This window comes from Paenibacillus glycanilyticus NBRC 16618 (assembly GCF_004000805.1).
GTDB lineage: Bacteria > Bacillota > Bacilli > Paenibacillales > Paenibacillaceae > Pristimantibacillus > Pristimantibacillus glycanilyticus.
This window is the reverse complement of record NZ_BILY01000037.1, coordinates 1-57,671: the sequence shown is the minus strand read 5'-3', so window position 1 is coordinate 57,671 and position 57,671 is coordinate 1. Positions and strand designations below refer to the sequence as shown.

51 protein-coding genes (1 of these 51 running past the window's edge) are annotated in these 57,671 nt (G+C 52.2%); 45 read left to right on the top strand and 6 right to left on the bottom strand.

The features are described from left to right. From PGL01S_RS24135 to PGL01S_RS24125, 3 genes are all read left to right on the top strand, one after another. Positions 1–5,764 carry the 3' portion of an S-layer homology domain-containing protein gene (locus PGL01S_RS24135; RefSeq protein WP_127497164.1) on the top strand. It extends 857 nt beyond the left edge of the window, so the window shows 5,764 of its 6,621 coding nt (coding positions 858–6,621); the start codon falls outside the window, past its left edge; it ends in the stop codon at positions 5,762–5,764. A gap of 172 nt (positions 5,765–5,936) precedes the next feature. Beyond that, a complete protein-coding gene (locus PGL01S_RS24130) occupies positions 5,937–6,599 on the top strand; it encodes an MgtC/SapB family protein (protein ID WP_174806597.1) in 663 nt (220 codons plus the stop codon). 31 nt (positions 6,600–6,630) lie between these two features. Continuing rightward, complete coding sequence (locus PGL01S_RS24125; protein ID WP_127497160.1) at positions 6,631–7,098, top strand: nucleoside deaminase; 468 nt, start codon at positions 6,631–6,633, stop codon at positions 7,096–7,098. A gap of 78 nt (positions 7,099–7,176) precedes the next feature. On the opposite strand, the gene PGL01S_RS24120 is transcribed toward PGL01S_RS24125, so the two are convergent. Then, on the bottom strand, positions 7,177–9,381 hold the full coding sequence (locus PGL01S_RS24120) for an Ig-like domain-containing protein (protein ID WP_127497158.1): 2,205 nt from the start codon (positions 9,379–9,381) through the stop codon (positions 7,177–7,179). Positions 9,382–9,737: 356 nt separating this feature from the next. Between PGL01S_RS24120 and PGL01S_RS24115 the strand changes: the two genes are divergently transcribed. From PGL01S_RS24115 to PGL01S_RS24055, 13 genes are all read left to right on the top strand, one after another. Next, positions 9,738–10,283, top strand: coding sequence for an HAD-IIIA family hydrolase (locus PGL01S_RS24115; RefSeq protein WP_127497156.1), 546 nt, complete (start codon positions 9,738–9,740; stop codon positions 10,281–10,283). A gap of 34 nt (positions 10,284–10,317) precedes the next feature. Continuing rightward, entirely contained in the window at positions 10,318–10,788 is a 471-nt protein-coding gene (locus PGL01S_RS24110; protein WP_127497154.1) for a GNAT family N-acetyltransferase, read from the top strand. A gap of 89 nt (positions 10,789–10,877) precedes the next feature. After that, the gene (locus PGL01S_RS24105) at positions 10,878–11,747 is read left to right on the top strand and encodes an AraC family transcriptional regulator (RefSeq protein WP_127497152.1); all 870 of its coding nucleotides are present in this window, start codon (positions 10,878–10,880) and stop codon (positions 11,745–11,747) included. Between the two features lie 18 nt (positions 11,748–11,765). Continuing rightward, entirely contained in the window at positions 11,766–12,311 is a 546-nt protein-coding gene (locus tag PGL01S_RS24100; protein ID WP_127497150.1) for a cyclase family protein, read from the top strand. A gap of 85 nt (positions 12,312–12,396) precedes the next feature. Beyond that, positions 12,397–12,654 (top strand): hypothetical protein, encoded by a 258-nt coding sequence (locus PGL01S_RS24095; protein ID WP_127497148.1) that lies wholly within the window; start codon positions 12,397–12,399, stop codon positions 12,652–12,654. A 446-nt stretch (positions 12,655–13,100) separates the two neighbouring features. After that, positions 13,101–14,033, top strand: a complete 933-nt coding sequence (locus PGL01S_RS24090; protein ID WP_127497145.1) for a carbohydrate ABC transporter permease — start codon at positions 13,101–13,103, stop codon at positions 14,031–14,033. 18 nt (positions 14,034–14,051) lie between these two features. Further along, on the top strand, positions 14,052–14,894 hold the full coding sequence (locus tag PGL01S_RS24085; protein ID WP_127497143.1) for a carbohydrate ABC transporter permease: 843 nt from the start codon (positions 14,052–14,054) through the stop codon (positions 14,892–14,894). A 140-nt stretch (positions 14,895–15,034) separates the two neighbouring features. Beyond that, positions 15,035–16,450, top strand: a complete 1,416-nt coding sequence (locus PGL01S_RS24080) for an ABC transporter substrate-binding protein (protein ID WP_127497140.1) — start codon at positions 15,035–15,037, stop codon at positions 16,448–16,450. A gap of 72 nt (positions 16,451–16,522) precedes the next feature. Further along, on the top strand, positions 16,523–18,340 hold the full coding sequence (locus PGL01S_RS24075) for a sensor histidine kinase (RefSeq protein ID WP_127497138.1): 1,818 nt from the start codon (positions 16,523–16,525) through the stop codon (positions 18,338–18,340). Further along, a complete protein-coding gene (locus PGL01S_RS24070; RefSeq protein WP_127497136.1) occupies positions 18,333–19,934 on the top strand; it encodes a helix-turn-helix domain-containing protein in 1,602 nt (533 codons plus the stop codon). The genes PGL01S_RS24075 and PGL01S_RS24070 overlap by 8 nt, the downstream gene beginning before the upstream one ends. Positions 19,935–19,946: 12 nt before the next feature. Further along, positions 19,947–21,788 (top strand): heparinase II/III family protein, encoded by a 1,842-nt coding sequence (locus PGL01S_RS24065; protein WP_127497134.1) that lies wholly within the window; start codon positions 19,947–19,949, stop codon positions 21,786–21,788. Beyond that, entirely contained in the window at positions 21,789–22,949 is a 1,161-nt protein-coding gene (locus PGL01S_RS24060; RefSeq protein WP_127497132.1) for a glycoside hydrolase family protein, read from the top strand. Further along, positions 22,940–24,784: a DUF2264 domain-containing protein gene (locus PGL01S_RS24055; RefSeq protein WP_127497130.1), complete on the top strand. Its 1,845-nt coding sequence runs from the start codon at positions 22,940–22,942 to the stop codon at positions 24,782–24,784. The genes PGL01S_RS24060 and PGL01S_RS24055 overlap by 10 nt, the downstream gene beginning before the upstream one ends. Positions 24,785–24,997: 213 nt before the next feature. On the opposite strand, the gene PGL01S_RS24050 is transcribed toward PGL01S_RS24055, so the two are convergent. After that, positions 24,998–25,204, bottom strand: coding sequence for a DUF1657 domain-containing protein (locus PGL01S_RS24050; protein ID WP_127497128.1), 207 nt, complete (start codon positions 25,202–25,204; stop codon positions 24,998–25,000). Positions 25,205–25,391: 187 nt separating this feature from the next. Here PGL01S_RS24050 and PGL01S_RS24045 point away from each other — a divergent pair, with 187 nt between their 5' ends. From PGL01S_RS24045 to spoVAE (PGL01S_RS24015), 7 genes are all read left to right on the top strand, one after another. Then, a complete protein-coding gene (locus PGL01S_RS24045) occupies positions 25,392–26,252 on the top strand; it encodes a DUF421 domain-containing protein (protein WP_127497126.1) in 861 nt (286 codons plus the stop codon). Positions 26,253–26,279: 27 nt separating this feature from the next. After that, positions 26,280–26,765, top strand: a complete 486-nt coding sequence (gene spoVAC, locus PGL01S_RS24040) for a stage V sporulation protein AC (protein ID WP_127497124.1) — start codon at positions 26,280–26,282, stop codon at positions 26,763–26,765. 2 nt (positions 26,766–26,767) lie between these two features. Continuing rightward, a complete protein-coding gene (gene spoVAD / locus PGL01S_RS24035) occupies positions 26,768–27,787 on the top strand; it encodes a stage V sporulation protein AD (RefSeq protein WP_127497122.1) in 1,020 nt (339 codons plus the stop codon). After that, positions 27,784–28,134: a stage V sporulation protein AE gene (gene spoVAE, locus PGL01S_RS24030; protein ID WP_127497119.1), complete on the top strand. Its 351-nt coding sequence runs from the start codon at positions 27,784–27,786 to the stop codon at positions 28,132–28,134. The genes spoVAD (PGL01S_RS24035) and spoVAE (PGL01S_RS24030) overlap by 4 nt, the downstream gene beginning before the upstream one ends. Positions 28,135–28,278: 144 nt before the next feature. Beyond that, positions 28,279–28,773, top strand: a complete 495-nt coding sequence (gene spoVAC, locus PGL01S_RS24025; protein WP_015845600.1) for a stage V sporulation protein AC — start codon at positions 28,279–28,281, stop codon at positions 28,771–28,773. A gap of 1 nt (position 28,774) precedes the next feature. After that, complete coding sequence (gene spoVAD, locus PGL01S_RS24020; RefSeq protein ID WP_127497117.1) at positions 28,775–29,788, top strand: stage V sporulation protein AD; 1,014 nt, start codon at positions 28,775–28,777, stop codon at positions 29,786–29,788. Between the two features lie 6 nt (positions 29,789–29,794). Beyond that, positions 29,795–30,145, top strand: coding sequence for a stage V sporulation protein AE (gene spoVAE / locus PGL01S_RS24015; protein ID WP_127497114.1), 351 nt, complete (start codon positions 29,795–29,797; stop codon positions 30,143–30,145). 58 nt (positions 30,146–30,203) lie between these two features. On the opposite strand, the gene mprF is transcribed toward spoVAE (PGL01S_RS24015), so the two are convergent. After that, on the bottom strand, positions 30,204–32,843 hold the full coding sequence (mprF, locus tag PGL01S_RS24010; RefSeq protein WP_164775578.1) for a bifunctional lysylphosphatidylglycerol flippase/synthetase MprF: 2,640 nt from the start codon (positions 32,841–32,843) through the stop codon (positions 30,204–30,206). 269 nt (positions 32,844–33,112) lie between these two features. Between mprF and PGL01S_RS24005 the strand changes: the two genes are divergently transcribed. The 12 genes from PGL01S_RS24005 to PGL01S_RS23950 all read left to right on the top strand — a co-directional run bounded on the left by PGL01S_RS24005 (position 33,113) and on the right by PGL01S_RS23950 (position 43,873). Beyond that, positions 33,113–34,069, top strand: a complete 957-nt coding sequence (locus PGL01S_RS24005; RefSeq protein WP_127497110.1) for an AAA family ATPase — start codon at positions 33,113–33,115, stop codon at positions 34,067–34,069. 4 nt (positions 34,070–34,073) lie between these two features. Then, positions 34,074–35,318, top strand: coding sequence for a DUF58 domain-containing protein (locus PGL01S_RS24000; RefSeq protein ID WP_127497108.1), 1,245 nt, complete (start codon positions 34,074–34,076; stop codon positions 35,316–35,318). Continuing rightward, a complete protein-coding gene (locus PGL01S_RS23995; protein ID WP_164775577.1) occupies positions 35,315–37,588 on the top strand; it encodes a transglutaminase TgpA family protein in 2,274 nt (757 codons plus the stop codon). The genes PGL01S_RS24000 and PGL01S_RS23995 overlap by 4 nt, the downstream gene beginning before the upstream one ends. A 140-nt stretch (positions 37,589–37,728) precedes the next feature. Next, the gene (locus PGL01S_RS23990) at positions 37,729–38,253 is read left to right on the top strand and encodes a YqeG family HAD IIIA-type phosphatase (RefSeq protein ID WP_015845593.1); all 525 of its coding nucleotides are present in this window, start codon (positions 37,729–37,731) and stop codon (positions 38,251–38,253) included. After that, positions 38,250–39,374, top strand: a complete 1,125-nt coding sequence (gene yqeH / locus PGL01S_RS23985; RefSeq protein ID WP_127497103.1) for a ribosome biogenesis GTPase YqeH — start codon at positions 38,250–38,252, stop codon at positions 39,372–39,374. The genes PGL01S_RS23990 and yqeH overlap by 4 nt, the downstream gene beginning before the upstream one ends. A gap of 20 nt (positions 39,375–39,394) precedes the next feature. Then, a complete protein-coding gene (aroE, locus tag PGL01S_RS23980) occupies positions 39,395–40,276 on the top strand; it encodes a shikimate dehydrogenase (RefSeq protein WP_127497100.1) in 882 nt (293 codons plus the stop codon). A 49-nt stretch (positions 40,277–40,325) separates the two neighbouring features. Next, complete coding sequence (yhbY, locus tag PGL01S_RS23975) at positions 40,326–40,637, top strand: ribosome assembly RNA-binding protein YhbY (protein ID WP_015845590.1); 312 nt, start codon at positions 40,326–40,328, stop codon at positions 40,635–40,637. 31 nt (positions 40,638–40,668) lie between these two features. Further along, positions 40,669–41,259: a nicotinate-nucleotide adenylyltransferase gene (gene nadD / locus PGL01S_RS23970; protein ID WP_127497098.1), complete on the top strand. Its 591-nt coding sequence runs from the start codon at positions 40,669–40,671 to the stop codon at positions 41,257–41,259. After that, entirely contained in the window at positions 41,249–41,821 is a 573-nt protein-coding gene (yqeK, locus tag PGL01S_RS23965) for a bis(5'-nucleosyl)-tetraphosphatase (symmetrical) YqeK (protein ID WP_127497096.1), read from the top strand. Before nadD ends, yqeK begins: the two co-directional genes overlap by 11 nt. Positions 41,822–41,824: 3 nt before the next feature. Then, complete coding sequence (gene rsfS, locus PGL01S_RS23960; RefSeq protein WP_127497094.1) at positions 41,825–42,172, top strand: ribosome silencing factor; 348 nt, start codon at positions 41,825–41,827, stop codon at positions 42,170–42,172. Beyond that, positions 42,169–43,107 carry a CvfB family protein gene (locus PGL01S_RS23955; RefSeq protein WP_127497092.1) on the top strand — a complete coding sequence of 313 codons (939 nt, stop codon included), beginning with the start codon at positions 42,169–42,171 and terminating at the stop codon, positions 43,105–43,107. The genes rsfS and PGL01S_RS23955 overlap by 4 nt, the downstream gene beginning before the upstream one ends. A 4-nt stretch (positions 43,108–43,111) precedes the next feature. Next, a complete protein-coding gene (locus PGL01S_RS23950) occupies positions 43,112–43,873 on the top strand; it encodes a class I SAM-dependent DNA methyltransferase (RefSeq protein WP_127497090.1) in 762 nt (253 codons plus the stop codon). A 122-nt stretch (positions 43,874–43,995) separates the two neighbouring features. On the opposite strand, the gene PGL01S_RS23945 is transcribed toward PGL01S_RS23950, so the two are convergent. After that, the gene (locus PGL01S_RS23945) at positions 43,996–44,634 is read right to left on the bottom strand and encodes a thymidine kinase (RefSeq protein WP_127497088.1); all 639 of its coding nucleotides are present in this window, start codon (positions 44,632–44,634) and stop codon (positions 43,996–43,998) included. Positions 44,635–44,784: 150 nt separating this feature from the next. After that, positions 44,785–45,006, bottom strand: coding sequence for a hypothetical protein (locus tag PGL01S_RS23940; RefSeq protein WP_127497086.1), 222 nt, complete (start codon positions 45,004–45,006; stop codon positions 44,785–44,787). Between the two features lie 318 nt (positions 45,007–45,324). Here PGL01S_RS23940 and nrdI point away from each other — a divergent pair, with 318 nt between their 5' ends. The 7 genes from nrdI (at position 45,325) to PGL01S_RS23905 (ending at position 51,720) form a co-directional block, all read left to right on the top strand. Beyond that, the gene (gene nrdI / locus PGL01S_RS23935) at positions 45,325–45,738 is read left to right on the top strand and encodes a class Ib ribonucleoside-diphosphate reductase assembly flavoprotein NrdI (RefSeq protein WP_127497084.1); all 414 of its coding nucleotides are present in this window, start codon (positions 45,325–45,327) and stop codon (positions 45,736–45,738) included. Further along, positions 45,671–47,755, top strand: coding sequence for a class 1b ribonucleoside-diphosphate reductase subunit alpha (gene nrdE / locus PGL01S_RS23930; protein ID WP_127497082.1), 2,085 nt, complete (start codon positions 45,671–45,673; stop codon positions 47,753–47,755). Before nrdI ends, nrdE begins: the two co-directional genes overlap by 68 nt. Before the next feature lie 70 nt (positions 47,756–47,825). After that, the gene (nrdF, locus tag PGL01S_RS23925; protein WP_127497080.1) at positions 47,826–48,782 is read left to right on the top strand and encodes a class 1b ribonucleoside-diphosphate reductase subunit beta; all 957 of its coding nucleotides are present in this window, start codon (positions 47,826–47,828) and stop codon (positions 48,780–48,782) included. A gap of 159 nt (positions 48,783–48,941) precedes the next feature. Next, a complete protein-coding gene (locus PGL01S_RS23920) occupies positions 48,942–49,397 on the top strand; it encodes a GyrI-like domain-containing protein (RefSeq protein ID WP_127497078.1) in 456 nt (151 codons plus the stop codon). 147 nt (positions 49,398–49,544) lie between these two features. Next, the gene (locus PGL01S_RS23915) at positions 49,545–50,342 is read left to right on the top strand and encodes a PhzF family phenazine biosynthesis protein (RefSeq protein WP_127497076.1); all 798 of its coding nucleotides are present in this window, start codon (positions 49,545–49,547) and stop codon (positions 50,340–50,342) included. 32 nt (positions 50,343–50,374) lie between these two features. Next, positions 50,375–51,058, top strand: a complete 684-nt coding sequence (locus tag PGL01S_RS23910; RefSeq protein ID WP_127497074.1) for a YjjG family noncanonical pyrimidine nucleotidase — start codon at positions 50,375–50,377, stop codon at positions 51,056–51,058. After that, positions 51,055–51,720: an HAD family hydrolase gene (locus PGL01S_RS23905; RefSeq protein ID WP_127497072.1), complete on the top strand. Its 666-nt coding sequence runs from the start codon at positions 51,055–51,057 to the stop codon at positions 51,718–51,720. The genes PGL01S_RS23910 and PGL01S_RS23905 overlap by 4 nt, the downstream gene beginning before the upstream one ends. A gap of 499 nt (positions 51,721–52,219) precedes the next feature. On the opposite strand, the gene PGL01S_RS23900 is transcribed toward PGL01S_RS23905, so the two are convergent. Then, entirely contained in the window at positions 52,220–53,311 is a 1,092-nt protein-coding gene (locus PGL01S_RS23900; protein WP_236013199.1) for a GGDEF domain-containing protein, read from the bottom strand. Between the two features lie 389 nt (positions 53,312–53,700). On the opposite strand from PGL01S_RS23900, the gene PGL01S_RS23895 reads away from it, so the two are divergent. The 3 genes from PGL01S_RS23895 to PGL01S_RS23885 form a co-directional block, all read left to right on the top strand. Then, positions 53,701–54,831, top strand: coding sequence for a glycosyltransferase family 4 protein (locus tag PGL01S_RS23895; RefSeq protein ID WP_127497068.1), 1,131 nt, complete (start codon positions 53,701–53,703; stop codon positions 54,829–54,831). 2 nt (positions 54,832–54,833) lie between these two features. Beyond that, positions 54,834–56,102, top strand: a complete 1,269-nt coding sequence (locus tag PGL01S_RS23890; RefSeq protein ID WP_127497066.1) for a metallophosphoesterase family protein — start codon at positions 54,834–54,836, stop codon at positions 56,100–56,102. Next, on the top strand, positions 56,099–57,671 hold a 1,573-nt coding region (locus PGL01S_RS23885), incomplete at its 3' end, for an AAA family ATPase (RefSeq protein ID WP_164775576.1). The genes PGL01S_RS23890 and PGL01S_RS23885, both read left to right, overlap by 4 nt.

Sequence of the window (57,671 nt, the reverse complement as noted above, 5' to 3'; positions counted from 1 at the left end):
GGCACAAGGAGAAACTCCGTTAAATTACGTGCTGAATACCCAGTTCCCGGATGATACCAATGTCCGTGCCAATGACTGGGCTCAGCCGGCATGGGGAAGCGCGCAATGGCGGATCGATATGGCGGCGGATGTTCAGCCCGTCCGGATAGCAAGCTATTCCGACGATCCTGCGGGAGCTTCTTATTTGTACGAGAACAACGGCGTTGTGCAATACGGAGCATTGGACAGCTCGAATGCCGGCAGTTACCTCTATCAATGGATCATGGAGGACTTTGACGGCAAGACGCTTATCCGCAACGTGGCAACCGGCCATTATATCCGAGGCGGGTCGGCTCAGCCGACGGATCCTCTGACAGCGGATAAGCCGGAAGCTATCGAGGCTTCTTATGAGTGGACGCTTGCCTCCTCCAAAATCTACGACGATTATAAGACGATTCAAAGCGCAAGCGGGGCTAATGTCTATCTGCATAATGCGGATGCAACGGGATCTGCCCAGGCAGGCACGGTGGATCCGGATACGAATCCGGCGCAATGGCTGCTAGCCGATCCATCGACGGCAACGGACGGGTCTCCGCAGTTTGTGCGAATGATGAATGAATGGCAATCCATGTATTTGTACGAGGATTCCCAGGGCAATTTGAAATACGGCAATATCCGCGAGGACGATCAGCGCGATCAATGGGTCATTGAGAGGTTCCAGGGCCGTAAGCGGATCAAGAACCGTGCAACCAACCATTATATCAATCTGCAAAATGTAACGGACGGTCATATCAAAGTATCCGACGTGGAGGATGACTGGAGAAGCGCCGTTTGGGTCATCGAGGATAAAGGCGGAGGCTCCAGGCTTATTCATAGCGTTCTGGACGCAAACGACGCAGAGGGCTCACAAAAATACATCAACTTGCAGAACCTGACTAAATATGCCGAGTACGGCATTATTAATCCGAACTGGGGCAGCCCGCGCTGGCGCTTTATCAATGTGCCGGAAGCCGCGCCAAGCAATCTTCGGATCAAGAGCAAGTTGACCGGCGGTTATCTGTACGAAGTGACGGAAGCAGGGGCGGATCTAGGCAAATTGAAATTTGCCGACGTTCCTGAATCCGATACCTCGTCGATCTGGTTCCCGGAAGATGCGGGCGACGGGGTTGGATCGGTAAGGCTCAAAAACCTCGCAACCGGCCATTACGTTTCGATGGAGGGCGTCGGCGGTTCGGTCGAGCAGGACGCGCCGGACTTTAAGCTGGTAGCGGAAAGCATCTACCCGCAATGGGGCAGCGCCAAGTGGTATCTGCAGGAGAGCGTTAATGAAGGCTACGTGAATATAAAAAGCGCTTGGGCCGGCCACTTCGTCTATGAGGCGAGCGGAGACGATGCGGGATATGCGAAAGTAAGCAAGCTTGTTGCCGGCAATGATGAAGGGCAGTTCGCGGCGGAAGCGGTTGAAGTGCCGGAAGCGCCTTTGCCAGCCGTTCCCGTCCGGATCAAAAATGCGGCAACCGGCCAATTCCTTTACGAGAATCACGGCGGTGTCGTATTGTACGGCAATGTGGAGGCAGATAACGGCTATTCGCATTGGCTGCTTGAAGAAGATAACGGATCGTACCGCATCCGCAATCGCGTAACCGGTCATTACGTCTCGGTAGACGATAATTACCGGTACATCACGAGCGGAGCATTGGAAGCAGCTGCGGCAAAAGCGGATTGGTCCATCGAGCCGCAAGGCACGACCTATTTGATCCGCAGCTTATACGGCAGCTTTGAAGATGAATACATCAATGTGCAAAATAGTGCGGGCTACGCGGAACGCGGCTTGTTCCCGGCATCCTACGGGACGCTGCAATGGAGCTTTGACAACGCGCCCGTTGACTATACAACGCCGGTCATGGGCGATGAACGGAACGAAGTAACCGGCACTCCGATTTTTAACGATACCCGTTACATCACCATAACGGCCGGCGGCAAAAATCTCGCGGAATCAAACGGCACGGCGGTTGTAACGGCAAGCTCCGGTGCTGGTAATACAAGCGCGGAATGGCTGCTGCAGGACTACAACGGCCGCAAATTGATTAAGAACCGTGCAACGGGCAAGCTGCTGTCGCTGGACCTTTCTCTCAAGGACAGTGCGGCCGTAACGGATGCCGAGCAGTGGGTTTTGGAAGAACGCCTGGGGCATTTTGGCCTGATTAATGCGGCAGATAAGAACGGAGCCTTGCTTGTAGAAGGCAGCGGGCTGCAGTACGGCGAAGCGGCTTCTCCTGCCGTGTGGAGCTTTACTCCGGTGCATGACAAGGTTGTTTACGAAGCGGAGAACGCCTTCCACAGTCAAAGCATCTCCGCGGCAGCTTTATCGGAAGGCTATACGGGCACGGGTTATCTAGCGGGCTTGAGAAATAAAGACGACCTGATCCGCTTTGTTGTTAACGCGGAAGAAGCAGGTGCTTACGAGGCTTCCATCCGTTACCTGGGAAGTCAATCCGGTACCCTGAAAGTAACGGTTAACGGTATTCCGTCTGCTGACGTAAACCTCCCTGCGGGTTCGAGCTGGAAGAACGCCGAGTTGTCGCTTGATCTTCGCGCAGGCGTAAATACGGTTACGGTACAGGGAGCATCAGGCAGCGGCGGCTATTCCATTGATTCGCTTTCCATTAATCAAGCGGTGAATCTGGCTTATCGCGGAGCGACCGTTCCTTACGTCACTTACGAAGCTGAGCATGCGGCTACCAATGCCGCGCTGATTGGACCATCCCGAGTATACCGCGACATAGCCTCCGAAGCATCGGGCAGACAGGCGGTTTCGCTTAACGAGAACGGCGATTATGTAGAGTTTACTCTAGCCCAGCCGGCCAACTCGATTGTCTTGCGTTATGCGATTCCGGACAGCGCAGACGGAAGCGGCCTGCAGGAAACGCTAGGTCTTTACGTAAACGGCGAATTTAAGCAAAAGCTGAACCTGACTTCGAAATATGCTTGGGAATACGGCAGCTATCCGTGGTCCAATGATCCGAAGCAGGGCAGCGCTCATCGCTTCTTCGACGAGATTCATGCGCTGATCGGCGACGTGCCTGCGGGAGCAACGATCCGGTTGGAAAAAGACGCGGACAGCACGGCGGATTACTACGTAATCGATTTGGCCGACATGGAGCAGGTTGCGGATCCTTTGACGATGCCGGACGGCTTCCTGTCCGTTGCGGATTACGGCGCCACCGCTGATGACGGCGCGGATGATACGGCAGCCTTTAACGACGCTATGGCAGCAGCCAAAGCCGCAGGCAAAGGCGTCTGGTTCCCGGCGGGTACCTTTGAGCTTCGCAGCAGCCTGCTGCATGTCAGCGACGTGACGATCCGCGGTGCGGGCATGTGGTATACCACGCTTCTAGGAGCTAGATTTATCGGCGATGGCGGACATACCGAGGTGTATGATCTGCTCGTTGACGGCGACTTGAATGTGCGTGATGACGAAGCAAGCACGCATGGCTTCGAAGGCGAATTCGGCCCAGGCTCCGTTATCCAGAACGTATGGATTGAGCATGCCAAGACGGGTCTCTGGCTGACGCGTCTGAAAGGAGGCACCGGCTACACGGACAGCTTGCATATGGTTGGTCTCCGAATGCGCAATCTGATGGCGGACGGCATTAACTTCTGTGTTGGAACGAGCAATAGCATGCTGGAGCAAAGCGACATCCGTTATCCGGGTGACGACGGCATTGCGATGTGGTCGGCGGAAGGCGTAGCCAGCGTAAATAATACGGCTCGCTTTAACACCGTATCTCTTCCTTGGCTGGCGGATAATATGGTTATTTTCGGCGGCAAAGACAACAAGCTGACCGACAATATCGCGAAAGACACCATTACTAACGGTGCGGGCGTGGCCGTATCGACACGATTCAATCCTGTGCCGTTCAGCGGTACAACGGTGGTTGAGCGCAATACGCTGATTCGCACGGGCAGCTTCGATACCGGCTACGGCGTGAATCTTGGCGCGATCTGGGTATTTGCAAGCGAGAAGGATCTGAAAGGTACCGTATATATCCGGAATAACACGGCGCTCGACAGCACGTATGCCGGACTCCTTGTTCATGGCGATTTTAACGTGAGCGGCGTCTCCATCGAAAATACGGTTATCGATGGTACAGGTACAAACGGGGTAGAGGTTACTCCTAACGTAAAAGGCTCCGTTAACGCGGATAACATCATCGTTCGCGGCGAACGAATCTCCGTTTTGAACGATTCGAATCCGGGCTTTGCGTTTGAGGAGCAGAACGAGGGCTTCGCAAGCTTAATGAAACCTTTCCGGTTCACGGTAGGAAATGACCGCATCGGACCATTCGAGATGGAGAAAAGAGCCTCGGAAGCGGTTCACGTCTATAACCGCAGCGGGGAAGACGTGACGGGAGAAGCGGTTATAACAACGGATAATAGCAACATTGCTTACCTGGAAAACGGGCAATTAGTGGCGGGACGTCCAGGGTATGCCCAAATCTCCGTCACTTATAACGGCGCCAAGCGAGTATTTACGCTTCAAGTGACAGGCGTGGAAGACAGCGGCACAGGTACAAATCCGGGTAACACTGGCCATGCAGACAGTAACGGAACGGATGTCATTACGGCAGTGTCGAAGCCGGAAGACAATGACCTTGCCTTGAAAAACAGAGTAAACGACGGACATTCCATCGTAACGTTCGATATTAGTGCTTCAGCGGCAGCTGGCAAAGCGGCTTTTACGGTAAAAACATTGCTGGAGCTGGCTGGCTCCAAGCCGGATACGGTCTTGGTTGTGAAGAACCAGCAGGGAAGCTTCACGTTCCCGCTGAAGCAGCTAGCCCAGATCCTAAAGGCTAACGGGATTACAGATACGGCTAACGCGATATGGACGTTCTCGATCCAATCGCCTGCGGCAGATCTGACAGCCCAGCTGAATAAGGATGCGGCAGATCAAGGCGTAACGACGGTTGGCTCTGCGCTCGACTTCAGCATCACGGTTCAAACCGGCGCGCAAACGGTTGTTATTGCTAGCTTTGGCGGCGTTTACGTGGAAAGAGCCATTACGGTAGAAGGCGTGCAAGAAGCAGGCCAATTAACCGTATTGGTCTACGATCCGGCAACGGGTATGTTTAGTTCGGTACCTGCCCTTATCACGGTGAAGGACGGCAAGACCGTTGTGACCATTAAAAGCATGGGCAACAGTGTTTATACCGCAGCAAAGCTTGAACGTACCTTTACGGATACGGACGGTCACTGGGCTAAAGCGGACATTGCTCTACTAGCCGGCAAAGGCATTCTGAATGGCGTATCCGCAGGCAGGTTTGAACCGGAACGCGCGGTAACCCGCGCCGAGTTCGCCGCAATGCTGGTTCGCGCGTTAGGCATTCGCCAGATTGGCGAGGCACGTGCCTTCAAGGATGTTCCGGCTGGCAGCTGGTATGAGGAGACGGTGAAGCTCGCATCGGGTGCAGGCATCATTAATGGCTATTCGGACGGAACCTTCCGTCCGAATAATAAGGTATCCCGCGAAGAAATGGCCATGATGGCCGTCAAGGCCATGGAGCTGGCGACAAGCAGCAAGCTTGTTGCAGCAGACTTGAATTACAAGGATGCAGGTAAAATCTCCAATTGGGCTTCCGATGCCGTAGGCAAAGCGACTGGTGCAGGTTTATTAAAAGGCATGCCGGACGGTTCCTTTGCACCGGCAGGCAGCGTAACCCGCGCCGAAGCGGCAACGCTTCTGAAGCGTTTGCTGGTAGCGGCAGGATTGTTGAACGGATAATTCAATGAGCAAAAAAGCGACTGTGCTGACACGCACGGTCGCTTTTTGTTATAGTTGCAGGTACTAAAGGTGTTGCCAGAAGAAGGGAAATAGCGGCCTGCAAGGAACTTTTCTTAAAGGTGGGTGAAATCGTTTCAATAACAGTAATGCTGCTAGAAAAGGAGGAAACATCATGGAATACGGATTTTTATTGCGAATTGTTTTGGCGGGCGCGTGTGGGGCACTTATCGGATATGAACGAAAGAGCAGGATGAAGGAGGCAGGCATCCGAACGCATTTCGTAGTAGCAGCCGGAGCGGCGCTGATGATGTTAATCTCTAAATACGGTTTTCAAGACATGATTGGAAAAGGCGATATTGCGCTGGATCCGTCGCGTATTGCGGCTCAAGTGGTCAGCGGCGTGGGCTTTCTGGGAGCGGGAATGATCTTTATGCAACGTCAAACGATTAAAGGGTTGACTACGGCTGCAGGTATATGGTTAACTGCGGGCATAGGCATGGCGATTGGCGCAAACCTTTACATTGTGGGAATCGGCACAACGCTTCTTATTCTTGCCGCGCAAAAGCTGCTGCATAGCAAGATTAATTGGCTGGCAGCGCCAAGGACGGAGCAATTATCGCTCCGTTTACGCAACGAGCCGGATGCTCTGAACTATATTTTAGAGTTTCTCAAAGAGAGAAATATCTCGATTTTACATTACCATACGGAAAAGCTTGAAGACTCTTCTGAGCTTGCACTGGACATTACCGTAAAGCTGCCGACAAACTTCGAAATCGAAAAAATGCTTCCACTAATTCAAGAAGTATCTTATGTAACCGTTGTTGAGATTCAATAGTTTTTTACATAAAGGAGAAGGAGAAATAAATATGACCCAAGACGAGATTTTTATGAGAGAAGCGATCAAGCTTTCCAAGCTAGCCGTAGAGAATGGCAATGAACCTTTTGGAGCGGTATTAGTCAAAGACGGAGAAATCGTATATTCCAACGAGAACCAGATTTATTCGGCAACGGATCCAACGTTCCATGCGGAAGCAGGCTTGCTGCGGAGTTTTTGCGCAGAAACGCAAATAACCGATTTGCGGGAATACACCATGTATTCCAGCTGCGAGCCTTGTTTTATGTGCAGCGGGGCTATGGTATGGACGCAGCTCGGGCGTCTGGTATACGCGGCTAGCGATATGGATTTATGCGGCCTTTTGAATGAGAAGGGAAGTCAATGCTCGGAGATCGTCTTTGAACATTCGCATCATAAACCCGAGGTCCTTGGGGGCGTATTAAGAGAGGAAAGCTTGAGCGTATTAGCCGACTATTTCTCGCAGCATGCCAAAGGGTAACCCATATTCACTTATAAAAAAACCTGCTCAGCAGCTTCAAAAGCCGTAAGCAGGTTTTTTCGATTTAAAGAAACGCGGTTACTTCACGGAGACGCGAATGGAGGCTGTTTTACCGCCGAAGGCCGCTTTGATTGTTGCGCTGCCTTTGCGTACGGCTGTAATTTTGCCGTCCTTAACGGTTGCGATGGACGTGTTGGAGGAAGTCCATGTTGCGCTGCTCGTCGCGTTCACCGGGTTTCCTGTATAGTAGATGGCTTGCACGCTGATCGTCAGAGTGTCGCCCGCCGACATCTGCGCGGATTTACTGGAGAGCTGCAGCGATTTCAGCTTTGGCGTAACCGAAACGGGAACTTCGACCGTTTTGCCTTGGTATTTGCCCGTTACTTTTGTAGTTCCGACATCAATCGCCTTAACGGAGGATGAACCGTTTACCGTGGCAACATTTTCGTTCGCAGTAACCCAGTTCATTTTGGTACCGATGGAAACCTTTTTGCCGTCCTTGTAATATCCCGTGACTTTAACAGCCTTGGATCGTCCCGGATTCAGCTCAAGCTTCGTTGGCTCCACAACCATCTTTACGATTTCGTCTTCGATCTTAATGCGAACCGAGACGGATTTGCTCAGATAACTGCCTGTTAAGGTTACGTTTGACGCTTCAAGACCTTTTAACGTCTTTTCCAGCAAAACGATATTGTCGGACGTCGTATTCCATTCGATTGCTTCGGAAATATCGGCTTCCGTACCATCCTCGTAAACGACCTTAACGTTTGGAAGATTCGTTTCTTTGCCCAAAATAATACTCATGTCTTTAGCTTCGGCTAAGAGCTTGATAGGCTTCAAATGCACAACAAGCTTTACCGTGGCCTTCAGATCCTGCACGGTTCCCGTGAAGGTCGTCTCGCCAAGCTGCTTGGCTGTCCAGACGCCATCCTTAAGCTCGGCAATTTCATCGTCCGCAACGGTCCATTTCACCAGCTTCGAGACATCAACGCTGGAGCCGTCGAATGTGGTTGCCGTTACTTTCGGAAGCTCGCCTTCGATCCCTTTATAGCCGTCGATTGACGTTTTTTCAGCTTTCAGCTTAGTAATGCTCGGGTATACCGTCACATCGATACTGCGGCTAACGCCTCGGTAGGCCACGGTAATCTTGGTCGTGCCAACCGCTTTCGGAATGACTTTGCCTTGATCCACGGTAGCGATAGTAATATCGGAAGACGTCCATGTGCCTACCGTTGTGATGTCCGAAGTGACGTTCGAATTGCTAAGCACCTCTGCTTTGATCTGAAGAGGAGCGTCCTGCAATTGCATATGGAATTCCTTCTCCGGAGCAATCTTGATGGACTGGTAAGGCGTACGGACGACAACCGTCAGCGTATCGGATACTCCTAGATAGGAGACTGTGACGGTTGTTTTGCCTGCGCTGACGGCAGAGAGGACGCCTTTGTTCACCGTAAGGATCTTGGTGTTAGCGCTTGTCCATTTGGCGTCGCTTGTTACATCCGAGGCTTCATCGGATTTCAGTACGGCGTCTGCTTCCAGCTTGTAATCATCGCCGCCAATTTCAAGCTCCAACAGATCGTTAGCCGCTTCCGGAGTAATTGTGATTGATTTGTAAGGCGACGAGATCGTCAGTTTAATAGAGTCCGACTTGCCTTTGTATTTCGCCGTGATCGTAACCGTGCCGGCACCAACAAGCGTGATGCGGCCATCATCGACGGTAGCGATGGACGAACTGGAGGTAGTCCACGTCGCATCGTCGGTAACGTTCTCGCCGTCTCCGTCAAGCGTAAAGACAAGCGATTGCCCAAGAAGCACATCGGTTAAGGCAGCGGGAGCTGCTTGTCCGTTTTGCATAATGGTAACCTGGTTGTATACGTAATCCGAAGTCGCTTTGATCGATAAGGAGAACCCTTTATAGGTAGCGGTGATGGTGGCTGTACCTTTTCCAATACCGCTTAACACGCCTTTATCAACTTTGACTATAGAGCTGTTGGATGATTTCCAAGTTACCTCGGTCGTTACGTCTTTTTTGGATGTTGCGCCAGAAATGGATGCAAGCACGGTAAGGTCAACAGTGCCGTCTTCGACGTACATTTCCAGCGATGATGTGCTTGGATTGTAATCCGACTCCGCGTAGCTCCACTCGATGCCTGTCACGGTATCCGTCGTCGCCGCCTGCGCGACTCCATCAAGACTAGTCATGACAAGCGTCATGGCAAGTACGGCTGCGAGCCAGCCACGGACCAGCTTGAACGACAGAATTCCTCTGATGTTTTCCTTCACTAATTCCCTTCCCTTTCCTTGGAAAATGTTTCTTGCTCTCTTTTGTTAACGGTATTGGAGAGGAAAAAATAAACCCTAACCGTTAAATTTACTATATATAAACATAAAGAAGAAACCGATGGCCGGCTTCTGCCTTATGGAGAACTGAATATGCACACAGAAATATTTGGTATTTTGCTATAAGTCTCTTAACGAAAAGTGAGTAACTTTAGTTGCAGGAATATGGAAACATTTTGATTGTTGACTCGTTAAAGTGAAAATCCGTCAGCTATTCTTACCTGGAAGGCAGGATTAGTTTTCCGCTTTCCGAATACTACGTAATAGAACAATAAGTGAATGAATGAGGTGGTAGTAGTTTGCCGTTATTCAATAAATTACAAGCTGTTTTCATAGATAGAGACGGGACGATTGGAGGTACGGATGAAGTAACCTATCCAGGTGCATTTCAATTATTCTCTTATACAAAAGAGTCTCTGGATACGCTCAAAAACGCCGGAGTACGAATATACTCGTTTACGAATCAACCTGGAATATCGCGTGGAGAGGGTTCGATTACGGATTTTCGGAACGAACTTTATTCTTTTGGTTTTGATGAAGTATACATATGCCCGCATCAACATGTAGAAGGGTGTTCATGCCGAAAACCTTCACCCGGATTACTTATTCAGGCGGCGCGAGAATATGGTCTGGAGCTGGGGAATTGCGCTGTAATTGGCGATAGGTGGACAGACATGATTGCTGCCCATAGAGCAGGATGCGTGAAAGTATTAGTGACAACAGGCTCCGGTGAAAAGGATTTATCGAAATTTCAATCCAACCAATTTTTTGGAGAATGGCTTGAAGCAACCCCCGACTATGTGGCTGAAAATCTATTAGATGCTGTTAACTGGCTGTTAAAATAAAGGATCAATTAATGGAGATTGGAGGAGGTCTGATTTGAAATTAGAAGTTTTATCATTGGATAGATCTCATATTCCAGATGTGAAATTTTTATTAGCCGGTTACTTGAATTCCTCCTCTAACGGGATAGATGAAATCGAACCCTCACCGGAATTGCTCGAACAATGTGATCAAATCCTGATCAGGCTTCTTCATGACGACTCTGCCTTTTGTTTTGTGGCAACGCAAGAACATGAATTCCTTGGTTTCATCGTCCTTTCATGGAGTTTTTCAATCAGCAAAGGCTATCCCGTATTGCGTATTGAAGCTTTATATACATCATCCAAGCATAGAAAAAAAGGTGTAGGCAAGAGACTTTTACAATACGCTATTGATTTAGCCGCATCCAAAAATGCAGCACGACTGCAGCTCGAAACAGATGAAGATAATGCACCAGCTCGTGCTTTATATAATCAACTTGGATTTACGTTAATCCAAGGCAAGGATGTGTACATGTCTTTTTTCTGAAGCCCATCCTGCAGAAGTTGAACTGGAACTGTCGGATGCTAGCAACATACTCCTGTTATTCTAAAGAGGAAGGGAGGTCATAGCGAAATATGCTGGAGCATTTAAACGGAGCGTTAGACTATATCGAACAAAATCTTGAAAACGAGATTGATGAGCAAGAGATCGCAAAGCGTGCTTTTTGTTCCGTGTATCACTTTAAGCGAATGTTTGCTTATTTGGCAGGTATACCGCTACAAGAATATATCCGTCGCAGACGTCTGACGCATGCGGCGCTGGATTTGCAGGACAAAACCGTTAAAGTAATCGACATCGCTGTAAAATACGGTTACCATTCGCCGGACTCTTTTACGCGGGCCTTTCACAATCTACATGGCATCACGCCAACGGAAGCGAGAATGACTAACCGCTCATTAACCTCATATCCTCCAATGACCTTCCGAATATCGATAGGAGGCAGTGAGCCAATGAGATACCGAATCGAGCAAAAGGAAGCATTGCAGCTAATTGGAGTAAGTAACCGGGTTGTGGCAATTGATCATGGGGAACACCCAGGCGTAGAGCAGGTATGGAAGTCCACGGATAATAAAACGTATACCCGGCTTAGGTCGTTAAATAATGTTGAACCATTCGGGATCGTGCATGTGAGTTTCTCGGAAGGGGTACGCATACAACGTGAGTTTGATTATTACATGGCGGTTGCTTCCACTGAACAATGCCCAGAGAACTTGTCTCATTTGATTGTACCGGCTATGACTTGGGTTATATTTGAGGTAAAGGTTCCTTGGGAGAAGGAAAAGTGGCATCGTATTTACGGAGAATGGTTTCCTTCCTCCGGCTACGAGCAAGCTGAAGGGCCAATGATTCAGGTAGGGCCAGACATAGAGGTGGGCTTGGAGAAACAGGTATTTACCGAAGAAATAGATGTAGAGATATGGATACCGATCGTTAAAATCAGCTAAAAGGAGCAATCAGCAACGGTGAAAGTCATTGATTTATCTATCCCAATAGAAGATGGTATGCCCGTATATCCCGGCGATCCGGAGGTCCGTGTCAAGATTGCACATACTTATGAGAGTCACACCTGGGAATTACGGCATCTCTCCATGGGCAGCCACTCCGGAACACACGTGGATGCTCCATCTCATATGCATGCTGGTGGCGCCACCTTGGATGAGCTGTCGTTGGAACGCTTTTTTGGAGCCTCGCGTTTAGTTCGGGTTGGAGACTCGGCGTGGCCGGAAAAGCGAGGGTTATTTTTCTGCGAGCCGGCAGGATTGGATTGTTTTGAACGCCTTGCCTCTCTGCGGCCCCCGTTTGTTGGCGGTGAATTGACGGAAGAATTGGAGCGGGCATTGCTCGGGATTAACATCATAACTTATACGGGGCTGCAGGGACTGGATCGTCTTCCCGTTGATAGTGATTTTATGTTTTACGGGTTTCCGCTGCGGATTGTGGGCGGCGACGGGTCGCCGGTTCGGGCAGTTGCTGTAATAGAATCGGGAGAGAAGAAGGGGCTGTCATAAGGACAGCTCCTCTTTGTTTAGAAAGGCTGGACAGACTAACCTGTGGTATTCTGAAGTTAATATTCAATAAAGGAAGGGAAATAGAATGAATCAAGATAATCCGGTTGTCATCCTGATTCAAATCGCTGTCCTGCTGGTTTTAACCTTTTTGTTAGTCTACAAGTACATCGATTTCCTTACCAAAACCACGCATTTTGTCTGCCCGGCATGCCGTAGTTCATTTAAGTTATCCAAAAAGGATTTCGCGTTTGCCTTAAAAACGGGAGTACTCAACGAACGGATCGTTACTTGTCCCGTTTGCGGTTATAAAGGCAGTATGCCGATTGTAAAGGACCGAAGCTAGATCATCTATCGGGATATTAAGAGTTTCCCCTATAAAACAGCCCGAGGCTGCCCAATCATGGGGCAGCCTCTTTTTCTAACGAAACTACGTATCGCTATTCGCCCCGAATAGGAGACTTTCTATTTCTAACGAAACTACGCATCGTTATTCCCAGCCTTTGCCCTGTGTTTAGCCTCGAAACGCATCAATAGCGATATGCAGTTTCGTTAGATCAGCGAAACCGCTGTTTTTCGCCGAATAACGTTACCACGTTTCGTTAGAATCCCCAAGCCTACCCCTGATCCCCGGCGCCCCCCAAAAACGCAACGTTCAGCGACTCTCCAGCCAAGAAGTCAATTCTAACTAGAAAAAAGTAAAAATAACGGCATAGGTCGCGCTTTCTCATTCTCTATAATAAAAACAACTTCACTACTTCCTACTATACTAAGAAATTCGAGGTGCTTAAGATGGAGACTTCACCGCAAGTGATGGGTAAGCTGGAGAAGCCGAAAAAAGTACGCTCGCTGCAAAGCGGAGAGACACTGGCCGGATGGCTGTTCGTGAGCCCGATGCTCATTGGCGTATGTATTCTCGTTCTTCTTCCGATTGTTGCGACAATCGTGCTAAGCTTCGCCGACTGGAACTTTGTTCAGGGCTGGAAAGGGATTGATTGGGTGGGCTTCGGCAATTTCAAGAAGCTGTTCCATGACGATCAGTTCATCCGCTCGGTTCGCAATAACTTTGTCTTCCTGCTAGCCGTACCAATCTATATGCTCATTTCCATGGTGCTCGCCGTTATCATTGACCGCCATGTTTACTTGAAAAGCTACTTCAAGGTCGCTTACTTCATGCCTTACATTTCCAGCATCGTTGCCGTAGCGATCGTGTGGCAGGTCTTGTTCCAGCCGTCTTACGGCCCGATCAATCAGATTCTGCATACGCTCGGAGTCAGCAACCCGCCGAAGTGGATTGCGGATCCGCATTTCGCGCTAGCCTCCATCATGATGATTGTCGTATGGACATCGATTGGCTTCAACATGATTATTTACATCGCGGGTCTGCAGTCGATTCCTAAGGATTTGTACGAAGCCGCCGATATCGACGGGGCGAACGGCTGGATCAAGTTCGCGCGAATTACGTTCCCGCTGCTGTCGCCAACCTCCTTCTTCCTGCTTGTAACCGGCATCATCTCGACTTTTAAAGTATTCGACATTATCGCGGTTATGACGCAAGGCGGACCAATCGGCTCCACATCGCTGATGGTATGGTATTTGTACGATACGGCCTTCGTGAATCTGAAAGTCGGTTATGCTTCATCGATCGCTGTTATGCTCTTTATCTTCGTCCTACTTATTACGTTCGGACAATGGTTTGCGCAGAAAAAATGGGTTAATTACTAACGGAAGGAGACCAACCTCATGGAGACATCTAACACAGCTTTCAACTGGCGCAAAGGCGTTCTTACCGTCCTTATGTTTGCCGTCAGCATCTTGTTCCTGCTTCCGTTCATCTGGATGCTGGTTACTTCGTTCAAGATCGAGAAGGACGTCTTTGTTTATCCGATCGAATGGATTCCGCGCCACTGGCACGCCATCGAGAACTATAAGGAAGTATGGGTAGGGGACTATCCCTTCTGGAAATATTATTTGAATTCCATCAAAATCGCAGTCATCACGACCTGTATTTCGGCGTTGTTCTCGTCGCTTGCCGCCTACGGCTTCTCGAAGATCAAGTTCAAGGGCAGCAACTTCGTATTCCTGATCGTGCTTGCGACTTACATGGTGCCAAGCCAGGCGATTCTGATTCCTCAATTTATCCTATACCGTCAAATCGGCTTGTTCGACAGCCATTGGGGCTTGATTATCCTTAGCAGCTTCAGCGTATTGGGAACTTTTATGCTGCGTCAGTTCTTTATGGGGATTCACCAGGAGTTTATCGAATCTGCTAAAATAGACGGGGCCAACCATTTCCGGATCTACTGGAGCATCGCCTTCCCGCTGGTGAAGCCGGCCGTTGCAACCTACGCGATTCTTCGTTTTATCTGGACCTGGAACGATTACCAGAACCCGCTGATCTTCCTTCGCACGGACCGGTTGTTCACGATTCCGCTGGCTATGCAGAAGTTCACGTCGCTCAGCGGCGAGTTCTACTCGCTAATCATGGCGGCTGCCGTATCGGCGATCCTGCCGCTCCTTATCATCTTCATCATCGGTCAAAAAAGCGTTATCGAGGGTATCGCATTAGGCGGCGTAAAAGGGTAACCGTCATGAAAGCGTTAGCAAGAAAGTCGAATTTGTTGCAATTTAGGTAAAGATAGTTTCATCCTTACCGGATTGCCGCTCACTATAATGAAAACTATCAACATCCTATAACCTTGCATTTCAGAGAGGGGTATTTAGAAATGAAAAAGAGATGGGCATCGGGATTGGCGATTAGTTTACTGCTTACAGGAGTTCTCGCAGGCTGCGGAAACTCCAACAACAACGGTGATTCGGGCAACAAGAACGCAAGCGCGGCTCCTTCGACGGAAGCAAGCACGAGCGCTGGCGGCAGTGCTAGCGGAGATCCGGTCAAACTCCGCCTCTACACGTACGGCACGGAGCAAGCTTACAACTGGAAAGCAACACTCGATGCTTACCATGAGAAGAACCCGAACGTAACTGTTGAGCTTGTACAGCTGAGCGAAAAAGGCGACACGCAGGAATCGATGAAAAAGCTCGATCTTGCCGTAGCATCCGGCGAGCAAATCGACGTGATGATGTTTAGCGACGCGGCGGGTTACGCGCAGCGCGTAGCGCTTGGCATGGCAGCTCCGCTTGACGACTTCCTCGCGAAAGACGGCTACAAGGTAGAAGAGGACTACAAGGTTGACACGCATCTGAACGGCAAGGTGTACTCGCTGCCGGGCAAATTCAATCCTTGGTACGTTCTTCTGAACAAGGACAATTTGGACGAAGCGGGACTTGCGGTTCCGACGGATTGGACTTGGGACGATTACGCGGACTACGCGAAAAAGCTTACCAAAGGCGAAGGCGCGACCAAACGCTACGGCACCTACTTCCACGGTCCGCAAAACGGCGGCTGGATGGAGTACCTGAAGCTGATGATGGAGAACCAGCCAACCGGATCCGAATTCCTGAAAGCGGACGGCACGTCCAACCTGGATGATCCTAACTTCAAGAAGACGCTTGAGCTTCGCGTAAAAATGGAGAAAGAGGATAAGTCCTCCGTTCCTTACTCGGATATGATCTCGCAAAAGCTGGCTTACCGGAACCAATTCTTCAACCAATCGGCAAGCATGCTGACAATCGGCTCCTGGATGAATACGGAAATCGGCGGTACGGATACGTTGCCTCTGACGTTCCATGTGGCGGTTGCGCCATTCCCGAAAAACAACGCCAGCGACCAATCCGGCATTACGCCGGTTACGACGGATTACGTAGCGGTATCGGAAAGCTCCAAGAACAAGGAAGAAGCTTATAAATTCGTTCGCTGGTACACAACCGAAGGCCAAGTCGTACAAGGCAAAAACATTCCGGCTTGGAACGGCGTAAGCAACGATCAGGTAGCGGGCATTATCGATACGATTCTTGCCGGCACGAAGAACCCTGAGCTTGTCGACAAAGACAGCCTGGTGAACACGCTCGTGAACTCGAAAGCAACGGAAATTATCGCTCCTGCTTCTTACCAAGCCGAAGTGTACAAAGCGATCAACGAGGAGTACGAGAAGCTGATTCTTGGCAACCAAGACGTCGATACGACCGTTGCCAACTCCAAGAAACGCGTGGACGAAATTATTGCGGCGAACAAAAAATAATAAGGTATAATAAATATCCAAAGGGGACGGGAGTTACTGTCCCCCTTTTCTATCTAAGGGGGACTTCACGCGATGTACCGCATCAGGTCTTATTTTCATTCCATTCGAGGGAAGCTTTCTTTAGTAGCGGTTATATGTATTCTCATACCCGCCGTTCTAACGATGCTGATCTATAACTCGCTAACCCGTGAAGCCGTAGAACGCCAGGCGAAGGAAAATGCCACGGATTCCATGCAGCTCGTTAACGGCTCGATCAATAATCTGTTTCAAGGCATGCTCAACACGGCGAATTATTTGCAGGCAAACGCGGATATGAAAGCAAGCTTTATCAAGATGCTGAATACGGATTTGGATCCGTACGAGAAGTTTACGGCAACGAGCCGGATTATGCAGCAGCTTGAGACGTTGACTTATATAGGGGAGAAGAGCTACATCACCATTATTCTCACCAACGGAGAGACCTTTACGAACTATTCCAAGGATGAAATGGATCCGCTTACTTTCCAGAAGGAGTCTTGGTTCAACAGCCTCAAGCAGCTGACGGGGCTGCAGTCTTATTGGGTGAGTACTTCTCCGACGATTTTTCCTTACGACCGCATAAGCAGTCCGTATCAGATCTCGGTTGCAAGAACACTCCGGTTCGACAGCACCCGGATTTACGGATACGTCATCGTGACGATGATGGAGAATAAGTTCAGCAAGATCCTGGGCAGCCTGACGGGCAGTCAGGAGGTTGTCCTTGTAGACGGCGACGGCAAGATTTTGTCATCGCCCCAGCTGGAGCAAGTGAACGGGAAGTTCGAATACAGCAAGCAGATGGCGGAGAGGGATCCCCGCGTCGCGTCCTCCATTATTAAGGATGAGGATAAGAAGCTGCTGCTGACAACGGCTGATCTTTCCTTTAATGACTGGCATCTGGTGGCAACGGAGCCTTATCAGGATGCGATCGTGAACATCAGCTCGATTTTTAACCGGGTCTTTTTATTCCAGATCGTATCGTTTATCGCCTTTCTCGTGGTGCTGCTCCTTTTGATGAGACAGCTGACAAAGCCGCTGATCAAGCTGGGGAAGGTAGCTTCAAGCGTCCAGCGGGGCAATCTGGAGGTTCGATCCAGTATACGCGGCGCCGACGAGATCGGCAGATTGGGTTTTCTGTTCGACCAAATGCTCGACCGCATTAAAGAAATGATTACGGAAGTATCGCTCACCCAAGCGCGCAAGCGCAAGGCAGAGCTTGCGATGCTGCAGGCTCAGATTAATCCGCATTTTCTGTTTAACGTGCTGAATTCGATCCGGATGAAAGTGATGCGGAGCGGCGACCAGGACAGTGCCAAGATGATTGCCTCTTTGTCCAAGCTGCTGCGAATGACGATCAGCCGGGATGAAGACGCGATTATGCTGCATGAGGAAATCGAACTGCTGACGCATTACGTCGAGCTGATGAATCTGCGGCAGAAGGAGGAAGCACGGCTGCAGGTGGATGCGGATGTAACCTCCTTCGATATTCGGGTCCCGCGGTTTATTTTGCAGCCGCTGGTGGAGAACGCTTTAATACACGGCTTTAACCAAAGTGCCGGAACGATCCGGATTGCGGCAGAGAGAAAGGATCACTTCCTTGAGCTATCGGTGGAAGATGACGGAGTTGGAATGGATGTTGAGCAATTGGAACGGTTGAGAGCGCGCCTAACGGCTGCGGGATCAGGGACGGAAGAACTTCAAGAAACCGGGCGTTCAACAGGACCAGGAATGTCAGGAATCGGCGTGGCGAACGTCGCGGAGCGTATGCGGATTATGTTTGGAGATGCCTTTCATATTACCGTCGAGAGCGAACAAGGAACACGCATTATGATGCATATCCCTATTCGGGAGGAGGGGCGTCCTCATGTATAAAGTGATGCTAGTGGATGATGATTATCCGGTAATCGAGCTGTTATCGGAAGTAGTGGATTGGAAGGAGCTTGGTCTTGTTTTATCCGGCAAGCATGAGAACGGACTTGCGGCATGGGAGCATGTGCAGGAGGAAATTCCGGATATTCTCGTGACCGATATCGGGATGCCGAAGATGGACGGTCTGGAACTCGCGCAAAGGGTAAAAAAATTAAATCCTTCGGTGAGGATTGTCATCCTCTCCTGCCATAGCGAATTCCAGTATGCTCAGCAGGCAATGCGGCTGGATGTTCAGGATTACTTGCTTAAGGATCAATTGGATCCGGAGGAATTGATTGGGCTGCTGCAGAAGTTTAAGGAAGGCTTCGACGGCGAACGCCAAATGTTATCCGAGCAAAACAAAATGAAGCGGATGGTCAGCGAAACCGAGGATTTGCGCAAGGAGAAGCTGTTCCGCGAATTTGTCCAGCAGCCGCTAATTTCCGCGGAGCAATGGCAGCGCGATTTCGGCTCCTACGGGTTGTTCCAGCCCGGCGAGCTTTGTCTTCCCGTAGCCGGCTTTATGGAAAATTATAATCTGATCAAAAACCGGTTCGATTCGGATCAGACGCTGCATTTCGCGATCAGCAACGTGATGGAGGAATTGCTGGCGGAACTGCCGCTGCGCGTCGTGCATATCGGTTACAGCAGCCGGCAATCCTTGCTGCTCTTCTCTTTTAAGCCGGGTCTCAAGCAAAACGTTTACGATCAGGTACAGGCTAGCATTCAAACCGTGCAGCGGACGCTTGGTCAGGTGCTGAAGATTCAGATGGCCTTCCTGATTGGAACGGGCTGCGACAATCCGCAGCTGCTGAAGCAGGCCTTGTGCAACTTGCTGAAAGCCGATGAACAGCGGTTCTATTTGTCCAAAGGGGAAACCGCCAAATGGCAGAAGGGCACCCAGCCTTCCTCCGGGCTTCTTGCGATGTACGACCAGGCAGCCGCGGAAATTCGCGAAGCGATTATGGCGAAGGACAGCGATAAAATCAGAGCGCTTGCCGGCAAATGGGAGGCGCATATCCGCAAGGAGCAATACGCTTCCGAGGAAGTAAGGGATTGGGTGCTGAAGCTGCTTATCGATATGCGGCTCAAGCTGCATGCCATGCTGTTTGCCTCCCAGACCTTAACCGCAGAGAAGCTGCACAAGGAAATCGTTTATTTCGATTCTCTGCGGGGGCTGTTCGAGTGGTTCCACACGCAGCTTCAGTCTTACATCGCAGCGAGAGAAGAAGCCTTGCCGGTGAGCAAACGCCGAGAAGTATCGGAAGCCTGCAAGTATGTGTCGATGAATCTGGGCAAACGAATTTCGCTGGAGGAAGTAGCGGCTCATCTGCATATGAATCCAAGCTATTTCAGCCGGTTCTTCAAGAAGGAGACCGGCCTGACCTTTATTGAATATGTCACCGACCAGAAGATTGAACGGGCAAAGGAATTGCTCGATCAAACGAATTATTACGTAAGCGAAATTTGCGAAATGCTCGGCTACGACAACCAGAGCTATTTCATCAAGACGTTCAAAGCGCAGACGGGCTTAACGCCAACCGAATATCGCGGTTAGGAGGAGAGAAACTTGCGGACGAATTACGATTGGCCGAAGGAAGTGCTGGAAGGATGGCTGACGGATCAGTCAGCGGCGGCCAGCGATGTATATACGTACTCCGGGAACAAAGCGGACTGGAGAGGGATAGCGGAATCCCCGGCTTACTCGGACATGATTGGGGAGATTCGGGAAGAGGGGGAACGCCTGCTTGACCGTCCAATTCCCGTTCTGTCCCGGGACATATACGATCTGTTCGAGACGAACGGGAACCGCCTTATTTACGAAGGACTGTATTTCGAACGCAGGAGCCGGCTTACTTCCTTTGCGCTGCTGCATTGCCTTTTCCCCGATTCAGCGGAATATCGCCAGGCCCTGATCGATACGATTGAGGCGGTTCTGGAGGAGATGACTTGGTGCTTGCCGGCTCATATGAGAGGGAATTCGGTTGACCGCCATATTGATCTTTTTGCATCCGAAACCGGATTTGCGTTGGCTGAGATTCTGACGATTACGGAACAATCGCTTCCTTCCGCGCTGCGGGAGGACATTCGGGTACAGATCGAGCGAAGAATATTTGCCCCTTATCTGGATGATCGATTTCCTCCCTATCATTGGGAGACAGCCGATCATAACTGGGCGGCGGTATGCGCGGGGTCGATTGGGGCAACAGCCCTTTTGCTAGGCATCGACAAAGAGCGAAGAGCGGCTATCCTTCACCGGGCAATCGGAACGATGAATCATTATTTATCCGGCTTTGGGGAAGACGGAGCTTGCGCGGAAGGTCCGGGTTATTGGAATTACGGTTTTGGTTATTTCGTTTATTTCGCCGATCTGCTGAAGCGCGCCACCGCCGGAAGGGCGGATTTGCTTGATTCAAGGCATGTACGGAACATCGCCGGATTCCAGCAAAAAGCTTATCTCGCAGGGAACCGGCCGGCCAACTTCTCGGATGCGTCTTCACATGTAAGCGTAAACATCGGCTTGTCCGATTATCTGGCTTCTAACGTTGAAGAAGTGAGCTTTGCCCCATTGTCGATACGGGCGGGCTTTACCGATGATCATTGCAGCCGCTTCGCCCATGCTTTGCGCAATTTGCTCTGGTTCAAGCCGCAAGCTCCGAGACAATCGGACTGGCCAAGCGGAAGCTGGTATTTGGCGGATGCCCAGTGGCTGATTTCGCGGGTAAGCCATGCTTCCGGCAGCTTTGGCTTTGCGGCCAAGGGTGGACATAACGATGAACCGCATAATCATAATGACGTGGGCCATTTCATTCTGATTGCGGAAGACGATCCGGCGTTTGCCGTGGATCTCGGGAGCGGGGAATATACGGCGCAATACTTTGGGGAAGGCCGGTACGAATACGACTGTACGGGGGCGCAAGGACATTCCTTGCCGATTGTGAACGGGCAGCTTCAGGCTGTTGGCGCCGAGAGCAAGGCTTCCGTTGAATGGGTAGAGCAGGGCGAATCGGAGGACCGGCTCATGCTGGAGCTTGCAGCCTGTTACCCGGGCAGCGGACTTGCAACGTTTGAGCGCGAATTTGTCTGGCATAAAACCGGACTTCCCGAGCTTGAGTTAACGGACACCTTCCGATTCGACAAAGAAGGCGGGACCATTACGGAGGTTATCGTCAGCCAATGCCCGCCATTCGTGCGGTCGGAAGGCCAGATTGTCTTGAATGGCAGCCGGCATTCGGTTGTATTGTCCTTTGAACCTCAAAGCCTGGAAGTCTCCATTATAGAACGAACGTATTCCAATCATTCGGGTCAGGAAGAAAGCTATTATCGCATTTATCTTATTTCGAAAGAGGAAGCGTCCCTTGAAAAGACGGTTAAATTAAACTTCAAATTTCAGGAACAGGTGGAATCTTAAATGACAAATACAATGGCTGCTAACCAGCTCGGAACCGCATCATGGGTAAAGGAAGCTTGGGAACAAACGGTGCAAAAGGTATTGCGGACAAGCGCCCGCATCGGTGCGGAATTCCCTCATGCGAGCCAAGGCGGCCAATATGTGCTTGAAGCCCCGCATTGGTGGACGGCAGGCTTCTGGCCGGGACTGTTGTGGTTATTGCATGAAGGCGAAGCGAATGCCGGCCTTCCTTTCCGCAGGATTGCGGAAGAATGCGAGCTGAAGCTGGACGAGGTGCTGGACGGTTATGACCGGCTCGACCACGATATCGGCTTTATGTGGATTCTGACCAGCGTGATCAATTATAAGCTGAATGGCGGCGAAGAGTCCCGCCGAAGAGCGCTGAAGGCAGCGAACTATTTGATGGGCCGCTTTAACCTGAAGGGCAATTTCATCCGTGCCTGGAACCCTTGGAGTGAAGGGGAAGACAACAGCGGCTGGGCGATTATCGACTGCGCGATGAACGTTCCTCTCCTGCAATGGGCATCACGCGAGACGGGCGACCCGAGATACAGTCATGTTGCCGAAGCTCATATGGGTACCGTATTGAATCATTTTATCCGTACCGACGGCTCGGTCCGTCACATTGTGCGGTTTGATTCTAGGACCGGCGAGGTTGCCGAATTTATTGGCGGTCAAGGCTATGGACCGGAATCCGCTTGGTCGCGCGGCACAGCTTGGGCGGTCTATGGATTGACCTTGGCCGCCAAGCATACGGGCCGCAAGGACCTTCTGGATGCAGCCAAGCAAGTAACGCATTTCTTCCTGTCCCAATTGCCTGAGGACAGCGTACCGGTATGGGATTTCCGCGCGCCGGAGGACACGAAATGGCTTCGCGATTCTTCAGCCGGGGCATGCGCGGCTTGCGGCTTGCTGCTGCTGGCCGAGCTTGTGCCATCGGCGGAGGCATCCAGCTATCGAAGCGCGGGAGAGCGGATTCTGAAATCGTTATACGAGAACTACGGCTCGTTTGGCGAGGAAGAGGAAGAAGGGCTTATCTTGCATGGCACGAGCCATTATCCGGAACGCAAAAATATGGATGTGCCGCTTATATACGGCGACTATTTCTTTGTGGAGGGTCTTGCTCGTCTTAAAGGGGGCGTCACGATTCCATGGGAGTAAGCGTGCCGATTGCTTCGAATCCGCTACGCAACAAAGCAGACCTGGAGCAGGCATTCAGCCAGCTCACCAAGCCGCTCCTGCCTTATTATTCAGCCGGTGGAGCACGACTGGAGCTGAACGGATCCGGCGCCGGCCAAGCTCCGGAAGTAGCGGGGATGGAAGGCTTCTCCCGTATTGTCTGGGGGCTGGCCCCGCTTGCGGCTGGCTCTGTTAAGGCTGATGAAGAGCTGCTGCAGCTGGTGTTGAAAGGAATAACAAACGGCACCAATCCCGAGCATGAGGAGTATTGGGGCGAGGTTGCCGATCACGATCAGCGCCTGGTGGAGATGGCTTCGCTTGGCCTTGCGTTAGCTATTGCCCCTGACCGTTTGTGGGAGCCGCTTGGCGCAGAGGCGAAGCAGCACTTCTATAATTGGCTGAATCAAATTAACAGCCGCCGGGCTCATGATTGCAATTGGCTGTTCTTCCATGTCCTTGTTAACGTAGGCTTCCATAAGCTTGGTCTTCCTTACGCGAAGGATCAGCTTGAGGCGAACCTGAACCGGCTGGAACAGTTTTATCTGAAGGATGGCTGGTACGAAGACGGAGTAAACGGTCATAGCGACTATTACGTGCCCTTGGCTTTTCATTACTGCGGACTTCTCTATTCGGCACTGATGAAGGAAGAGGATCCCGAACGTGCAGCTCGCTTCGAAGAACGCAGTATCTCGTTCGCCGGGCAGTTCGTGAACTGGTTCGCCGAGGATGGCAGGGCGCTTCCTTACGGGCGCAGCTTGACTTACCGATTCGCGCAGGGAGCTTTGTGGGGAGCGTATGCTTTTGCCGATATGCTGCCGTTTGAGCTTGGCGTTGTCAAAGGATTGTATTTGCGCCATCTGCGTTGGTGGCTCAGTCAGCCGATTTTCTCGCCCGATGGCGTATTAACGGTTGGATACAGCTATCCCAATCTGATTATGGCCGAAAATTATAATGCCCCTGGATCCGTCTATTGGGCGTTTAAAGCCTTTCTGCCGCTCGCATTGCCGGAAGAGCATCCGTTCTGGCAGGCAGAGGAGCTTCCGCTGCCGGAGCTGCCGGCTATTTCGGCGCAGCAGGCCCCTCATCTTGTTGTCTGCAGGCATAGCGAACGCGACCATGTTGCGGCGTTTAACGCGGGACATCCCGGAACCAACGAGCATACTCATACCTCGGCGAAATACGAGAAGTTTGTTTATTCCGCATCCTTCGGTTTCAGCGTGCCGCGTGCGGAGTGGGGGTTGTCCCAAGGAGCTTACGACTCCATGCTTGCCTTAAGCGAGGAAGATAACCTGTATCGCGTTCGCCGGAAAAACGAAGAGACCAGCATCGATGGCGACATCCTTATCTCTGTCTGGAAGCCGTGGCGGGATGTCACGGTGACGACTTATCTGATCGCCGGATTGCCTTGGCACTTAAGGATTCACCGGATCGAGACCGCAAGAGGGCTGGATGCGGCTGAAGGGGGCTTTGCTCTTCCGCTTGACGCAACGCTTGGAGTCAATAAGCAACCCTGCAGCTTGATCGGCCGGACCGGCTTTGGCGGCAGCGGCATCTCGGGCATTCGGGGTTATGAGCGGGCCGAGCTTGTTCAAGCCCAGTCCAATACCAACCTGATGCATCCGCGAACGGCTATTCCTACGCTTCAGGCAAAGCTTCAGCCGGGGACGCATATTCTGATTGCCGCAGTCTACGGAGAGCCGGCCGCATTGGAAGAGGCTCTGCCTGAGCAATGGCAGCAGTCAATCCAGCTGTCCGTGCAGGATGATCGGATCCGGGCGGTTAGTCCTTCCGGCAAAGAAATCATCATCAGTCTTTAGGGCATGAACCGCTGACGCCCAAGCCGCATACGATAATGGCAGAAGCCTACTGGGGGAATGCCAATGAAAAGCGTTGCAGCATCAAGCGGCCGTCAGCCTTCGATTACGACCTTTGTTCTTGTCCTTTACGTGCTTCTTGTGATCTTATTGTTTTTCTGCTTTTAATTAAATAAGAAAAATGGCCGTGCGTTTAAATCGCACGGCCATTTTTTATTAAAACCCTACGTACTGCGGCTCTTCGTTTTCCAGCTCTTTTACGCGGCTGGCCACTTGATCGACGATGGTTTGCGTTTGTTGTGCCGCCTGCTCGAACATTTGCTTCGCAGCCTTGTTTTCAGTGGACAGAGCAAATTGCTCCAGGCTTGCCTGCGCGCTCTTTAAAGAGGCAACGCATGTTTTTACATCGGATGCTACGGTCATATCCAACACCTCCTTAAGAACTTGACAACAAAACTAATATGTCAGCCTTTGTCTTCTGGCATTCATGGGAAATAATAGAAATTGGACCTGAACCATTTTCCTGCTGTGGAAAATGGTTATTCGTGTTGGGATCTGCCTTTTGACAAATAATCTAAACGTAGAAACAAGCGACAGGGGGAAAAGAATTGTGCAGGACTGGTTAGAGGTTACTCTACGCACCTTACTGTCGATATTTGTCCTGTTCCTGCTTACAAAGTTAGTGGGTAAACGGCAAATATCCCAGCTTTCGTTTTTTGAGTACATTACCGGTATCTCGATCGGCAACCTGGCTGCATATGTATCGCTTGATCTTGAGGCAACCTGGTATTTGGGCCTGATCTCGCTTGGCGTGTGGGTGGCGATTTCCATTGGCATTGAATTTATGCAACTGAAGAGCAAGAAAGTCCGCGATCTTATCGATAGCAAAGCTACCGTACTGATTAAGGGCGGCAAAGTGCTGGAAGACAACCTGAAGAAAGAACGGTTGACTTCCGATGAGCTTCTGGAGCAGCTGCGCAAGAAGGATGTCTTCCGCGTTGCGGATGTCGAATTCGCCATTATGGAGCCAAGCGGAGATATCAGCGTGCTGCTGACGCGGGAGAACCAGCCTATTACTCCTGCGCATCTCGGCATTAAGGTTGCGCCGGAACATGAACCTCAGACGGTTATCATGGACGGCAAAATCATGGACGAGCCGCTCTCGACCGTTGGCCTTAATCGGAGATGGCTTGCAACCGAGCTCGAGACGATCGGCGTAACGCTCGAGAATGTCTATATCGCGCAGGTTGACGCATACCGTCAGCTGTACGTTGACCTTTACGATGACCATATTAAAGTTCCGCAGCCGCAGCTTAAGGCCGAGCTGTATGCCTTATTGAAGAAAATCGAAGCGGATTTGGAGTTGTTTGGTCTCTCGACGAAAAATAAAGAGGCCAAGCATATGTATGAACGGTGTGCGCAGGAAATGCGGCAAGTATTAAAGGAAATGAAGCCTCTGCTGCATCATTAACTACAGTAGTCAGGAGGTAAGGGGAACATGTCGAGCAATAAGAAGAAATTTACGCCGGTTCAGCGGGAATATCAGGAGTTAGCCAAAAAACACGAGCCCAAGCGGCCCGTATTCATCAATTGCCTGAAGGCTTTTCTGGTGGGCGGTATCATTTGCATTATTGGTCAAGCCGTGCAGGAGATGTTTGTTCATTGGGCAGGCTTTGACGAGAAGAAGGCCAGCAATCCGACGGTAGCGATCATGATCATTCTGTCGGTTATCCTTACAAGCCTTGGCGTTTACGACAAAATCGCTCAATGGGCGGGGGCCGGCTCGGCCGTACCCGTTACAGGCTTCGCCAATACAATGTCGTCGGCGGCCATCGAGCACCGGAGCGAAGGACTTGTTCTTGGCGTAGGCGGTAAAATGTTCAAGATCGCGGGTCCCGTTATCGTATTTGGCGTCGTTGCGGCTTTTGTTGTAGGTCTGGTTCACCTGATCTTTAATCCTCATGCGGTTGGGGGAGGACATTAATCATGCTGAAAGGCCATCAAAGCTGGCTTTTTGAGAATCATCCCGTCATTGCCGGGACGGCTGCTATCGTCGGACCGTTTGAAGGACTAGGCCCGCTGGCGCATGATTTCGATATTGTCCACGGCGATCTCCGCCTTGGACAAGACAGCTGGGAGAAGGCGGAACGGACTTTGCTCGAGGAAGCGGCGAATCTGGCCATCGAGAAGGCCAAAATAACGAAAGAATCCATCAACTTTCTGGTGGGCGGAGATCTGATGAACCAGATCATCAGCTCCACGTTCGCCGCAAGAACGCTGCAAATTCCGTATCTCGGCGTGTTTGGCGCCTGTTCGACTTCCATGGAAAGCCTTGCCATCGCGGCTAATCTGATCAATTCCCGGTCGGCTAAATACGTCATGTCCAGCGCCTGCAGCCATAATGCTACCGCCGAGAAGCAGTTCCGTTACCCGACGGAATACGGCTCCCAGAAGCCGCCGACTGCTCAATTCTCCGTAACGGGAGCGGGAACCTGCGTGTTGACTCAGCAAGGCGACGGTCCGTATGTTACGTCAGCTACCATTGGGCGCGTCGTGGATATGGGCATCAGCGACCCGTTTAATATGGGGGCGGCTATGGCACCGGCTGCAGTGGATACGATACTGGCGCATTTCCGCGATTTTCGCATGGAGCCCGGTTATTATGATCTGATTGTGACGGGGGATTTATCCAAGGTTGGTTATGCGATTGCAAATGAATTGTTCGAAAAACATAAATTCCCCATTCATCAAACCGTCTATAAGGATTGCGGCATGATGATTTATGACTATGAGAAGCAGCAGGTGCAAGCAGGCGCCAGCGGCGCCGGCTGTTCGGCAACCGTTACCTACGGCCATCTGCTCCGGCGAATGCGTGAAAAGGAGCTGAACCGCATTCTCGTCGTAGCGACAGGAGCTCTTTTATCGCCGATCTCCTTCCAGCAAGGAGAGACGATACCGTGTATCGCGCATGCGGTTTCCATTGAGAACGAGGTGAGGAAGCTATGATTTTCTTGTGGGCTTTTCTTGTAGGCGGCGCGATATGCGTGATCGGCCAAATCTGCTTTGACGTCTTTAAGCTGACGCCTGCTCATACAATGACTCTCCTTGTTGTGCTGGGCGCGATTGGGGACGGTGTTGGCATCTATGATCCCCTGATCAAATTTGCGGGCGCCGGCGCATCGATTCCGATTACAAGCTTTGGCAATGCACTGGTTCACGGTGCCTTGGACGAGATGCAGAAGACAGGCTGGATTGGCATCATTACCGGCATATTCAAGGTGACAAGCGCCGGGATATCCGCGGCGATTATCTTCTCCTTCATTGCCGCCTTGTTCGTTAAGCCGAAAGGTTAAACATACTTAGCTCGTACAGACCTCCGCAATCCCTGCGGAGGTTTTTTTATTGCCGATGGGGCATTTCGCCCTCCGATACATATCCTTTCTTCCGTTGACAAATAATGTACTTACCATGTGTACATAAAAAAGGAGTGTAACGTTATGGCAGTAAAAAGCGCCGGAGGCGGAAAATACCGCAAAATGTCCATGTCGCCGAAGGAATATCAAGCCTTTGCGAAAACTCGCGAGCCTTCGCGTTCGATTTTCGGCAATTGCATTCGTGCGTTTATTATCGGCGGTGCCATCTGTGTGCTCGGACAAGCTATTCAGCAGCTCTTTATCCATCTGGCGCATATGAAGCCTGAGGATGCCAGCAATCCAACCGTTGCCGTGCTGATTATCATTTCGGTCATTTTGACGAGCATCGGGGTTTATGACAAAATCGCCCAGTTTGCCGGAGCAGGCTCTGCCGTGCCGGTAACCGGGTTTGCCAACTCCATGTGCTCCGCCGCGCTTGAGCATCGCAGCGAAGGGCTGGTGCTAGGCGTAGGAGGAAATATGTTCAAGTTGGCCGGCTCCGTTATCGTGTACGGTACCGTTGCGGCGTTTTTCGTCGGCATCGCCCATTTAATCTTTGGGACGGGTGGTGCTCATTAAGATGCTGCAGGGAAAACAAACATGGAAGTTTGAGAACCGCCCGGTCATTATCGGGGCGGCTACCGTTGTCGGTCCCGACGAAGGGGACGGACCGCTGGCCGGAGATTTCGATCTCGTGCATCCGGAGCTGGATATGCAGCAGAAAAGCTGGGAGAAAGCCGAACGGCTGCTGCTGGAGCAGGCTTCGGAATTTGCCCTGAACAATGCCAAGATCGCCAAGGATCAGCTGCAGTTCTACGTCGGCGGCGACCTGATGAATCAGATTATTAGCAACAGCTTTGCGGCAAGAACGCTGGGCGTGCCTAATCTCGGCGTGTTTGGCGCTTGTTCGACCTCGATGGAGTCGCTCGCGATAGCTTCCTTAATGGTGGATTCGGGTGCCGGACAATACGTGCTTGCCGGGACCTGCAGCCATAATTGCACGGCGGAGAAGCAGTTCCGCTATCCGACGGAGTACGGCGCGCAGAAGCCGCCTACCGCGCAGTATACCGTTACCGGCGCAGGTGCCGTTGTTGTTGCCGCCTCAGGCGAGGGTCCGGTCGTTGAATATGCGACGATCGGCAAGGTTATCGACCTGGGAGTCAAAGATCCGTTTAATATGGGAGCGGCTATGGCGCCCGCAGCCGTGGATACGATTCAGGCGCATTTTAACGATACGGGCCGCACGCCCAAGGATTACGACCTGATTGTAACCGGAGATCTCGCCAGCGTCGGGCACCCGCTTGCCAAGGAGCTGCTCATCCGTGACGGGGTTCCCATGGATGAAACGACATTCAAAGATTGCGGATTGATGGTTTTTGACGTGGAGAAGCAGAAGGTGCAGGCGGGAGGAAGCGGCTGCGGCTGCTCGGCCGTCGTAACCTACGGCCATATCCTCAAAAAAATCGCCAAGGGAGACTTGAAGCGCGTACTTGTCGTTGCGACTGGCGCCTTGTTATCCCCGCTTTCCTTCCAACAAGGGGAGAGCATTCCTTGCATTGCACATGCCGTTGCGATCAGCGGCGGAAAGGAGTAGAGCAGCATGCAATTTCTATGGGCATTTATTGTGGGAGGCGCAATTTGCGTCATTGGCCAGCTGCTGTTTGATGTCGTGAAGCTGACTCCGGCACATACGATGGCTACGCTTGTTGTGGCGGGGGCTATCATTGACGGTCTCGGCTGGTATGAGCCGCTTGTCAGCTTTGCCGGCGCGGGCGCAACCGTACCGATTACCAGCTTTGGCAACGCGCTTGTGCACGGCGCGTTGACCGAGCTTCAAAATTCCGGCTGGATTGGCGTCATCTCCGGAATATTCAAAGTCACAAGCGCCGGTATTTCCGCGGCGATTATATTCTCCTTCCTGGCGGCGCTTGTCGTCCGTCCGAAGGGATAAAGGTAAAGCAGGCTTGCCGCATTTGGGACAAGCCTGCTTTTTCTTTGCCGTACGATATTTATCTGCCGTTTCCTGTCCCGCGGGAGATCATTCTCGTTACTTGAACGATAAGTCTCAGGAAGAGGCTGTTCTGAGGAAAGGCCAGATAACGCGGTTCCCATTCCGGGTCGAACTTGTCCTTGAAGCGACGGATACCCTGGAATCCATAGAAGTGGCCTCCTTTTAGGAATACCCATCTCGCCAGCTGTTCCCCCCGGTACGAATAGACCGATTCCCCGACGCTCGATAGGGGCGCCATCCCCAGATTGAAAATTTCGTAGCCCTCAGCTTTCGCCCATTGCAGAAGATGAACGAACAGGACATCCATAACGCCGCTGAGACCGTCACGATGGCGCATCAGGTCAATGGAGACGGATTTGTTGCGATCGTACACCGGCATAATGCTGGCAAATGCGGCGACTCGGTTCTCGTTATCCCGCAGAACGGCAATGGGAGCGAGCTCAAGATAAGATTCGGAGAAGGTGCCCAGCGAGAAGCCCTTTTCCTTGTCGCCATCCAGCCATTCGTCGGATACCGCCTTAAGCTCGGATAACAGCATGGTACTGAATGGCGGCTTGACGATATCAAACGCAAAGCCGTTCCGTTCATACCGGTTGCAAGCCGCCCGCAAATCCGCCTTCCGCCGGCCGGACAACTGGAATTGGGCTAGTGGGACGATCGCTTCCTCTCCAAGCTTGAAGAACCGGTAGCCGTATTCATGATAAAGCGGCAGGTTTTCGGCTTTTACCTGGTAGAAGACGGCTGTCGCCGCGTAATGATCCGCGTAATCGCGGAATTGACGCACGAGCTTTCGGATGGAGGCAGGATCTCCAATCGGATCGCCGAGTGCCACAAGGGTTTTGCCAGTGCGGCCATAGGCGAGCACCGCTTGGTAGTCGGGCGTCCACATAAAGCTTTTATCGCCCATATACAGCAGATGGGTCAGGAAATTGCCCGGATGCTTGGCGAGCAGCTGCTCCAGCCTTTCCCAATCCTGAGGCCCCGGTTTAGGGGCAGGTGGGAGGCTTGGCACGAATATTCTCCGGACCGTCAGCAGAATCCAGCTGACCGCGAGTGCAATGATGCCTTCGCGCAGCAGCTCTTCGTTCTTCAATGTATAACGGGCATGCCATTTGGCATGATGAAGCACACCGGGCGGAAGCTCGTTGGTGGATATTCCGACAGACAGGTACAGCAGCATGACAACAAGCGAGATGCCGGCCCAGGCAATTGTTTTGCGCAAGGTGAAGATCGCTTCTTTCCGGTTGAACCTGTCTTTGGACAGCCATAAGAGCAGGCAGACGAACAGAAGGAAGATCGCTTCCTCGATTTCAAAGCCCTTCAGAATCAAAGCGAACGTACCGCCGATCAGCAGAATCATCGCCAGGAAATAAGCCCGCTTGACGCGGAAACGGATGCCCTCGGAAACCATCAGCATTAATAAACCTATAAGAACAGCCAATTGATGGGAGCCCTTCATCGTAAAAGGCGTTACGAACTGCTCGAGCAGGTGCATCCGGTGCCAGCTGCCCGGTGTGGCGGATGAGAGCAATAGCAGGATGCCGCTTATGAATACAAGAGCAGCCAGCGCCCAAGTGCTAATATCGCTAAGGACGGCCGTTTGGCTAGGCCAATTCCAGACCGTATGCCAGCGTTTGATTGCCGGCTTCAGAACCTGCTCCTGCGTTTGATTCCATCTTTCCTTATTCGGAATCCATTCCGTTGTCGCAAGCGCAAGCCCGATCGCCCACGGAAGGAAGCAATAAAAGATCCGGTAGAGCACAAGCACGGCCAGCCCCTGGTCGGGGGATAAGCCGAGATGCTGGAATGCCAGCAGGACGATCGCGTCAAAGGAACCGAGACCGCTCGGTACAAAGCTCGCAACGCCGGCAACTGCGGCCACGACAAAAATGCTCATCGCTTCCCGGAATCCGATAGGCAGATGCATCAAGTGGATGATCAGCCAGAAGGAAAGTCCGGCCATCAGCCATTCCGCCAAAGATGCCGTTATCATGCGAAGGGCCGGGGGCTTCGTCAAGGAAGCATCATCTTCCTGTTCCTTGTCCGTCAGCCCAAGCAGGTTGCGGAGCTTGGGCAGTCTGCCGAGTAAAACGAATGGCACCACATACGCGGCGATCAGGATGATAGCCAGGTACAGCCAGAGATGATGCACGAGAAGGCTTCGGTCATTCCATACGCCAACAAGCAGCAAGATGGAGAGGATGGACAATCCGGTAAGGGCGGATAAGGACTGGTAGACCAGCGACCGCAGCCATGCTGGGCCTTGAATGCCCCATTTGCGATACAGCGTGATGCGCAGTCCCGCTCCCGTTAAACCGGCGAAGCCCATGGCATTATTGAAGGAATTGGCGATCCAGCTTATTCTGAACACCGCAGTCCAGGGCATTCGCGCCTGGTTCCATCTGACTAATATAAAGTCATACGCGGACATGACCGCTACCGCCAGGAAACAGACGGTGGCAAGCTGAATATGGTCGCTCCAGTGCAGATGCTTTAGCAGACGGAGCGCCGCCGCCGGCTTGATCTCTTTGATGAAACCGCTTGTTTGCGTATACAGAAAGAGAAGAATGGCGACGGGGAACAGCAGTTTGAATACGTTTTTGAACCGGTTAGTAAAGCGGGATAGATGAGTCAGCAAACGATGGCACCTTCTTAAAGGAATGTTTTACGGCGAACAGAACCTTTTCGTTCCTTCGTTCGTCTAAAAGTGAAGATATTGCCAATATATCATATGAGATTACCGATTCCCACTTTTTGCTTACAGAAGGGTGACCCTGGTGTCGGGCTATGTGGAATCCTCCAATTTTTTTCGGCAGTTCGTTCATTTGTGCTACGCGAAGGTACTGCTGTAAAATGGTACTAAATCCCCTTATTTTTTGCATCCAATATTCCGCAGGAGGTATGTACATGGAAACACGCCTTGCCGATATGCAATTATGTTCCTTAATTCTAAATAGCTTAAATGAATGCATTCTCGGAAAACAAAGTGAAATTGAACGTTTAATGATAGCCGTCCTTGCAGGCGGCCACGTATTACTTGAGGATGTTCCAGGCACGGGTAAAACCCAGCTGGTGAAAGCGCTGGCGAGAACCATCGGCGGCCAATTCCGCCGTATTCAATGCAATCCCGACCTTCTCCCGACCGATATTACCGGCGTGTCGATTTATCATCCGAAGCAGGAGCAGTTCATATTCCGTCCGGGACCGGTCATGACCAACGTCCTGCTCGCCGACGAGATCAACCGGGCGACAACAAAGACGCAATCCGCCCTTCTGGAAGCCATGGAAGAGGGGCATGTCACCGTTGACGGCGATACCTATATGCTCCCGGCCCCCTTTATCCTGCTCGCTACGCAAAATCCCATCGATTTCGAAGGCACGTATTCCCTTCCGGAAGCCCAGCTTGACCGCTTTATGATGAAGCTGACGTTAGGCTATCCGAACGAAGCGGATGAGCAGCGGATGATTCTGGCAAGAGAGTCAGGCCATCCGTCGGACCGCTTGGAGCAGATTACTTCCATAGAAGATATCGAACGAATCCAGCACCAGGTACAAGCCGTTCATATCGATGATGCGGTCGGCAATTATTTGATTCAGCTTGTACGTGCTACGCGATCGCATCCCCATGTCCTGCTTGGCGCAAGCCCGCGTGCCGCAATAGCGTTATCGCGCGCGGCGAAAGCCAGCGCGTTCCTTGCCCAGCGTACGTTTGTCACTCCGGACGATATCAAGCAATTGGCGCCGTATGTTCTTTCCCACCGTCTGCTGCTTCACACGGACGCAAGGATGAACGGTCTGCGGAGCGAAGATATTATCGCCGAGGTTCTGGAGAAGACAAAGGTTCCCGTAAGACTGGAGCGGTGATCCCATGAATGCGGTGAAAGAGACGAAGACCCGTAAACGCTGGAGGCTTATCGCAATCATTTATGGCGCCGCATTGCTTTATTTATTGTTCCAGGGCGGCAAAACGGCATTGATGCTGTTTATGATTTTGAACGTGCTGCTGATTTATTTGGCTTTAGGCCGCTGGAGCGGGATCAGCCGCGTGTCCGGCATCCGAAGCTACAGGTTGACCGGGGCAACCGCGGGCAGCGACCATTCGCTCACGGCAGGCAGCACGCTGGAAGTTCAATTATCGGTAAAGGTTCCCGGCGTTTATCCGATCCCTTATGTATTGGTCAGAGACAGACTGCAGCGCCATAACGGCCAGCAGCTGCAGTTCGAAGCCTCTTTCGTCCCAAGCTTCAAGCGTTCCGGCGATGTGCTTTACCAGACGCCGCCGCTTCAGCGGGGAGAGTACCGCTTCGTCACAACCGAATGTATTTCCCATGACATATTCGGCCTGTTTGAGCATTCCGGCCGATTCGGCTCGGAGTCGGCATTCAGCGTATTGCCGCAGATTGTTCCGCTGCGCCAATGGCATAGCATTCAGAGCGGCTTCCGTGGCCCCTTCTCCCATGCCGCAGCCCCGCGGGCTGCAAAAGAAACCACGCAAATCAACGGCGTGCGGGAATATTTGTACGGCGACCGTCTGTCGCGGATTCACTGGAATGCGACGGCGAAGACCGGCGACTGGAAGTCGAAGGCGTTCGAGAGGGAGTCATTGCCGCGTACGCTTATTATTCTTGACCGATATGCAGCCGATTACCCCGTTCCGGGCGCGGAACGGTTCGAGCTGGCGGTGTCTACCGCAGCTTCGCTTATAGACAGCGGTTTGAAGGGCGATACGGCAATCGGTCTAATGTCTGCAGGCAATAAGCTGACGATTCTCCCGCCCAAGTCCGGTGTAGAACAGCGCAATGCGTTAATGAAGCATTTGACCTTTGTGGACGCCGATGCCGAGCAAGGACTGTACAAGTCTCTGGTGGCAGCCGATTCCCGGCTTGAGCCAGGCTCCTTTGCAATCGTTATCAGCGGAACATCCGGCAGGGAAGCCGTCCGTTCGATGGAATGGCTGTCCCGTAAAGGACTTACGCCATGCCTGATGCATATCGGCGGTGAACGGCGGCTGGAGGAACAATGGCGCCTGATGATTCGCGGCAAGGGCTGGGCATTATTCGAACTAAAGCAGCTGCAGGAGCTTCCTGCCGTGCTGGAAGGAGGCCGGGCATGAGCCTCTTGCCGCGTTTGTTTACTTTCTGCCGTACGGTGATATTCAAGGTTACGCCGAACTGGTATACGAAGCTCTCGCAATTATTTATTGCTCTTATGCTTATTCATACAATCCGGATCTTTGAGGGCTTCTGGTGGAGCGAGACCTTCTACGCGGTCAGCTTCACGCTGCTCTTCGCTGTTGCTGCCGATTGGCTGCTGCCGCGAAGCATGCGGGTGCTGCGGATTGTTGTTCAATTGTTGCTTGCGGTAGGCGCGACGGCTTATTTTGCCGATCTGAAAAAAGTCGCTTCCACGACCGTTCCCGATCAAGAGAACCGGCTTGGCGATTTGTTCCGCACGTTGTGGGGGTATGCCGAGCAGCTGCATCCCTTTATATGGATTTGCGGAGCTCTGCTCGTTTTGTATATCCTGTTTGATTTGTGGATTACAACTAGGCTGCGCCTATTCGGATTTATAAGCGTCAATATTCTCGTTCTGACCATTGCGGATTCTTTTACTCCGATCTGGTTATGGGATGAAGTCGCCTGGATTGTCTTTTTGGGTCTGCTCTGGCTGGTGGCCAATCATCTGCATAAGTTGGCAAGCCATCATCCGAACAGCTGGAGGGAGCTTACGGAATATCCGCTGCAGCTGCTGATGCCAATCGTTATCGTATTGTCCGTGCTGATGACAGCCGGCATTCTGATGCCGACCGTATCGCCGATTATTCAAGATCCTTATACGATGTGGAAGGAATCGAAGGGCGAGACGGTTAACGTATTCCTCGGAGATAAAGGAATCGCAGCTCCCGTTGACGTGAGCAGCAGCAATACCAAGTCCGGTTACGGACGCGATGATTCGGAGCTGGGCGGCGGATTCGATTTTGACTATTCGCCCGTCATGACGATTACAACCAACCATCGGAGCTACTGGAGAGGCGAGACGAAAACGGAATACACCGGAGCGGGCTGGACGGTGAACGACGAGACGGAACGGAGCCGGTTAGCCTCGGTAGGGAAAGACTGGGAGCTGCCGCTCATCGAAGGACGCGAGAAGGCGGAGACGATGAAGGTGGACCAGCAGGTCCGAATGTCCAATAATAATATTTATCCGGTCTTGTTCGCCGCTTCTCCCATTACCGCGGTTCATTGGGTGGATGATCCAGATGCATCCGTATTGCCGAAAAGCTTAAAGTGGGCGGTTAACGAGCAGGAGCTGATCTGGTCCGACAAGCCGCTGCGCAGATATCCGCAAAGCTATGCGGTAACCTCCGAAGTCACCATATTAGATGAAGAAGGACTTCGCAAGACGGAAGCCGAGCTGCCGGATCCGGCGGAGACGAAGCAATATTTGCAGCTACCGTCTTCCTTGCCGGGCCGCGTAAGGTCGCTCGCCGTATCGCTAACGGCTTCGGCCGTGAATGATTACGACAAGGCGAAGCTGATAGAGGCTTATCTCCGCCAGAACTTCATGTATACGAATGAACCGGATAAATCAAGGCTGACCGGAGACAGCAAGGATTTCGTCGACCAGTTCCTCTTCGAACTGAAGGAAGGCTATTGCGATTATTTCTCGACGGCGATGGCGGTCATGTCCCGTTCTATCGGGTTGCCTACCCGTTGGGTAAAAGGCTTCGCCCCGGGCGTGCTTCCCGTTTCGGAATATGTGCCGTCTGCCGGCGGGATTCCAAGCGAAGCGGAATTAAATCCGGACGGAGCAGGCACGTATACCGTCCGCAACTCGGATGCGCATTCCTGGGTAGAGATCTATTTCGACGGCTATGGCTGGATTCCGTTCGAGCCTACGTCGGGCTTCACCTTCCCTTATTCCGTAACGGAAGTGCAGCAGGAAGCATTGCCGACGCCTACCGCAGCGGTTGATACCGATCCGGTACAGGAGGAAGTAACCGACAGCACGGGAAGCAATCATTCCGCTATCATCTGGGGCTCGGTATCGGCAGGCGTTCTTATCGTGCTTGTGCTTGTTGTTGTCCTGCTGCGTACGCCATGGATCCGTTCCAGATACCGGGCTTATTCGGGCAATGACCGGATTGTATGGGAGACGGAGAAGCTGCTGCGTCTCTGCCGGCGCAAAGGCTATGAGCGAGGGGAGCATGAGACGCTGCGCGAAGCGATTCAGAGATGGTCGCCTAGCCACAAGCGGCTGAACAATCTGTTCCGCGAAGTGCTCGATGAGTTCGAACGCGCGAAATACAGCTCCGTCCAGGCGACAAGTTCGGAGACCGACGGGTTTATTTTAAAGATCAAAGCGATTAAAGAGGAATTGTAGAAATTTGCGTATATTATATAGAAGGAAAATACGCCGCTCGCATTGCGCGGGCGGTATTTCTTTTGCAACAAAATCCGAATATATGGTATAGTTTCGTAAGATAGCAGGAGATGAGCGAAAGTTCGAGGGGGCAAGGCAGCATGTTCGAAAGATTATTGCCGCATTTACGAGTAAATTCGGTGTACGATATTCAGCTGGACGAGTTATACAAAAAAGGTGTCCGCGGAATTATCACCGATCTTGATAATACGCTCGTTGGAGCGCGTGAGCCGCTTGCAACGCCACAGCTCACGACATGGTTGGAACAAGTTCGGGATTATGGCTTTAAAGTTGTCATTGTGTCGAATAATAACAGGACGAGAGTGTCCAAATTCGCCGATCCGCTGGGCATTCCGTTTATTCATGCCGCGCGCAAGCCGGCGAATAAAGCGTTCCATAAAGCATTGAGCGTGCTGGGGCTGCCCGTGGAGCAGACCGTTGTGCTCGGCGACCAGATGCTTACGGATGTACTCGGCGGGAAACGTATGGGCCTTTATACGATTCTGGTCACGCCGATTGCTCCTGCTGACGAAGGAATAATGACCCGCGTGAACAGAAGAATCGAGCGTTTTGTTCTTTCCCGTTTGCGTAAAAAAGGGACATGGTATGAGGGGGAGACCAAGTGAGAGAAGAGCAGCATAGTCAGTCGCATGCATGCGCAGGCTGCGGAGTTAAGCTCCAGACGGAGCATCCGGAAGAGTCGGGCTACCTGCCCGAAGCGGCGTTAAACCGGGAGCCGGTTATTTGCCAAAGATGCTTCCGTATTCGTAATTATAATGAAGCTTCATCGATAACGGTTGATCAGGACGATTTCTTGCGCCTGCTCGGCAGCATCGGGTCGACGGACAGCCTAGTTGTCCATATTGTCGACTTATTTGATTTTGAGGGCAGTCTCATCTCCGGCCTGCAGCGTTTTGTAGGCAATAATCCGGTTGTGCTGGTGGTTAACAAGGTTGATCTGCTGCCTCGTTCGGTAAATCTGAACCGTCTTCGGAACTGGGTTCAGAAGCAGGCGAAGGCGGAAGGGCTTCGCACGGTAGATATCGTGCTTTGCAGCGCCAAACGGAATATCGGCTTCGAGCATGTCATTGAAGCAATCGAGCATCACCGGAAGGGCCGCGATGTATACGTGGTTGGCGCAACCAATGTCGGCAAATCGACATTGATTAACCGTCTGATCCATGATTACAGCGATATGGAACGCGAACTGACGACTTCCCGTTACCCGGGCACTACGCTTGACGCGGTTCATATTCCGCTGGATGACGGCAAGTCGATAATCGATACGCCGGGGATCGTGTACCCTACCCGGATGACGGAGATCGTTCCGCGCGGCTTCCTTCAGGCTTTGCTGCCGGACAAGCCGATCAAGCCGCTGGTTTACCAGTTAAACGACCAGCAGTCGTTGTTTATCAACAGCTTGGTCCGGTTCGACTTCGTTGAGGGCGAACGTCAATCGTTTACGTTCTATATCTCCAATGCGCTTAGCGTACACCGCACGAAGCTGGAGCGGGCTGAACAGCTTTACGCCGACCACCGTGGAGAGCTGCTTGGCGGTCCTTCGCGCGAAGAATTGGATGACATGCCGGCTTGGACCCGCCATTCGATTCGCATTCCGCGGGGAGCGAAGAAGGATATTTTCGTATCCGGCATGGGCTGGATTCAGGCGAATGGCACTTCCGGCGCGATCGTGGACGTATATGCGCCTAAGGGCATTAAGGTCTTGCTTCGCGATTCGCTTGTATAGAAGAGAGGGGAACGGGAACATTGACGGTATCCGCGCTTGACAATGGGATTACGGGAAACCGGATTGACAGCCAGACGGTATTGTATGGCGTAATCGGAGATCCGGTTCGCCACTCGAAATCACCGATTATGATGAATCGCGCTTTCCGCGAGACGGGAATCAACGGAGCCTACATGGCTTTTCATATTACGCCGGGCAAGCTTGGAGAATTTGTAGCTGGCATTCGAGCGATGGGCATTCGGGGAGTCAATGTGACGATTCCCCATAAGCTGGATATTATGAAGTACATGGACGAGATTGACGCGGGCGCGCAGGCGATCGGAGCCGTCAATACGATTGTGAACGATAACGGCCGGTTGACCGGTTATAACACCGACGGAATCGGCTATGTCCGGTCCTTGAAGGAAGAAGCCGAGCCGGAGCTTGCGGGCAAGCGGATTCTTGTCATTGGCGCCGGCGGCGCATCGCGCGGAATCGTGTACGCGCTCGCCGGCGAGCAGCCTTCGGGCATTACGATCGCTAACCGTTCGGTGGAGCGTGCCGAGGAGCTTGCGCAATCGTTCCGGTCACTGGCGGATATCCGGGCCATTGCAAACGATGAATTGCAGGCTGCATGCGGGGAAGCGGATATCGTCATTAACACAACCTCGGTTGGCATGCATCCTCATACCGATGCAACACCGATAGATGCATCTTGGCTGAAGCCGGGCGCCGTCGCAAGCGATCTAATCTACAATCCGCTGCGCACGAAGTTCCTGTTGGACGCTGAGCAGCATGGCTGCCGCGTGCACGGGGGACTCGGCATGTTTATTTATCAGGGGGCTTATGCCTTCGAATATTGGACAGGGCAGCCGGCTCCGGCAGCAGCGATGCGCGAGACCGTTTTGCAGTCCCTTGTCTAGTTCAATGCAACCATATCGACAACCTATAGAGATGAAAGAAGGAACTACCATGTTAACAGGCAAACAAAAACGTCACCTCAGATCGCTGGCTCATCATCTTCAGCCGATTTTCCAGGTAGGCAAAGGCGGCACGAACGATCAGCTTGTCCGTCACATTGAAGAAGCGATTGAAGTACGGGAACTGATCAAGATTTCGGTACTGAACAACTGCATGGACGATCCTAGGGAGATCGGCGCGGAAGTGGCGGAAGCTGCCGGTGCCGAGCTGGTACAGGTCATCGGAAAAACGATCGTTCTGTACAAGCAAGCAACGGAAGAGAAGTACCGCAAGATCGAGCTGCCTAAGGCTGCGGCGAAATAACGCCGTAACCGAAAAGGATGGGTAGCGTTTAATGAGCAAAATCGGCATTATGGGCGGAACGTTTGATCCGGTTCATACCGGACATCTGATTGCGGCCGAAGCAGCCCGTGACGGCTGCGGGCTGGACGAGGTATGGTTTATTCCGACTTATCAGCCGCCGCTTAAGGATAACGAGCCGGGTGCAAGCAGCAAGCTAAGACTTCAGATGGTCCAGGAAGCGCTCGGAGGAAACCCGGCCTTCAAAGTACTTGATATCGAGCTGGAGCGCGGCGGAATGAGTTATTCCATCGACACGGTGCTGGAACTGAAGAGGCGGTACCCGGATAAAGCTTTTTCCTATATTATCGGTTCGGACCGGATTAACGATCTGCCCAAATGGCATCGTATAGAAGAACTGGCGGAGCTGATTACCTTCATTGGGCTGGAGCGGGAAGGGACGGCGGTGAAGCTGGATGAACTGCCGGAATTCCTTCGTCGGCGCGTGACGATGGCGGACATGCCGCCGATCGGCATATCGTCCACGGAGATCCGAAGCAGAGTGCATGCGGGGCGTTCGATTGCTTATCTGGTGCCGGACACCGTTCATCAGTTTATAAAGGGGAGAGGGCTTTATGAATCGTGAACAAATGATCGAATCGGTCAAATCGCAAATGCCGGAGAAGCGCTGGAAGCACGTGGAAGGGGTTATGGAAACCTCGATTATCCTTGCCGGACGGTTTGGGGAAGACCCGGTAAAAGCGGAGCTTGCGGCCATTCTGCACGACGTGGCCAAATATTGGCCGATTGCGAAGATGGAGCAGATTATTCGGGAGCAGCAGCTTGACCAAGGCCTGCTGAACCATGATAAGGCGTTATGGCATGCCGAGGTCGGCTACTGGGTAGCCGAGCATGAATACGGCGTAAAGGATCAGGAAGTGCTGGATGCCATCCGGTATCACACTTCCGGGCGTGTAGGAATGTCCAAGCTGGACAAAGTGGTTTGTCTGGCCGATTATATGGAACCCGGACGGGACTTTCCCGGGGTCGACCGCATTCGCGAACTGAGCGAGACCAGCCTCGAGCAGGCGCTAATCGCGGGTTTTGATTCCACGATTTCTTTCCTGCTCGAGAAAGGAAATCGGATTTATCCCCTTACGGTGGAATCCCGCAATGACTTAATTGAACAGCAAAAACAAGGAGGCTGAGCTATGACCGTACATTCGGATGAATTGCTGCAAATTACGGTGGCGGCTGCGGAAGACAAGAAAGCGCATCGCATCGTAGCATTAAACTTGAAAGAAATCTCGCTGGTGGCTGATTATTTCGTTATCTGCCACGGTAATTCGGATACGCAGGTACAAGCGATTACGACTGAAATCCGCAAGCAGGCTGAAATGCGCGGCGTACGCGTAAAAGGCATCGAGGGCATGGATTCGGCGCGCTGGGTACTGATTGACCTTGGCGACGTGATCGTCCATGTGTTCCACCGCGATGAACGCGATTACTATAATATCGAACGCCTGTGGTCCGATGCGAAGGTAGTGGAATTCGCATGAGTCTGACAGCCGGCACGATTGTAACTTTAAGGGTGGCACGCGAAGTGTCGCCCTACGGCTATTTCCTGACCGATGAAGAGTCGGAGGTGCTTCTGCACTATACCGAGCTGGTAGGCAAGAAGCCGAAAATGAACGATGAGGTAGAGGTCTTCATTTTTTATGATTCCGAGGACCGGATTGCCGCAACGATGAAGCGTCCAAAGCTCCTGCTTGGAGAGATGGCGCGCCTGAAGGTTGCCGACGTGCATCCGCGTCTCGGCTGTTTCCTGGATTTTGGGCTTGGACGGCAGCTGCTGCTTCCGATTTCCGAGCTGCCGGAGAAGGTGGAGTTCCGTCCGCTGCCGGGCGACGAGGTCCATGTTGTGCTTGGTCACGACAAAGCCGGACGATTGCTCGCCAGAACGGCTGGCGAGGACGAGCTTGGACCGTTCGTATTCGAGGCTCCGCAGTCTTGGCGCAACCAGTGGGTGGAAGGCTGGGTCACCAAATCGCTGCAGATGGGCTCGTTTGTGCTTGTTGACGGCGGCGTGGTTGGATTTGGCGTATACGGACTTATTCCGGCACCCGAGCGCGTCCGTCCGCTTCGCCTTGGCGAGCGGGTATCCGCGCGGGTAACGTTCATCCGCGAAGACGGACGCGTAAATCTGTCGATGGCGAAGCTGAAGCAGGAAGGGCGGCTGGAGGATGCGGACCGCATTCTGGCCTTCCTGAAGGAGCGCCCGGGCGGGGGCATGCCTTATTCCGACGAAACGCCTGCGGATACGGTCAAACAGCGCTTCGGCATCAGCAAATCGGCTTTCAAGCGTGCTTTAGGGAAGCTGATGAGGGATGGTTTGATTACGCAAAAAGGAAGCTGGACTTACCTGGCGGATCCGGCCAAAGCGGACGATGCCGGTTCGGATGCCGCTGCATCCGCCAAGCCGTCGGAGGAATAACGGCATGGATGCATACGGTCAATTCGCATCGGTCTACGACCGGCTGATGCAGGACATGCCATACGAAGACTGGCTGCAATTCGCCCATGACAGCTGGGAACGTTACGGCATGCCTAAGACGGTTGCGGATCTCGGCTGCGGGACGGGCAGCATTGCGATTCCTTTGGCCTTATCCGGGCTGGAGGTATACGGCATCGACCTGTCTGCCGATATGCTGACCGTTGCGCGCAGCAAATGGGATGAAGCTGCCTCGCAATTGGCCCGCGCCCGGGGGAACGTAACCTGGCTGGAGCAGGATATGCGGGACTGGACGCTTGCGGAGCCCGTCGATACGGTGATATCGTTCTGCGACTGCGTGAACTATCTGACCGAGGAAGAAGACGTGGAGGCAGCCTTTAAGGCGGCTTACGATAATTTGCGCGAGGGCGGACTGTTCTTGTTCGATGTTCATGATCCGAAGGTGTTCCTTCGTTACGCGGAGGAGCAGCCTTTTGTGCTGGACGAGGACGAAGTCGCTTATATATGGACTTGCGAGCTCGACGAGTCCCGGCTTCAGATCGAGCATCATCTGACCATATTCGCCGAGGAGAAGAGCGGGAAGTTCGAGCGTTTCGAAGAAATGCACGAACAGCGGGCGTATGGCCGCGGCTGGATGGAAGCAGCCTTGAAGCGTACGGGCTTCCGTACGGTTGACTGCTATGCGGACTTTGAACTCGAGCCGGCGGGTGACCGTTCGGAGCGGTTGTTTTTTGCGGCAGTGAAATGATGAGGCTGGTCATTTGAAAGCAAACAGGGTTGTCTTCCGTCACTTCGAGTGACGGGAGACAACCCTGTTATTTTTCATCCGCGCAAATTGGAGCAGCTTCTTTCTGAAGGTAGCTCAGCTGTTTAGGCTTGAGACGCCGTAATCGTGTCTGTGAGCTCTTCCGCAGTGTCGTCCGTCACTTTGTGCGGAGGGACGAAGCAGGAGCGGCAGCGGGGCTCGTAGCTCTCCGTATCGCCGATGAGGAAGACCGGTCCAAGCTTGGCCGGTTTGCCGTTGACGATACGCTGCGTGAAGGTCGCGTTGGCATCGCCGCAGACGGCGCAGAACGAAGTCAGCTTTACGATTTCGTCGGCAATCGCCAGCAGGCCGCCGATGTAGCCGAATTCTTTGCCCCGGTAGTCCATATTCAGACCGTCTACGATAATATGCTTCCCTTGGTATGCCAGCTCCTCTACCAGAGCGATGATAGGCTTCCCAAAGAAGGATGCTTCATCAAACGCCACGACGTCCGCATCCTTCGACTCGAGCAGGATTTGCTCCACCGATGATGCCGGGAGCGCGCGCGGCACGCTTGTTGCGGGAAGGCGGTAGCCGATCCGGCTGACGATCTCTTCGTTGCTGAACCGGTCATCCTCGGCCGGCTTATAAGCCCTGACCTGCTTGCGGCCGTATTTCATCAGCTTCTGGCAGCGCCGGATGAGCTCTCCCGACTTCTCCGAAAACATCGGTCCGATAATGACCGTAATGAACCCTCTATCCATGACTTATCCCTTACCTTTACTTCAATGGTTGTATTATTTTATCAGAATAAGTCGAGGATGCAACAGGGGTATTCGACATAATTTTTAACCGGCGAACACTAGATATAGATTTTGCTATTCATCTTTGCCTTCCAAATTCCGATCTATTAATTACTCCCTTAAAGCGTCCTTCAATCTGCTGTTCATAGAATCCGAGGAAGCCGATCCGCGGGCGGCCGCCAGCCTCAATCGCTTTAATTCCTGCTTCAGACGATCATTCTCCTGATTCAAACCATCTATGTAAGGCAGCAGTTCGGGTACGGTATATCCGGCATCCCGGAACAACTGGAGCACGGCTTCTCGCAGCTGCTCCGGCGTTATTTGCTTGTCCATTTGTACCTCCATATTAGCAATAAAATGTCACTATCCCATCATATCTTCATCTGTTAAAATAGTCGAGTGTCGAAAAAGGCCAAATAAATAATTTCTCCATAATTTGCATTGACGAGACCTATATCTTGATGTAGAATCAAATTCATCAACTACATATTGAGTTGTGTAGTCAGATTTCAACGATTTTGTCAACTAGCGCATTTGACATCTTTGCTGTCAGAAGCGCTTTTATATTGCTGAAATTTCAGTGATAGACGTTGCTAGATCGATGCTTACGAAGCAAGAATTGCCCTGCAATTCTTTTAAGGAGAGAGAAACATGCTGGTAGTCTACGATTCAAGAACAGGCAATGTGAAACGCTTTATCAATAAATTGAATATGAGAGCGGTGCCCATTGGCGAGCTTGATATAGTGGACGAGCCTTACGTACTGGTTACCTACACGACGGGATTTGGTCAGGTGCCGGAGCGCGTCATGAATTTCTTGAACCGAAACAGTAATTATCTTCAAGGGGTATCCGCAAGCGGCAATCGGAATTGGGGAGACGGCTTCGCGAAGAGCGCAGATACGATCTCTAGCCTGTTCGACGTGCCGGTCATATCGAAGTTTGAATTATCCGGTACGAATCAAGATATGGAATACTTTGTCGAAAGGGTGCGAAATATTGAAACACATCGAGCTGAACAACGAATTGATGCAACGAGGAGCGGACGGCTTCTATCAATTGGATAAAGATAAAGAAGCGGTAGCCGCTTTTATGGAGGAAGTGGAAGCGAAAAGCGTGAAATTCGGTTCCCTCCGCGAGAAGCTGGACTACCTCATCGAGAATGACTTTTACGAGAATGTATATGACAAATATACATATGAGCAGATCGAAGCGGTGTTTACGCTGACCGAGAGCAGCGGCTTCCAGTTTGAATCGTATATGGCGATCTCGAAGTTCTACAAAGACTACGCAATGAAGACGAACGATAAATCGAAGTACCTGGAGCAATATCCCGACCGCGTAGCGATCGTTGCCCTGAACCTCGGCGAAGGCGACGGCGCCAAAGCGCTCCGCATCGCGGAAGCGATGATCGAGCAGCGCCTGCAGCCGGCTACTCCAACGTTCCTGAACGCTGGCAAGAGCCGCCGCGGCGAAATGGTATCCTGCTTCCTGCTTGAGATGGACGATTCCTTGAACTCTATCAACTACGTTCTTGGCACATGCATGCAGCTGTCGAAGATCGGCGGCGGCGTAGCGGTTAACCTGTCCAAGCTGCGCGGACGCGGCGAAGCCATCAAAGGCGTGGAAGGCGCCGCAAAAGGCGTCATGCCGGTACTGAAGCTGATGGAGGACGCATTCTCCTACGCGGACCAAATGGGTCAGCGCAAAGGCTCCGGCGCAGGTTACTACAACATTTTCGGCTGGGATATCATTGAATTCCTTGACTGTAAGAAAATTAACGCCGACGAGAAAACGCGCATCAAAACATTGTCGATCGGCTTGATTATACCTAATAAATTCTATGAGCTGGCTGCAAAGAACGAAACGCTGTACGTCTTTGGTCCTCATTCCGTTCATAAAGCATACGACAAGCATCTCGACGACATGGATATGGACGTTATGTACGAAGAGCTTCTCGCTAACGATAAAGTCGTGAAAAAAGCGGTCATGAACGCCCGCGACATGATGACAAAGATCGCTTCGATCCAGCTGGAATCCGGCTATCCTTACATCATGAACAAATCGAACGCTAACCGAGTTCACGCCTTGAAGGATATCGGTCAAGTCAAGATGTCCAATCTCTGTACCGAAATTTTCCAAGTGCAAGAGACTTCGACGATCAACGACTACGGCATGGATGATGTCATCCGCCGCGATATCAGCTGCAACCTGGCATCGCTGAACATCGTTAACGTCATGGAACGCAAGAAAATCAAAGAATCCGTCCATGTCGGCATCGAAGCTTTGACGACGGTCAGCGACGTATCCGAGATCGACAACGCTCCGGGCGTGCGCAAAGCAAACGAAGAGCTTCACTCCGTTGGCCTTGGCGCAATGAACCTGAACGGCTTCTTCGCGAAGAACAAGATTGCTTACGAAAGCGACGAAGCGAAAGAGTTCGCGAGCGCATTCTTTATGATGATGAACTACTACTCGATCGAGAAGAGCATGGAAATCGCCAAAGAACGCGGCGCAAGCTTCAAGGATTTCGATCGTTCCGAATACGCAAAAGGCACTTATTTCACCCGTTATATCGAAACGGATTTCCGTCCGTCATCGGATAAAGTAAAAGAACTGTTCGAAGGCATGGAAATCCCGTCTCCGCAGGACTGGGCTGAACTGAAAGAGAAAGTGCAAAAATACGGTCTGTACCATGCTTACCGCCTGGCTATCGCGCCAACGCAAAGCATCTCGTACATCCAAAACTCGACTTCGAGCGTTATGCCGATCGTAGAGCATATCGAGACTCGTACTTACGCGAACTCGACGACGTATTATCCGATGCCTTACCTGGCTCAAGATAACTACTTCTACTACAAATCGGCTTACAATATCGATCAATTCAAGCTGATTGACCTGATTTGGGAAATTCAGCAGCACGTGGACCAAGGCATTTCGACCGTCCTTCACGTGAACAGCAACGTAACAACCCGCGAACTGGCGCGCTTCTACATCTATGCCGCTCAGAAGGGGCTGAAATCGCTCTACTATACGAGAACGAAGCGTCTTTCCGTCGAGGAATGCACAAGCTGCGCCGTATAATTCGAACTAATGACAAGGCTGCCGGAAGAGGAGAATCGGAAAGCAGCCTTTAACCAAAGGAGCAGGATTGATGAAAGCAGTAAACTGGAACCGTCCGGATGACGATTTTACGCTTACCTTCTGGCAGCAGAACGTGATGCAATTCTGGACAGACGAAGAAATTCCACTTTCCGACGATAAAATGGACTGGATGGAAATGAGCGACATCGAGCGCACCGTATACAAAAACGTGCTGGGCGGACTGACGCTTCTGGATACGATTCAAGGCGGCGTAGGCATGCCGAAAATTCTCGAGCATGTGGACGGCCTGCAGCGCAAAGCGGTACTCGCGTTTATGTCCATGATGGAGCAGATCCATGCGAAGTCGTATTCCAGTATCTTTACGACGCTGGCTTCGACGGAAGAAATCGATGCCATCTTCCAGTGGGTAGAGACTAACGAGCAGCTGCAGAAGAAAGCAACCCTGATCTCTTCCTGGTACCAAGGCATTGAGACGAAGCAGCAGCTGTACAAAGCGATGGCCGCTTCGGTATTCCTGGAGAGCTATCTGTTCTACAGCGGCTTCTTCTACCCGCTTTACCTGGCTGGCCAAGGCAAAATGACAAGCAGCGGCGAGATTATCGACTTGATCCTCCGCGATGAAAGCATCCACGGCTTGTATGTTGGCGTTCTGGCGCAAGAGCTGTTTAACGAATTCACGCCGGAAGAGCAAGCTCAGCTGAAAGAAGAAGTGTTCGCCCTTCTGAACACGCTGTATGAGAACGAAGTGGTGTACACGGATAACCTGTACAGCCCGATTGGCCTGCAGGAGGACGTTAAAACGTACGTCCGTTACAACGCGAACAAAGCTTTGATGAACCTAGGCTTTGAACCGTACTTCCCGGAAGAGCCGGTCAACCCGATCGTGTTCAACGGCATCAGCACGCATACGAAGCAGCATGACTTCTTCTCGAAAAAAGGCAACGGTTATGTGCGTACCGTTCATATCGAGCAATTGCGCGACGAAGACTTTGTCTTCAATATGTAAGAGCATTTACAGCCGGCTTCCGAAGCCGGCTTTTTTTGTTTGCGCACGTTCGGAAAAAACAATTAAAACACTATCCTGAAAATGGTAATTCGTGATACACTAATGGCGAAATAAATGCTCATCCCAGCGTAGACCTACAATTATTTAGGGGGAGTTCGCTTGGACAACTGCTCTATCATTACGAAGCCTGCTATTCATTTGGCCGGCATCAGCTATTGCGGTCCTTATTCCGCATTCCCGGATGAAGCGATCCGGCTGCAGAGCGAGTTTTTATCCCGCAAGCATGAATTAAATACCGTATCCAAATCACCTGTTTTGTACAGCCCGTATTTCGGCAATGAAGTATTTGCTTCTTATTGGGCCTGTTATGAGGTGTATCATATGGAGGAGCTTCCGAAGGGCATGGTCCAGTTCACGATTCCGGAACACCGTTATGCCATGGTAGCAACCTCTAACAAACGGATTGGCGAAGCCTATGAGCAGCTGTTTGCCTGGATGAACGAACGGAAGCTGAACAAACACGACAGCGCGCTTGCGATTGAAGTATTTTACATTAACGAACGCCAATGGGAAGAGGAAGAAGTCGAGCTTCTAATTCCGCTAAAGGATGAATAATTAGATTACAACCTGCCTCTATTCGCGGCTGCTCCTCTTCGAGACGCGGCGATAGAGGTTTTTTCATATCTGCTGCCGCTTCTCCCAAGGAAGGATGCAGTCGTTTGCGGTTGTCGTTTATAATAAGGATAACAGGGAGGGCGGAAGATGAAACCGATTTATGTGGTGGATGCTTTTACAAGCGAGCCATTCCGAGGAAATCCGGCAGCGGTGTGCCTATGCGAGAAGCCGGAGGATGAACGGTGGATGCAGCAGGTGGCGGCGGAAATGAACCTGCCCGAGACGGCCTTTCTGGTTCCGATTGCTGACGGCTATGACCTGCGTTGGTTTACTCCGGAGACGGAAGTTGACCTTGGCGGGCATGCCACGCTTGCAGCCGCTTATATGCTGTGGCATACGGGGAGGCTGGGTTTCGATCAGACGGCCAGGTTTGTAACGAAGAGCGGGGTACTGACCGTGACTTACGATGCCGTTGACGGCTGGATGACGATGGACTATCCGGAAGAGATACCAAAGCCGGTGAATGCGCCGGAAGCTCTTATCCAAGGTCTGGGGTTAATTCCGCGTTATACGGCCAAAAACCGCCAGGATTATGTCGTTGAGGTGGATAGCGAACAAACCGTGCGCAGTCTAAGGCCGGATCAGCAGCAGCTTGCCGCGACAGGCGGAAGAGGAATCATTGTAACCGCCAAGGCAGCAGCCGGTGCGCCCTATGATTATGTAACGCGCGTTTTTTTCCCGAATGCGGGTATATTGGAGGATCCGGTCACGGGCCTGGCTCATTGCGCGCTTGCGCCGCACTGGGCCAGGAGGCTCCGCAAACAGGAGCTGACGGGTTATCAGGCCTCGAAGCGCGGCGGCATCGTGAAGGTGGCCGTGAACGGCAGCCGCGTTCTGTTGGCCGGCCAAGCGAAGATGATTTTGCAAGGAACATTGGAAGTCTAAGACTATTGAAAAACAAGGAGAGTTTGACTGCAATGAATTACGACGTGATAATATTCGATGCTGACGATACGCTATTCGACTACAAGAAAGCCGAGGACTTCGCTCTGACAAGCGTGTTCGAAGAATTCGGGGTTCAATCTCCGGATACCGACTATGTAGCCCTCTACCGGACCATCAATCAGGAGCTGTGGAATGATTTCGAAAAAGGGGCGATCTCGCTGGCCGAGCTCCGCGTAGAACGGTTCAGCCGGCTATTCGCCGGAACGGGTCTTACGATTGGTGCCGAGGAATTCAGCAACCGTTATCTCGGTTACCTTGGAGCAGGTGCGTACCTGATCGACGGAGCTGTGGAGCTTGTGGAAGAGCTCCGTTCGAAAGTAAGACTGGCGATTATTACGAACGGAATCCGGGAAGTGCAGCTGTCGCGTTTTTCCAAGGCTGGCGTGGATCACTATTTCGAGCATATTATCGTGTCGGAAGATACGGGTTATCAGAAGCCTCATATCGGCATCTTCGATTACGCGTTTAACAAGCTTGGCATTACCGATCCGGCGAGAGTGCTTATCGTTGGAGACTCGCTGACCTCCGATATTCAAGGCGGGCTGAACAGCGGCATTGATACTTGCTGGTACAATCCGCATAACAAGCCGAATGCGACGCCTGTTAAGCCGAAATTCGAAATCAAACAACTATCCGAGGTGCTGACTCTTCTATGACAAAGACGTATTCGTCGATTTTATTCGACCTGGACGGGACGTTAACGGATCCCAAGCTGGGCATTACAAGCGCTATTCAATATTCTCTAAGCAAATTCGGCATTCAAATCGATAATCTGGACGTGCTTGATCCCTTTATCGGACCGCCGCTTGCCGGCTCGTTTAAGGAGTTTTACGGCTTTACGGACGAGATGTGCACGGAGGCGATCAAATACTACCGGGAGTACTTCGCGGAACGGGGCATGTACGAGAACAAGCGGTACGAAGGCATTAAAGAAGTGCTGGCTGCCTTGAAGGAGCAGGGAGCTTCTTTATATGTGGCAACTTCCAAGCCTACCTTTTTCGCGGAAAAAATCATTGCTTACTTCGAGATAAGCGAATTTTTCGAGTTTATCGGCGGCAGCAACCTGGATAATACCCGCGTCGATAAAGGCGAAGTGATCGAGCATGTGCTGCTCTCCTGCGGTCTATCCGCGGAAGATGCTATTATGATTGGCGATCGCAAGCATGATATTATCGGGGCGAAGCGCCATGGCCTGGACTCGGTTGGCGTTGGCTACGGTTACGGCAGCGAAGAAGAGCTGAAGCTGGCTGAGCCGACGTATTTGGCAGCTACGGTGGATGAGTTGGGACAGCTGCTTGCGGGATTGGTAAGGAAGTAAATGTAATGCCCGCATTCCATTGGAAATGCGGGCATTTTTTGCTGCAGGACTGAGTGCTGCGGGGGCAAGCCGGCTTTGCGTCGCACGGAGAGGGCAGTAGCAGGTAAGTGCCTGCAATTTGGGTACCAGGGGAAGCTCGAGACGCTCGATGCGAGCTGTAGCAGGGAAAAAGGCTGCTATTTGGTTACCAGGGTGCCCGCGAGACGGCGGATGCGAGCTGTAGCAGGGAAAAAGCCTGCTATTGAGGCACCAGGGGAAGCCCGAGACGGCGGATGCGAGCTGTAGCAGGGAAAAAGCCTGCTATTGAGGCACCAGGGGAAGCCCGAGACGGTCGATGAGAGCTATAGCAGGGAAAAAGCCTGCTATTGGGGCACCAGGGGAACCCCGAGACGTGTGACACATGCTGAAGTGGGGGGAGTCGAGGGGAGTTGCGCCGAAAAATGAAAGGGTCTTGTCTCCGGTATGGCATGCTGCCATCCGAGACCAGACCCTGTTTGTTTTAGGTAGATAATGCCTTCTTCTTGCTGGACGGCAGAGAGCTGAATAAGGAAACCTTGTTCTTGCCGGTTGTTTTGGAATGGTACATGGCTTCGTCCGCCAGCTTGATAAGCTGGATGACATCCTTGCCGTCTTTGGTGGTGCTGACGCCAACGCTCACCGTAACGATGGTTTCCTTTTCCACGCGGCTGCGGATCGACTCGGCGACACGGTCCGGCTTTACCCGGTCGGTCGAGATGCAGGCAAGCAGCTCTTCGCCTCCGTACCGGCCTGCAGCGCCAATGCCCGCCGATTCTTCCTTCATAATCTCAGCGACCTGCTTCAGCACGCCGTCGGCCTTGTGATGGCCTTGCGTATCATTCAGCTTCTTGAAGTTGTCGATGTCGCAGAAAATGACGGCGAGACCTTTTTGTCTCCGCATAATCTGTTCAGCCTTGGATGTGAAGTGCCTCCGGTTGTACAGGCCCGTCAAGCCATCCGTAATCGAAGATTGATAAGTCATCATCAGACGTTCAATGACCCACTCGAACAGCAGAAGGAACAGCTGCATGAAGTAGACGATCGGAAGGAAATAACCGAGCAGCACCAGCCAATCCACGGAACCGTGAAAGACGTAGCCGTCAGCAATTCTAGACAGATCGAGAATAAAATAAGTAATAAGGCTCGCCGAAAATTTGCCGTTCATCTCGGCGCCTTTGCTGCCAAGAAGGATCATGAAGGTTACGATCAAAGAATAGAAATCGAGTCCAAGGAGACGGTATTGCCCTCCCGGCAGCAAAGCGTCATCCGAAGGATCCATGAACACGGACTGCACCGCGGCAATAACAAAGGTTAAGACGATCAGCAGTACAAAAGGCATAACTTTTATTTGCGCGCCGCGATGAGTATATAATTTCATGTATACAAAGTTTATAATGATAAAAGAGACGATCTGCAAAATCATTGAAACGATATGCAGCCATGGCGGAAGCTTCTGCCCGGGATAAGCAAGCATGGCAAGTATGGTGTTCTGAACCATAAACAGCGGGATCGTCAGGGTAAGATACCGGTAGATGCGTTTGTTCCGATAGCTGGTATACAACCGGGTTGACATGAAAAGCATCAATATAAGGATGATAATGACACAAGCGGAAGAGATAAGTTGGCCATTGGGCCCGGTTAGCCAGGTTAAGATTGTCATAATGAAGTATCACCATATCCTATGGAGTGTTGCTTTACAGAAACATATGTTCTAATATATCATGATTTACGTGATGGTAAAAGCATAACCCAAGAACGATTCTGTTAATAAAGCACTCTATCTAATAATTAAGATATCGGATTTTGACAGGGTAAAATTAAAGATGAGCAGCTGCTTTATGAAGAAAAACGGAGGTTTGCGAAGCTAAGAATTGCTTCACAATTTATCCTTGCGAAGTAAAAATCATTACAATAGCAGGTAAACATGCTATTGTGCGACAATTTTTTTTAGGAGGAAGGACATTGAATATACTGCAGGCTTTGTTTTTTCCGCCGGAACAACCGGGCGGCGTGTCCTCCATGGTGCCCTATATTCAAGAGCGTTTTTTGAAACTAGGCTGGCAAATGGAATTATTCTCGCTTCCGAAGCGGGTAAGAGGAAAAGGACAAGAGGAAATCGTATTTGAAACCTTCGATGTGACGCCGTTTCTCGGTGATCCTATCGTAGATAAATATTTGCAGACGATGCGGGACTACATTTGGTGGACGCGACTGCGGTTGAAGCGTTCCTATGATATCATTCATGCGCATCACCCGATTGCTGCGCTTGTCATGAAGCAGCTGTTCCCCGATACGCCGGTCATGATGACGATTCACTCCTCCTTCGAACGGGAGCTTGTCCTGAACGGTAAAATCGAAGAAAATAGCATTGCGCACCGCTTCCTGACTTCCATTTACGGCGAGCTGGAAGCCAAGCTGGACCGTCTTTTGACGGTATCGGATTCATTCCGGACTTATCTATCTCCTTATATGAAGGATTCTTCCGCTATTAAGGTTATTCCTAACGGCTTCGACGAAAAGCGGTTCAAGCCGATTGCCCACGAGAATGCCGTTCCGCAGTTCATCACGGTATGCCGCCTGGTACCTGCGAAAGGTCTGGATATTCTGCTGCACGCCTGCGCGGAATTGAAGCATCGCGGTCATCCGTTTGTCCTGCATATTATCGGGGACGGTCCGATTCGGGAAGAGCTGGAGCAGCTGGCGGTCGAGCTGGATTTATACGACGATATTATATTTTACGGCTACATGCTTCATCCGGAAGAATTCATGCCGTTCTTCGACGTCTTTGTTCTGCCGTCGCGCGCGGAAGCTTTCGGCTCCGTGTTTGCCGAGGCGGCCTTATGCTGGCTTGCCTTGGTCGGAACCAATGTCGGCGGTATCGCCGAGCAAATCGAAGACGGCGTAAACGGCCTGCTGGTACCGCCGGAAGATGCGCCTGCCCTTGCGGATGCGCTTGAGAAGCTGGTAACGGATCCGACCTACAGGTACAATCTGGCGCGTACCGGCTGGGACAAGGCGAAAAAGGTCTATTCGCTTCAGCGGGTAATCTCGCAGATGAAGAAAGTTTACTTATCGTTGAAACCGGAGGAATAATCGTGACGGTTCCTTTTCGATTTATACACGCGGCAGACCTGCATCTGGATAGCCCTTTCCGCGGCATGAGCAGGGTGCCGGATGCGCTGAAGGAGAAGCTTCAAGCTTCGACCTTCGGCGCCTTGCGGCGGTTAACGGATACGGCCATTCGGGAGCAGGTTGATTTTATCGTCATCTCCGGCGACTTGTATGATGAGGCGGACCGCTCGCTGAAAGCGCAGTTTCTTCTATTAAAAGAGTGGGAGCGGCTGCAGCATTACGGAATATCCGTTTTTGTCATACACGGCAATCATGATCCGCTGAACGGCGCAAGGGCGGAGCTGAAGCTGCCGTCCAATGTGACGCAATTTGGAGCAAATGGCATGGAATATCGGCCGGCTTACTGCAGAAACGGTGAGCTGGCTGCTTTTGTTTACGGGATGTCCTACGGGAAACGGCATGTTACGGAAAATTTGGCCGCCCGTTATTCGCCGGTTGAAGGGGCGCCGTTTCATATCGCTATGCTTCATGGCAACGTAAACGGAGATCCATCCCATGATCCTTATGCGCCGTGCTCGCTGGAGGAGCTAACCGGCAAAGGCTTTGATTATTGGGCGCTTGGACATATACATACAAGGAAAGTCCTGCATGAATATCCGCATGTCGTGTATTCAGGCAATATACAAGGCCGCAATCCGCGGGAGACCGGACCGAAGGGCTGTTACCTGGTAGAGGTTTCAACTTCACGGGCGGTTGAGCTGACCTTTATTCCGCTGGATGATATTCGCTGGCTGGACGCGGCACTGTCGATTAACGATCTGCATACGGAGCAGGAGCTGCTGCAGCGCTTGGAAGAACAAGCGGAGCAGCTTGCCGCCCAGGGTGACGGACGGTTCGTTATGGCTCGTCTTACGCTGGAAGGGCAAGGTCCGCTGCATCCTAAGCTATCGGAGACGATTACCATGCGGACCTTGTTGGAGCAGCTGCAGTCAGGCTCGTCGCATGCATGGGTCTATGCGCTTGAGGTCCATACGCGTGCGGGGCTGCGTTTGACGGAGCTTGAGGACGAGAACAGCTTTGCCGGCGAGCTATACAGGCTGACGCGGCGGTTGGAGCAGGATTCGGACGCTTGGAGACAAGAAGCGGCAGCCGCCGTGGCGCCGCTCTCCGGTCATGCCAAGCTGGGAAGACTTCTCCGCGGGCACTGGGACGAGCTTCCCCAGCAATGGCTGGAGCAAGCTAGGGAGCATGTGCTTGGATTGCTAGCCGCGGAAGGGAGGAAGGACGAATGAAGCTGCTGGAAATCCGGGTCGACGGCTTTGGCCAGCTGCAAGGGTTACGCTGCAGGCTGGACGGTCCTTCCGTTGTTTTATACGGCATGAACGAGGCCGGAAAAAGTACGCTGTTCGGATTTATCCGGACTATTCTATTCGGTTTTGCAAGGCGGAATCAGCCGGCCGAACGGCAAGAACCCGTTAATGGGGGCAACCACGGAGGACAGCTGGTATTTCAGGATACGGAAGGCTATACCTTCATAGCGGAGCGTTATGCACATGTGAACGGAGGCCGCCTAAAGCTTAGGCGGATCAGCCATGCGGAGCATGACCTTTCATCCGATGAGGAGAGCTGGCCAACCCAGGAGGAATGGGAGCAGCGGTTTCTTGGCGGGACCAACGAACAGCTGTTTCGCGAGCTGTATGCCATCACCTTAACGGAGCTGCAGCAGGTTGGGGCGTTATCGCATGAGGAGCTAGGCCGGTATTTGTACCATGCCGGATGGGAGAATGGCAAGGCTATTGCGGCGGCCGAGAAAAAGCTGCAGCTTGAAATGGAGCAGCTGTTCAAGCCGCGCGGGGCTAACCAACAGATCAACAAGCAGTTAAAGACGCTGGAGAAAACCGAGCAAGAGCTTCGGGAGCAGGTTGATGCGATTCAGGCATACAATGGGCTCCAGCAAGAGCTGGAACGGCTTGACCGGGCGCTGGAACGGCTTGAGGAGGAGCAGCCGCATCGGCAGTCTGCCCTTCAGCTGGCAGGAAAAGCCCATGCGATAAGACCGTTATGGCTCAGGCAGCTTGAGCTTGGCCGAGAGCGGGAAGGGATTGCGGATGCCCAGCGGATTACGGCGGAAGCGGAGCATGGCTGGAATGAGCTGCGGAAGGAGCAGAGAAGCCGTGCGCAAGAGCAAGAACAAGTAGAGCAGGAGCAGCAGCTGGTCGCGCATAAGCGCCAGACCATTCAGGTAGACATAGAGCTGCTGGCCCGAAAAGAAGAAGCCGAAGCTTTGCTGCTCGAGAGCGAACGGATGCAGCTTCTGAGAGAAGACAGGATTACGCTCGCGGCAGAGCTGCAATCGGAATCCGAAGCTTTAACCAGGCTCCTCGGCCGCATCGCCCCGAATTGGGGAGAGCAAGAGCTGCTGGATTTGCAGTTAACCGTAGCCGACCGGGAATATGTACGCGGGCAGAGACAGCTTGAGACGGAAGCCGGACGAAGCTCGGAAAGGCTCAACGCCGATCTGCAGGCTGTTATCCAGCAGGAGAGAGAGGCCGCGCAGCAGCTTGCCGAGGCGGAAGCCGAGCTAGCGCGCGCGGAAGCAGCGGCAGGCGGGCGCAGCGTACTGGGCAGCGCCGCGTTCCTGCCTCAGACGAGCGACGCTATGCGCGCAGCATGGAACAGCTGCGACGCCGCGCTGCGCGAGTGGGAGCTGGAGCGGCTGCAGGCACCAGCCGCCCGGGAGGCAGCGGGCCAAGGCTCAGCCGGCCCGCTATGGATTGGCGCGGCGCTGGCGGGAGGCGCCGCCGTTGCCCTTGGCGCCGCCTCGCTTGGCGGCGGCGCTTTCCCCGGCGCAGCCGGCGCTG

Bases quoted from the DNA above. Each gene is read 5' to 3' on its own strand.
- spoVAE (WP_127497114.1), top strand. From the start codon at position 29,795: ATGCAATTTCTATGGGCATTTATTGTGGGAGGCGCAATTTGCGTCATT.
- spoVAD (WP_127497122.1), top strand. From the start codon at position 26,768: ATGCTGAAAGGCCATCAAAGCTGGCTTTTTGAGAATCATCCCGTCATT.
- nrdF (WP_127497080.1), top strand. From the start codon at position 47,826: ATGAAAGCAGTAAACTGGAACCGTCCGGATGACGATTTTACGCTTACC.
- PGL01S_RS24005 (WP_127497110.1), top strand. From the start codon at position 33,113: ATGGAAACACGCCTTGCCGATATGCAATTATGTTCCTTAATTCTAAAT.
- yqeK (WP_127497096.1), top strand. From the start codon at position 41,249: ATGAATCGTGAACAAATGATCGAATCGGTCAAATCGCAAATGCCGGAG.
- nrdI (WP_127497084.1), top strand. From the start codon at position 45,325: ATGCTGGTAGTCTACGATTCAAGAACAGGCAATGTGAAACGCTTTATC.
- spoVAE (WP_127497119.1), top strand. From the start codon at position 27,784: ATGATTTTCTTGTGGGCTTTTCTTGTAGGCGGCGCGATATGCGTGATC.
- spoVAD (WP_127497117.1), top strand. From the start codon at position 28,775: ATGCTGCAGGGAAAACAAACATGGAAGTTTGAGAACCGCCCGGTCATT.
- spoVAC (WP_015845600.1), top strand. From the start codon at position 28,279: ATGGCAGTAAAAAGCGCCGGAGGCGGAAAATACCGCAAAATGTCCATG.
- PGL01S_RS24000 (WP_127497108.1), top strand. From the start codon at position 34,074: ATGAATGCGGTGAAAGAGACGAAGACCCGTAAACGCTGGAGGCTTATC.
- PGL01S_RS23905 (WP_127497072.1), top strand. From the start codon at position 51,055: ATGACAAAGACGTATTCGTCGATTTTATTCGACCTGGACGGGACGTTA.
- PGL01S_RS24050 (WP_127497128.1), bottom strand. From the start codon at position 25,204: ATGACCGTAGCATCCGATGTAAAAACATGCGTTGCCTCTTTAAAGAGC.
- PGL01S_RS24095 (WP_127497148.1), top strand. From the start codon at position 12,397: ATGAATCAAGATAATCCGGTTGTCATCCTGATTCAAATCGCTGTCCTG.
- PGL01S_RS23950 (WP_127497090.1), top strand. From the start codon at position 43,112: ATGGATGCATACGGTCAATTCGCATCGGTCTACGACCGGCTGATGCAG.
- PGL01S_RS23945 (WP_127497088.1), bottom strand. From the start codon at position 44,634: ATGGATAGAGGGTTCATTACGGTCATTATCGGACCGATGTTTTCGGAG.
- PGL01S_RS24075 (WP_127497138.1), top strand. From the start codon at position 16,523: ATGTACCGCATCAGGTCTTATTTTCATTCCATTCGAGGGAAGCTTTCT.
- spoVAC (WP_127497124.1), top strand. From the start codon at position 26,280: ATGTCGAGCAATAAGAAGAAATTTACGCCGGTTCAGCGGGAATATCAG.
- PGL01S_RS24060 (WP_127497132.1), top strand. From the start codon at position 21,789: ATGACAAATACAATGGCTGCTAACCAGCTCGGAACCGCATCATGGGTA.
- PGL01S_RS24080 (WP_127497140.1), top strand. From the start codon at position 15,035: ATGAAAAAGAGATGGGCATCGGGATTGGCGATTAGTTTACTGCTTACA.
- nadD (WP_127497098.1), top strand. From the start codon at position 40,669: ATGAGCAAAATCGGCATTATGGGCGGAACGTTTGATCCGGTTCATACC.
- yhbY (WP_015845590.1), top strand. From the start codon at position 40,326: ATGTTAACAGGCAAACAAAAACGTCACCTCAGATCGCTGGCTCATCAT.
- PGL01S_RS24055 (WP_127497130.1), top strand. From the start codon at position 22,940: ATGGGAGTAAGCGTGCCGATTGCTTCGAATCCGCTACGCAACAAAGCA.
- PGL01S_RS24125 (WP_127497160.1), top strand. From the start codon at position 6,631: ATGACCCAAGACGAGATTTTTATGAGAGAAGCGATCAAGCTTTCCAAG.
- PGL01S_RS24070 (WP_127497136.1), top strand. From the start codon at position 18,333: ATGTATAAAGTGATGCTAGTGGATGATGATTATCCGGTAATCGAGCTG.
- PGL01S_RS23940 (WP_127497086.1), bottom strand. From the start codon at position 45,006: ATGGACAAGCAAATAACGCCGGAGCAGCTGCGAGAAGCCGTGCTCCAG.
- PGL01S_RS24105 (WP_127497152.1), top strand. From the start codon at position 10,878: ATGCTGGAGCATTTAAACGGAGCGTTAGACTATATCGAACAAAATCTT.
- PGL01S_RS23955 (WP_127497092.1), top strand. From the start codon at position 42,169: ATGAGTCTGACAGCCGGCACGATTGTAACTTTAAGGGTGGCACGCGAA.
- PGL01S_RS23995 (WP_164775577.1), top strand. From the start codon at position 35,315: ATGAGCCTCTTGCCGCGTTTGTTTACTTTCTGCCGTACGGTGATATTC.
- rsfS (WP_127497094.1), top strand. From the start codon at position 41,825: ATGACCGTACATTCGGATGAATTGCTGCAAATTACGGTGGCGGCTGCG.
- PGL01S_RS24130 (WP_174806597.1), top strand. From the start codon at position 5,937: ATGGAATACGGATTTTTATTGCGAATTGTTTTGGCGGGCGCGTGTGGG.
- PGL01S_RS23990 (WP_015845593.1), top strand. From the start codon at position 37,729: ATGTTCGAAAGATTATTGCCGCATTTACGAGTAAATTCGGTGTACGAT.
- PGL01S_RS24085 (WP_127497143.1), top strand. From the start codon at position 14,052: ATGGAGACATCTAACACAGCTTTCAACTGGCGCAAAGGCGTTCTTACC.
- PGL01S_RS24090 (WP_127497145.1), top strand. From the start codon at position 13,101: ATGGAGACTTCACCGCAAGTGATGGGTAAGCTGGAGAAGCCGAAAAAA.
- PGL01S_RS23900 (WP_236013199.1), bottom strand. From the start codon at position 53,311: ATGTCAACCCGGTTGTATACCAGCTATCGGAACAAACGCATCTACCGG.
- PGL01S_RS23910 (WP_127497074.1), top strand. From the start codon at position 50,375: ATGAATTACGACGTGATAATATTCGATGCTGACGATACGCTATTCGAC.
- PGL01S_RS23915 (WP_127497076.1), top strand. From the start codon at position 49,545: ATGAAACCGATTTATGTGGTGGATGCTTTTACAAGCGAGCCATTCCGA.